Source organism: uncultured Roseobacter sp., from assembly GCF_947499265.1.
In the GTDB taxonomy this organism is placed as follows: Bacteria; Pseudomonadota; Alphaproteobacteria; order Rhodobacterales; family Rhodobacteraceae; genus Roseobacter.
Genome location: NZ_CANMNK010000016.1, coordinates 1 through 43,669, shown reverse-complemented (window position 1 = coordinate 43,669; position 43,669 = coordinate 1). Strand labels below are relative to the sequence as shown.

The following is a 43,669-nucleotide window of genomic DNA, read 5'->3' as shown; positions in this document are numbered from 1 at the left end:
CCGGCCATGCCCCTCCGCCAAAACATGCGGCGCAGACAGCGCAGCCGCCCCAGTGCCCAGAAAAATGCGTCGGTTCAAAGTCATTGTGATCCCTCCCAAAAGATCAGCCTCATTCGAGGTCTTCAAAATAGGTGGCAAGGGCTGCGATCTCCGCATCGCTCAACCGACCCGCCAGCATCTCCATCACGTTGTGCCGCCGCGCCCCGCAGCGGTACGCCTGCACCGCAGCCACAAAGTCATCCGCGCCCCAACCGGTAATGGACGGAATACCTTCGGCGCCGCCATCCACGCGGTGACACGTCAAGCATTCACCAGCAAGATAGGCCCCATAGGCGGCGTCTCCGGGGGTGGCAATCGGTTCTGAACAGGCCGCGTCTGCCGCCGCGGTCGCCGATGCCACCAGGCCCGCAACCATTGCCCCACACCAGAGTGCACGAAAACTCCCCCGCCACATGGGACACATTATCACGCAAAATCCACGCCCGTCACAGCGCCACTTTCGTCTGCGTCGCAGGCCTTGGATCACGTCACGGCGATGCTTTTTTGCGCTGTATAGATGGCCCCGTCATCATCGTACCATGCGAAACTGAAGACCCCCGACCGGGGCACGCGCGCCTTGAATTCAAAAAACGGGTTGGTGGCAATGCCCGGATGCAGCGTCGCATCGACAACCGTTTCCCCATCGAAATCGCAGGTGAACCGGTGAATGATCGACCGTGGGATCGTCTGACCGGCCTCATCGAAACGCTGCCCGCTCTCCATCCGGTGAGTGATCAGCGTCTTGATCGTGATGACCTCCCCTGCCCTGGCCACCTTGGGCAGTTTGACGCGCGATTTCACACCAGTTGCCATCAATTACCCTCCTCAGGCGCCACAGCCGCCGACGACAACATCGACAAACTGCGCGGCACTCAGCACCGTCCCATCTGGCATCCGCGCCAGCGCCATGACCTCTTGCGTGCGGGCCAGACGGATGCGGGTGGAAAACTGCTGCTCCACCGCCATCGGCCCAAAACGGACCATGGCGACGGGCGGTACGGGGTTTTCCGGGGCGATGATCATCAGGGCTCTCGCGCCCTCCGCCGCAACCTCGACCGGCACCTTGTAGCCGTCTTCCGCCACCGCATCGAGCGTCAGGATCACCCCGCCGGGTGTGATCTGCGCCCCTTGCGCAAAAGCCGCGATGGCCTCTTCCGCCGTGATCTCCTGCGCCACCAGATCGCCTGGAAACCCAAGCGCCAGCAGGGCGGCGGACCCCGAAACCAATGTCTCGCGTCGTGTGACCGGCATGGTCGTACCTCCGAACGGAACGTGGCAAAGCTACGCGATCGCCCTAAAATCCCGCAATGACATGTTTGTGATGGCCCGGCGCGATTTATGCATCTAAGACCAAAGGCTATGTCGCGCCGCTTGTCGCGCCATGGCTTTCGGGGCAAGCTGCCATCCAGGATTTCAGCGTTGTGGGGAGCAGGCGTGACCGGGAATATCCAGACAGGACGGCGGCTATGACCGGGGGGCTGCGCGTCACCGATCTCAGCTTCGACTATGGCCCCAAGAAAGCGCTGGATCGTGTCTCGCTCGCCGTGCCGCCGGGTCAGTTTTGTGCACTGCTGGGGCCCAACGGCGCGGGCAAATCGACCCTGGTGTCGCTGCTGACCCGCTTGCTGGTGGCACCAACGGGCGATATTCATGTGGCCGGTCACGATCTGCGCACGGCCCCGCGCAAGGCGTTGGCCGAACTGGGGGTGGTGTTTCAGCAGCCGACGCTCGACCTGAACCTGACGGTGCGGCAGAACCTGAGCTATTTCGGCGCGCTGCACGGCCTGCCCCGCGGTGAAATGCCAGGCCGGATCGACGCAGCGCTTGACCGTCTGGACATGCGCGCCCGGGGGGATGAGAAGGCCCGCGCCCTGAATGGCGGGCACCGCCGCCGGATGGAACTGGCGCGCGCGCTGCTGCATGAGCCATCGGTGCTGTTGCTGGACGAACCCACGGTCGGGCTCGATGCCGCCGCACGGGCTGCGATCACCGACCACGTGCATGACCTTGCCCAACAGGGGCTTTGCGTGCTCTGGACGACGCATCTGACGGACGAAGTGCGCGATGATGATGCGCTGCTGGTCCTGCACCGCGGGCAGATCATCGACGCAGGCGTCACCGGCGACATCCGTGGCGCGCAAACACTGTCGGATTGGTTTCTGACCCGCACCGGAGCCCCCGCATGAGCGGGTTCTGGGGCGTCACCCGCGCCATCGTCGGGCGCGAATTCCTACGCTTCATCCATCAGCGCGAACGCTTTATCGCGGCCCTTGTGCGGCCCCTCGTCTGGCTGTTGATCTTTGCGGCGGGCTTCCGGGCGGCCCTGGGTCTGTCGATTATCCCGCCCTATCAGACCTATATCACCTACGAGACCTACATCGTGCCCGGTCTCTGCGCGATGGTGCTGCTCTTCAACGGCATGCAAAGCTCGCTCAGCCTGGTCTATGACCGCGAGATGGGCTCGATGCGGCTCCTGCTCACCAGCCCCTACCCGCGCTGGTGGCTGCTCTTTTGCAGGCTCTTTGGATCCACCGCAATCTCGATCCTGCAGGTCTACGCGTTTCTGGCCATCGCCGCCCTGTTCGGGATCACGCTGCCCGCCCTGGGCTATATCGCGGTGCTACCGGGGCTGATCCTGGGGGGGCTGATGCTGGGCGCGCTCGGGCTGGTTCTGTCGAGCTTCATCTCGCAGCTGGAAAACTTCGCGGGCGTGATGAACTTCGTCATCTTCCCGATGTTTTTCCTGTCTTCCGCGCTCTATCCGTTGTGGAAAATGGCGGAAAGCTCGCCGCTCCTGCGCGACATCTGCGCCTTCAACCCCTTCACCCATGTGGTGGAGTTGATCCGCTTCCTGCTTTACCTGCAGCTCAACTTTCACGCCCTCGCCTGGGTTGTGCTGAGCACGCTTGTCCTCAGTCTGTTGGCCGTCTGGGGCTATGATCCCGCGCGCGGGCTGATGAAGCGCAAGGGGTGAGCGCGTGGCCTTAGGTATCCCGCTCCGCAAAAGACACGGTGCGGCAGCGCCAGCTCTTGATCTGCTGATTGGGGTGGTTCGCCGTCCATTTGGCCAGCTCAGGCTGCGCGCCCATCAGGCATTGCATCGGCGAGACATCCGTAAAGACAAGACTGCGCTCGCGACATTCATCCGGTGCCGTAGACAGGCACGCGACAAACAAAAGTTCGATCATGGGTCAGGGTTTCCTGTTTTTTGTTTCTGCTCGTACGCACGCTCTGGACATATACTAAAGTCGGTAAATTTCTTCTTAACTTTCCCTTCTGGCACTATTTTGAGCCCTAAAAGCAGGAAATTCCGGCAATTTTCGGCAAATTTGCCTCTTTTTGCGGTCATGGGCGAATGACGGCTGCCGCCCCCAAACCCGCGTTGTCCCTAAAGCTGCGGCTTGCCGTGGGCGCGGCGCTTTTGGGCGCAGGCACGGTTTTGACAGCGCTCATTCTCTCCTTCGGCCTCAACGAGGTCGCGCGCAGGCTCGACACCGCCCTGGCCTCCGAGATCCGCATGGCACGCTATTCCAGCCTGTCCACCCAGGCCTCCACCTTTCTGGTGGTCGCGACCGAAGCCGTGCAGATCGGCCAGCCGCGAGATGTCCGCGCGGACCGCATTGCACCCGTCACCGACCAGATGCGCCGCACGTTTGTGCAGTTGCATAAGGACGTGGCCGAGGCGGTCAATGCCGCAGAGGCGCTGGGGCTGGACGAGCAATCCCGCTACGGCACCCAATCGCTGGGCGTTGCGCGGATGCAGGCCATGCTGGAGGACACCGAGCAGGGCCTGATCTCCGACATCGAAGACCCTGAGCGCCTGCGCGCCTACCTCGACCGGTTTGCTTCCAGTTTCGATCAGCTGCTTAGCCAAGCGGTGAACACCGAAGTGCTGTTTCGCAACAACATCCTCTCTGGCATCGACACCCTGCGCCAGCGGCTGACACTGATCGCGCTGAGCATCGCGGCGGCGACCCTGCTGGCGGTCACGGCCTTTTATTTTGGCCTGATCCGCCCGCAATTCCGGCGGCTGGATGATCTGCACCGCGCGGCGCATCAGATCGGCGAGGGGGATTTTTCCGTCAGCCTGCCGGTGACGCGGGCGGATGAGATCGGTCGGCTCTCTGCCGAAACCAACCGCATGGCCGCCGCCCTGCTGGCCCGGCAGAAAGAGGTCCGGATGGAATGGGGCCGCCTCAACAACACCATCGCACAGCGCACCGAAGAGCTGCGCACGGCCAATGCCGCGCTGGCCGAAATCGACGACAAACGCCGCCGGTTCTTTGCCGACATCAGCCACGAACTGCGCACCCCCCTGACCGTGATCCTGATGGAAGCGCAGATCGGCAGGAAGGAAGGCGACCCCGAGGCAAGCGCGGCCTTTGCCACCATCGAGGCCCGGGCGGAACGGCTGAACCGCCGGATCGACGATCTGCTGCGGCTGGCGCGCTCCGACACGGGCGAGCTGGCGCTGGATCCGCAAACCGTCGCGCTGCCGGAGCTCATGCAGGCGGTGCAGGGCGAGATTCAGGCGGAAATCGACAGTGCGGGTATGGAACTGGAGATCGTAGGGATGCCCGACATCCCCCTGCACTGCGATCCCAACTGGGTGCGGCAGGTGATCGTCAGCCTGATCCGCAACGCCATCCGCCATACCCGCGCGGGCAAACACCTGCGGATCACGCCGATTGTGGCGAAAACCTACGCCGGTGTCAGCGTCACCGACAATGGCCCCGGCATCACGCCGCAGGATCAGACGAAAATCTTTGATCGTTTCGTGCAGGGCAGCTCAGCCACCGCCAACCAGGGCTTTGGCGTGGGTCTGGCGCTGGCCCAATGGGTGGTCGAGGCGCAGCAAGGCGAGATCAACCTGATCAGCCCCCTGCCCCGCGACGCGGCCATCGGCACCGCACCCGGGACCAAAATCTCGGTTCGCCTTCCGCGCGGGACTGCTTAATCTGACGCCATGAGCAAACTTCTCATCATCGACGACGATCCCGAGATCACCTCGGCGCTGGCCCGCGGTCTGGCGCTGCATGGCTATGAGACCGAAACCGAAAACCGCGCCGACCGCGCGCTGGAACGGTTGCAGACCGGCACCCATGTGGGCGCGATTGTTGATGTCATGCTGGGGGCCGACAGCGGCATCGATCTGGTGCGCACGGCCCGTGCCGCCGGGGCCACCCTGCCGATCCTGATGCTCTCCGCCCTCTCGGAGGTCGAGCACCGCACCGCCGGGCTGGAGGCCGGGGCGGATGACTATGTGGTCAAACCCTTCAGCTTCGATGAACTGGTGGCGCGCCTGCGGGTGCAGGAGCACCGCGCCAGCGCGCAGCGCCCGCAGCCCGCCCGCCTGTCCCGCACCGCGCGCACCCTGCAGAACGCAACAGACAGCGTTGCCCTGACCGAGCGTGAATGCGCCCTGCTGGAGCTGCTGATGCGCCATCTGGACGCGCCTGTACCGCGCATCGAGATCTACGAGACCCTCTGGTCCAGCGACGGGGCCGGTAACGAAAATGTGGTCGATGTCTACATCGGATATCTGCGCAAAAAGCTCGCGACCTCCGATTTCGGCATGGAAATCAAAACCTTGCGCAATCAGGGGTTTTGTCTGACCGGTCTGATGCCCGCCGTAGATGACGCGTGATATAGACCAAAGTCTTATGATTTCTTATAAATTAAGAGTCGCTCATCACGCCAAGCTCTGCCACCCTAGCGCTGTAGTTTACTACGCATTTTTGGAGGAGACGACCATGGCTTGGACCAAACCAATCATCCGCGAAATCGAATGCGGCATGGAAATCAACATGTACGGACCGGACAGCGACGAAGAGCGCGAAGTCCTGTTCTGATCAATTTGCGCGCGGGCGGCCTATATGTCATTCCGCGCGCAAATCCTTGGGGCCGCCGCCGGTGGTGGACTGCCTCAGTGGAATTGCGGCTGTAACAACTGCAACCTGGCGCGCTCCGGCGCGATACCATCACAGACCCAATCCTCCCTGGCTGTTACGGCCAATGGTTCCGCATGGGCCATTCTGAACGCGTCTCCTGATATTCGGCACCAGTTGTCGCAATCCCGGTCTCTCCACCCTACAGGATTGCGGCAACTTCCGCTCCGCTCGGTGCTGGTGACCAATGGTGACATCGACCATGTTGCGGGGCTGCTCACTTTACGCGAAATGCAGCCCTTCACGCTCTTTGCCACCGCCGGCATCCACGAGGTGCTGGCCCAGAACCCGATGTTCGACGCGCTCAACAGCGCCGTGGTGGCCCGCGAAACCATCGCGCTCGACACACCCTTTGAATTGGCCCCGGGTCTGACCGCCACCCTCTTTGCTGTGCCCGGGAAGGTACCGCTCTATCTGGAGGGGGAGCAGGTGCAGACCGATCTGATCGGCGATCAGACCGTGGGCGTGAAGCTGGCGACCACGGGCAAAACCGCCTTCTATATCCCCGGCTGTGCGCTGCTCAACGATGATCTGCGCGCGCGGCTGACGGGCGCGGATCTGCTGTTGTTCGACGGCACCCTGTGGCAGGATGACGAAATGGTACAGGCCGGTTTGGGGCAAAAGACCGGCAAACGCATGGGGCATATGTCCATGAGCGGGCCGGACGGCTCTCTGGCCGCTTTCGACGGGCTGGACATCGCCCGGAAGGTCTATGTGCATATGAACAACACCAACCCGGTGCTGCGCCCGGCATCGGCTGAAAAGGCGCAAGCCGAAGCCGCCGGATGGATCATCGGACAGGACGGAATGGAGATCACGTAAATGACCCAAAGCCGAGACGCCTTCGAAGCACGCCTGCGCCAGATCGGCGCCGAACGCTACCACGATCTGCACCCGTTCCACGATCTGCTGCACGGCGGCGGCTGCGCACCCAATCAGGTACGCGCCTGGGTGATCAACCGGTATTATTACCAGCATTCGATCCCGATGAAGGACGCCGCCTTCATGTCCCGCGTCGAGGACCCGGCACTGCGCCGCGCCTGGCGGTCCCGGATCGAGGATCACGACGGCACCGAGCAAAACGAGGGCGGCATCCGCCGCTGGCTGCGGCTGGCCGAAGCCGTGGGGCTCGATCCCGATTACGTCTCAAGTTGCCGCGGCGTGCTGCCCGCCACAAAATTTGCGGTGGATGCCTATGTCCGCTTTGTGCGCGAAAAAACCCTGCTGGAAGCGGTCGCCGCCTCGCTCACGGAACTCTTTGCGCCCAAGATCCACGCCAACCGCATTCAGGGGCTGCTGCAGAACTACGACTTTGCCGATGACAGCTCGCTGAGCTACTTCAAGAACCGCCTGAAAGAAGCCCCCAAGGATGTGGCCTTTGGTCTTGCCTGGGTGCTCGACCATGCGGATACGGCCGAGAAACAGGAGGCCGCCGCGCAAGCGCTGATCTTCAAGACCGATGTGCTCTGGTCGCAGCTCGATGCGCTCTGGGGCGCCTATGTCGATCCTGCCCGTATCCCGCCCGGCGCCTGGACCCCGGATGAGGGTCTGTTGCTGCAAAAGGCGTCCTGACATGCTGGCCACCGATATCCCCGCCCTGCCCCGCGGCGTGCGCCTGCACCACGACAAGGTCCGCGACACCTGGGTGCTGCTGGCGCCTGAACGGGCGATCACCCTTGATCCGGTCGGCCACGCGATCCTGACGGAAGTCGACGGCACCCGCAGCTTTGGCGAGATCACCGGTACCCTCGCGGAACGCTACAATGCGCCCATCGACCAGATCCAAAAAGACAGCTCAGGCTTTCTCGACGCGCTGCGCAATCGCCGGTTTCTGGACGTCGCCCCGTGACCGTCCCGCACCCCATCGCGATGCTGGCGGAACTGACCTACCGCTGCCCGCTGTCCTGCCCCTATTGCTCCAACCCGGTGGAAATGACCCGTCAGGAGGCAGAGCTGGACACCGACACCTGGGCGCGGGTGTTTCGCGAAGCCGCGGATCTGGGTGTTCTACAACTGCACCTCTCCGGCGGTGAACCCGCCTCGCGCCGCGATCTGACCGATCTGGTCACCGCCGCACGGGAGGCCGGGCTTTATACCAACCTCATCACCTCGGGCATCGGGCTGACAGAAAAACGGCTGGCCGCACTGGATGCGGCAGGGCTTGATCACGTGCAGCTCTCACTGCAGGGCACCAACCCGGAAATGGCGGATGAGATCGGCGGCTACAAGGGTGGCTTCAAACGCAAGATGCAGGTGGCGGAATGGATCGGCAAGATCGGCTTCCCGCTGACGCTCAACGCGGTGCTGCACCGGCGCAACCTGCACCAGCTGCCCCGCGCGCTGGAGATGGCGCAGGAAATGGGCGCGCGCCGGATCGAGGTCGCCACCGTGCAGTTCCATGGCTGGGCGCTGAAAAACCGCGATGCCCTGATGCCAACCCGCGAACAGGCCCGCGAGGCCACTCAGATCGTCACAGAGGCCCGTACAAGGCTCAAAGGGCGGCTGGTGATCGACTATGTGCCCGCAGACTACCACGAGGACTACCCCAAGCGCTGTATGGGCGGCTGGGGCACCTCCGGCCTCAATGTGATCCCCGACGGCACCGTGCTGCCCTGCCACGCGGCGCAATCGATCCCGCATCTGAGCTTTGAGCGGGTGCAGGACCGGTCGCTCAGCGACATCTGGTACCAGGGCGCGGCCTTCAACGCCTACCGCGGCACCGACTGGATGGCGGAGCCCTGCCAGAGCTGCGAACGCAAAACGGTGGATTTCGGCGGTTGCCGCTGTCAGGCCATGGCGATTGTCGGCGATGCGGCGGCCACGGACCCCGTCTGCATCAAATCTCCGCACCACGGCGCGCTCCAGGCCCAGGCCGACACCCACGCCGCCCAAGGTGACGCCCCGCTGATCTATCGCGAAATGCCCGGCAAACAGGCAGAACCCGCGGAATAGATCCGCCGCGTCTGGCGCGTGCCTGGTGCTGAGGGCGCGATGTCATGGATTGCTCAACCGGCGGCTCCCGATCTCACTTTGCTGTCCGGGCCAATCCGCCCGCCAAAAGCGCGGCGATGACAATAAAGGCGGTTGCGCCGACCCATGCGATGGGCAGCGAATAGCCCTCCGCGAGGCCCCCAACCAACATCAGACCAAGCGCAGCCCCGAACTGTTGCACGAGTGAGCGTAGCGACAACAAAGTAGATCTCTGATGATTTTCGACACAGGAATGTAGAATACTGCTGGCCGGTGTTTCGATCACACCAAAGATGACAGAATAAAGGATGAAGACACCAACGAAACCCAGGATGCTGCCCTGAAGCGCCATTGCGATCTGCAGGGTCGCAAGACACGCAAGGGCCACCGAGAGCGTAACGGCATCTCGACGTCTGAACATCCGATTGACCCGGGGCGACAGGGCCGCGCCAAACGCCATCGAGAAGAAATAGGTCGCCGTCAGCGCGCCAATCGCCGTATTGGCGTAACCTTCGCTCAGCATGGCCTTGACGTGGGTCGGCCACAGCACTTCGACCGGGTTCGTCGCCATCAGGAGGAGCGCCAGCGCCATCAGCAGGCGCGACAGCGTGCGATCTGTCCATGCGAGGAGACCCGCCTCTCTGATCACGGTCGGAACCTTTAGGAAGCCCTGCCTGAGTGCCTCGGGGTTCAGCGGACGCGGCGTCTCTGTGATGGCAGCCAGGGTGTAGAAAAACACCACCGACATCACGATGAGGCTTGCGAGGTATGAGGTATCGTAAATGCTGAACCCAAACCGGATCGCAACGACGCCGAAGACATCGGGCAAGAGACCCCCGCAAATGGCACCAAACGCCAGGCCCATGGCATTGGCCCATTGCGCTTTTGCAAGCGCGGGTTGGATATCTACATCTGGCGCCACGGTCCTGAATCGCTCGACAAACCATGCGTCCAGTGTTCCCGAGCGCAAAGCCCGACCAAACCCGGTAAAGGCAAACGACAGCGCCAGAATGTTGAAATCGCTCGACGACAGAAACAGGACGAACGAGATCAGGCTGGCCACAACCGCAGAGAGGAAGACGGGCTTGCGTCCGATGTTGTCCGCCAGCCCGCCAAACGGCAATTCCATCGCAATGGTTGTGGCTGAGTAGACCGCGAACAGCAGCGAAATCTGAAAGAGATCCATGCCTCGATCAACCAGGGCCAGGGCCACAACCGCCACGGCCAGGCCCATGGCAAATCGGTCCAGGAACTGATGTATCTGGAAGACCCGGATGTGCCGCTGAGCGACATCGGTCAGCTGATGAAAGGAGAATTCAATGTCAGCAGGCATATGCGCAGTCTTGGCATCCGGGGCGGTGAATGCAATAGCCGCGCCCGCACGCCAATATCCTGCGTCAGGAAAGCGGCCCCCGCGCGGGGCCTTTCACATCAGCCCCTTGATGCCCGGCAGACGCCGCCGCAACACTCTGGCCCCGGTACCTTCAGTACATCGCCGTGTTGAGTGTGATGGAAACGGGCGCGCCCGCCTCGGCCTTTGCACTGCCGCGGGCAAGCAGCCAGCCGTCGTCGCGCTCGAGTCGCGCCACAACCTGCAGGGTTGGCGAAGCCACCGCACGGGCAGGCACGGCCAGGGCAAACGCGATCTTCTCCGACCCGCCATCGCTTTTGACGCGCGTTTTCATGTCGCTGAAATACCCTTTCTCCTGAACGGATGGGTCCTCCAGAGAAATCTCGATCTGGCCCTTCGGGATGACCTTGCCTCCTTCGAATTCGACAGCACCGCGCATATCTCCTGATTGCGCCGATGCCCCTCCGGCGGTCATAGCGACCACCGCCGATCCTGCCGCGACAAAGAGGGTCCGGCGATTGATGGCGGACTTCATTGCAAAATCTCCCTGATCATTGCTGTTCTCATGTAATCACGCCCTTGCGCAGATGGCATGGACCGGGGCGAGGCGCCGGAACAGCGCCCCACCCACGTCGCCTCAGATGACAACAAAATCGTCCGCGGACAGATCCAGATTGGCGCTCAGCTGCGCAAACTGGATCGCCTCACCATCACCGGTGCCATCGGCATCATAGGACAACGCCCCGTTGCCGGTGTCATAGATGATGCGGTCATCACTGTCACGGCTGGTCCCCGTCGCACTCCCGTGGAACGCACCGAACGAAAGCACGCCCTCGTCACCCACATCTTCGAAGATGAGATTGTCCAGAAGGATCACATCCTCGCTGACCTGGAAATCCTCGATGGTGTCGATGTTGCCGTCTCCCAGCGCGGTCGAGAACCGGAAGGAATCCTCCCCCTCTCCGCCAATGAGCGTATCGGCCTCCTGCCCGCCATCCAGCAGGTCGCTGCCTCTGCCACCGCGCAGCGTATCAGAGCCCGCCTCCCCCGGTTCTGCAGGTGCCGGTGGGAAGTCCACCGAGACGTTCAGCGTATAGGTCGACCCCTCGGGCACCACTTCCGTCCAGCCGCCTTCTTCGGACTCTGCCGTCCAGCTGCCCTGCAGGATGTAATAGGTCCCTGTCTCCTCCACGACAAAAACCGTGCTTGAATCCCGATTGCTTGTTGAGCCGGGATCGCCGCCGCCATCATCGTTTTCGGTGACGACATCGCCATTGCTGTCCAGCAGCCGGACCCAGCTGTCATGCACGTTCGGATCGGCAATGCCATCAATATCGATGGACAGGATGGTGCCCGCGGCCAGATCGATGCTGTAATAGCCGCCTTGGCCGTTTCCGGTGGCGTTGACGGTCGTATGCAGGACAGTCGTCGAATCGAAGATGTTGGGATCTTCTTCCAGAGAGAAGTTGTCGGAAATGTCGAAGGCCGTCGCGATGGAGTTATTCGTCGCATCCGCTCCCAGCGTGGCATAGCCGGTACCCATTCCCGGTGTTGGCAGTGCATCACCCTGATAGGCGAAATCGCCCAGCAGCGTGTCATCCCCGCGACCGCCGCGCAGCACATCGTCGCCGCCCTGTCCCGTCAGCACATTGGCGGCAGAATCGCCCTGCAGCCGGTCGTCAAAGCCCGATCCGGAGAGGTTCTCGATCGAGACATAGGTGTCACCCTCGGATGTGTCGCGGCGCAGGCTGAGCCGGACCCCGCTGGTCGCATCGGAGTAATCCGCCGTGTCACTGCCGGCCCCGCCGTTCAACAGATCTTCGCCGCCGCCACCGGTCAGCGTGTCATCCCCTGCCCCGCCCGAAAGCGCGTTGATCTGGTAATCGCCGATCAGGCGGTCATCGTGGAAAGAGCCCACGACGTTTTCGAGATCGACGAGGATGTCGTGCCGGATGGTCGTGCCGCGGCCCACGATCTGCACCGGCCCGTCTGCGTCACCGCCCGTGGCCGTGCCATTGACAAGGTCGACCGTCACACCGCTGGAGCTGCCCCGGTAGACAACCGTATCATTGCCTTCGCCGCCATCCATATAGTCCTGACCCGCGCCCCCGATGATCGTGTCATCGCCGCCTTCGCCATAGAGGATGTCGCCATCTCTGCCGCCATCCAATATGTCATCGCCGTCGCGGCCGTTGAACACATCGCCGCCGCCCTGACCAATAAAGTGGTTCGCTGCGGAGGTGCCGATGAACCGGTCGATGCGGTCATCAGACCCGATCAGGTTCTCGATGTCGTAGAAGGTATCGCCCGAGGCGGTGCCACCGCTGGCGACATTTGTCTCAAGATTGACAAGCAGCTGGAACGGGCTCTCGCGGCTGTAGTCAACCGTGTCAACACCGTCACCGCCCCGGAAGACATCGACACCGGCCTGACCGCTCATCATATCGTCGCCGTCCCCGCCATCGAGAAGATCATCGCCCTGACCACCGAGGAGGGTGTCGTTCCCGTCCCCGCCATAAAGCGAGTCGTTGCCATCGTCGCTTTCGGTCTGGTCTTCGAGGTCTTCAATGTCGATGGTGTTGTTGACATCGCGGCTGGCGAGCGAGTCGCGGCCCCCGATGAGCGTGTCATCGCCACCCATACCAAAGATCGTGTCGTCACCGCTGCCGCCGTCGAGCGTTTCAGCGCTGTCATCGCCAAAGATGATGCTGGTCCGGGTGTTGTCACCCGGACTGGACGCGGTTTCACCGCCAGTGTCTTCTGGCTGGTCCGCCGCCGCTACCTGGTCCGCTGTGCCGTCGGCGTAGATGATGTTTTCGACATTAGCGATTTCGCCGACGTCAATGTCTCGGGACATCACGATGACCGTATCGTTGCCGCCATCCGCTTCCTCGTGCACGATGTCGTCAATGGAATCGACGAAATAGGTGTCATCGCCATCATTCCCCGCCATCCGGTCAGCGCCGCCACGGCCATCCAGCACATTGTCGCCGTCATTCCCGATCAGAATGTCGTCATAGCTGCTGCCGATGCCATTCTCGATGTAATACTCGGTCTCATCGGCGTTGTGCCCGGCAAAGATCGACACGTTGTTGTTGTGCCCGTTGACGCTGGAAAACTGCCCGGCGCGCAGATCCAGGATCGTGCCTGCGGTGGAGCCGGAAAAGTCGACGGTATCGGTGCCGCCGGTATCGTGGATCACGAACCCGATGTCGCGCTGCATGCCCGATGAGGTGAGCTCATAGCCATATTTCGAGCTGTTGAACCCGTAGACGTCGTCACCGGTATTCAGGTCGATGGTCTGATAGGTCCGCTCCCCATCATCGTCCACTGTGGAGAAATAGTTGCGAATGACCGCTTCGATATCCCCCATCAGCGGCGTCGAGGCCGACCAGCGGCTGTCTTCGCCAACATCGATCCCATCGAAGTAGGACATGACGCTGTATTGCTGACGGTCATAGATCCAGGTCGCATTGTTCAGGTAGTTGATCTGCACCCCGCCAGGACCGCTATAGTTGTAGAGCCCGGGGTGGTTCAGACCGAACTCATGACCCAATTCATGGATGAAGGTATCGAACACATAGCCGCCGATGTCCGTCAGGTTGGGCTCGGTGTCGTGGAACCGCTGGCCAACGCTGATGTACCGGTTGCTGGAAAAGGCGCTGCCATCGCTCTGCTCACCAATTTCCGGGCTGACAATCTGCATCCAGTCCGTGTCCTCATCGTATGGCGCATCATCGACGACCTCGAACTGGAAGGGCGCGACAGAGGCCCACATCTCCAGGGCGCCGATCACGGATGCCTTGTAATCTGGATGGTCGTTGAGCTCCTCGACATTGATCCGCATCGTTTCACCCGCGATCTCTGGCGTCAGGTCGCGCTGGAGAGCCCCCAGATAGTCGAGATAGGCTTCGTAATCCTCACTTTTACCGAATGGGTTGTCCGGCGTCTGATCGTTGACCCACCATGGCGCGCTGGCGTCGTCGGTCTCAATTTGCGCGTCGCCCGACGCCGGAAGGGACCCGTCATCTGAGCCCGAAAGCATCGCTTCGGGACCGTTGGCGGCGTCCGGGGTTCCGGCAGAACCGCCCGAGGCAACGGAATCCGGGTCATTCCCTTCGTCGAGCGCCGCCAGATCAGGCGTCGTCTCTTGCAGAGCTATTGCCTCATCCAAGTTCGCCTGAAATCCAGCCTTTTGAAACCCGATCTTTCCAAAAGACGTTTCTTGCTCGGGGCCGTACCCCATTTCACACATGATGCACATGTTCAGATCATCCTTTCTTAACGATGCCAGAGGCGTAAATTCAAGTCGTCGGGGTCAGGCTGCGGATCCGCGGGCCGACGTCATCGAGGAAGGCCTCGCAACCCTCGTTTTTGCCAAATGGATTGTCTGGCGTCTGATCGTTAACCCACCTTTGGGTGGTCGTTTGTTTTGTGGATGGCATCGTTAGAGACTCCCTATCGGACAACCGCAAATCATCACGGCTGTGCATGTTGGATGATGCCAATTTTCAACTGGCATCTTGTTGCTTGAGTGCGGAAAAAAACGAGTGCTGACTGAAATATTTCAACACCTTCATCAAAAAAGATGTGGTGCGTTAATATGGCTAAGATTCTGCCCGTACGTCTTTTTTTTAGATTTACCTATTGAATTCAACCAGAAATAGAAATCGTCAAACTATCGGCGAAATTTGGCTTGGTCGCAGGGACCTCTGTGCAGAACTTGGGCGGCCCATCGCAGCGCCCGGGCACCCCGCAGGACGGCTCAGATGCTGCAGGAACCGGCCAAGGGCGACGCCTCTTCGGGGGTATCGATGCGCGACACGCTTGACGTTTCCATCCGCTTTGCGGACCCTGCGCCCGAGCGCATCATGGGAGATTGCGAATGCCCGCGGCACTACTGTCCAGAAACCGGAACTACCGCCTCTTGTTCAGCGCCGGCGCGCTGACAAATCTGGGCGATGGGCTGATCGTCCTTGCCCTGCCCTGGCTCGCCACTTTGATGACGCAAAACCCGCTTGCGATTGGTGCCGTGGCTGCTGCCGGGCGCCTGCCGTGGCTGTTTTTCGCCATTCCCGCCGGGGTGATCATAGACCGGGCCGACCACCGGAAGCTGATCGCGCGGGCGGATCTTCTGCGCGCTGTGATTGTATTCACCATTCTCATGCTGGCGCTGAACGACCAGGTGCCCGGTGCTGTGTGGCTTCTGGCCGGGCTGGCCTTTCTCCTCGGCTCTGCCGAGGTCCTGCGGGACAATGCGGCCCAGACAATTCTACCCTCCATCGTCGATCCCGACGATCTGGAGGCGGCGAACGGGCAACTCTGGAGCACCGAACAGCTGACAGGCCAATTCATTGGGCCACCGCTCGCGGGCATTCTGATTGCCGCTGGCATTGGCATCCCCTTTGGGCTCGATGTGGCGTTGCTGGTGCTGGCGGCGGGTCTTGTCTGGCTCATCACCCTGCAACCGCAATTACGGGTTCAGACCAGTTTCCGCGAGGCGCTGCTGCAAGGCATCGCCTTCATGCGCGGTGATCGGTTGCTGTTGCGCCTGGCCGTCGTCCTGGGGGTGGCCAATTTCCTGGCAACCGCGACGCTCACCGTTCAAGTGCTCTTTGCCCAAGAGGTTCTGGGGCTTTCGGCGGCGGAATATGGCTTTATTCTTTCGGTGGCCGCCGTGGGGGCGATCACCGGCAGCCTGCTTGCCCCCCAGATCACGAAAGTGCTTGGGATACAGCTCTGCCTCTACCTGTCGGTTGCCACATGGGGTGCCGGGTACGTCCTGATCGGGATCAGCACAAGCAGCCTTGTCATGGCGCTCTCGCTCTTCGCGGTGATGGCCGCCGCGATGCTGTGGAACGTGATCACCGTCTCCTGGCGGCAACGGCGCATCCCTTCCGATCTTCTGGGGCGGGTGAACAGCATCTATCGCTTCTTCGGATGGGGTTCGATGCCGCTTGGCGCGCTCGCCGGGGGGTTTGCCGTATCGGTCCTTCAGGACGATCTCGGGCGTGATATGGCTATTCGCGCGCCATTTGTGCTTGCAGGTCTGAGCTGCTTCGGGTTGCTGGTTTACGCGATTTTCAAATTGCGTTTGGACTAAAGCGTTTCGCGCTGTTGGAAACGGGACTGGCATGGGCACGCGAAGGGTTCCTGCGCAGGCGCTTGCAGCGCTATGGGGCACACGCTGATATCGGGCGGTTGGATATCAACGTTATGCCACGCGGCCGATCACACGTGATAGGGTGGCGCCCTCACTCCTTATCGAACAGATACTGCAAATGCTCCAGCGCCCGTTCCAGCAGGGCGCGGTCGACCCCCCTGCCCTTCAGGCGGATCAGATAGCCCTGGCTGTCGCTGCCGTATTGCAGGGTTACGCCGCTTGACAGGTGCACCGTATCCCGCCCTTCCCACCCAATCTTGGGGGCCTTTTTCTTGGGTCTGCCGCCTTTTTTGGGATCACTTCCGGTGACCTCAAAGGCCTCGATGACCGGCTCCATGGACGCCCATTCCTCCTCCGCTGAGGCCGGTTGCGCCAGCGCCAGAGCATCGCGCAATTTGATCTCCGCGCCATTGCGCAGGGCTGTGGACAGGCGCAGGCCATCACGTTCCTTGAGGTTTTCGGGAAATTCGAGCATATCGCCAAGTTCTTCAAAAATAACGGAAAACGAGCGTATCTTTGAACGTTTTGCCTTGCTGGCCATGGCAAAAAGCTGGGCCACCGCCTCTTCGGTGCTGGCAAAGGCGCCCTGCTGCGCTGCGACGACCGCGATGCGCCCCCGTTCGTAATGCGACAGGTTGGTGCGGATTTCATTTTCCTCCACCATCGCGGCAAAGCTGCCGCCCAAGGCGTCAGGGTCACGAACCAGCGCCTTGATGGTCTTGTACTTGGCATCGCCCGTCAGCGCGCCCAGTTCGCGCACCGCCCAGAGGCGGCGATACCCCGACAGCAGCCCATAGGCCTGCCCCTCGCCGGAGCGCTCAAAAACCTCCACCGGCAGGCGCAAGCCATGTGCCGCGATGGAGGCTTTGAGCTCATCCATATCCGCGGGGTCTATGACCGTCCGATCGCGGACCATCGCGTCGGCCTGAATGTCTTCCAGCGGGATGTTCAGGATCAGCCGCCCCTGCCCTTCGGCCTCGCGCAGGCGGTCCGCATCCGCTGTGTTCTGGGCCTGCGTGGCGCGGGTTTCGGGGTCCGCCATTTCCTGGCTGCGCGCGCTCTCGGCAGAAACCTGTGAAATTGGGGCTAAGGCTGCGTTCGGTCGGTTAAGGGTTTCGCGGCGAAACTCCTCTTCGATCCGATTGAGATCATCCGCGCTCGGGGCGCTGACTTTTCTACGCTTCGCCATGTTTTGCCTCCTGCTCATCTTTCCACCACGCGCCGACGATCAACTCCTTGACCTCCGCCCAGGTGCGGTCAAAGGCCTCGCGGCCCCGCACATATGTGTCCCGGTTAAAGTCCCTGTAGTCGGCCTCATAGATACCGTTGACCTGCTCACCGGCCTGTCCGACCATGGCGGTCATATCCTGCCGGAAAGTGGTCATCAGGTCACCGAAATAGGCTTGGATCACATTGGCCAGATCCGTCTGCTGTGCCGCATCAAACCGGGTGATCAACGTCCGCACGGCGTCCCACTCGAATTTGACATCCGGCAGCCCGGCGTGGCGGCGTTGCGCGTTTTCGCCGTCCTCGATGCTGGCGAATGTCGAGTAGAGCATATCGAAGAACCGCCCGGTGGAATCGAACTCCAGAAAGGACGCGCCCAACGGGACGATCAGGATATCCGCGGCGGCCAGCGCATTGATCGTGAGATACCCCAACGCGGGCGGTGTATCGAGCAGCACGATGTCGTAGTCCTGCAGAATGCCACTGTCGTCCAACCCGTTGGTCAGCGCATCCCAGAGCGGCCAACCACGGCTCTGCATCCGCCATACCGGCACCTGAAACTCGGCCCAGTAGAGGTTCAGCTGCGCCCCGATCAAATCAATGTTGGACCAATGCGTGGTCTGGATCAAGTTTCGCGGCGAAACCTCAAGCGCCTCGGTGAGGGTTTCGTCCAGCGGGATCGGAGCGTCACCGCGCGCGGTGCGGACCTTGTTCTCACCACTGATGTGCTGGGCGTAGTCACGCGCGAGGATTGGAAAGGCGGTCTGCCACTCATCCTGCACCTGACCGCCCATAATGCTCGTCATCGAGCCTTGGCTGTCGAGATCGATCACCAGCACGCGGTAACCATCCAGCGCGGCACTCATGGCCAGATGCGCGCAGGTGGAGGTCTTGCCGACGCCGCCCTTGAAGTTCGCGACGGCAATCACCTTGGCGTCCAGTCCTTCGGGACGGTAGGGGCGATACTCCCGGTGAGCAGCACCTTCCTCGGCGAAGTGATCGCGAAGCGTCATGACCTCCTCAAGCGAGAACCACTTGGAATTTCCCTCACCGGTGCCTTGGGGCAGGGTGGGATCGTTCTTCAAAACCCGGCGAAAATGCGCGGGGGCGACGGGGATCAGATAACGACAGACCTCCCATGTCGAGAAGCGCCGCAACCGCTTGTTGCCGTCCGGGGCATGTCCGCTCTTGGCCAACTCATCGCGACCACGGGCGGCGAAAGCCGCCGCTTTCGCGAATCGCGCGGTATGGATAGGCTCCACGAGACGGCCCGCAGCCTGTTCAGGATCGATGCCGAAATACGGGGGGAGGGGGTCTTTTCCAAAAGATGTCATGCTGAACTGCCGATGTGAGCGTTTTTTTCTAACTTTCCAAAAACTATCACACATGAAACGGCAAAAGTGAAACCCTGTCGTGGAAAACGGGCAATATCAGCGGGCTGGGTTTGAAAATCTTTAGAGTCTTTAATGACTTTGGTTTAGAATAGTCTAAATTTATCAAAGAACTAGAGCATCATGGGCGCCTGAATACAGGACCAAAGGTACCCTGATCCGGGATTTCAAGGACCCCGGCACAGGCGGAAAGGTACCGATTCGCGGGATTTAGGGCCTATTGCGTACAATAGAGACTATTGATGCGGGTATCGGGTAAAATGCATCCCGTATTTGGGTTCCTTAGCCGTTGAGCGGAAACCTCACGGCCCGGCATCTCAGCGACACAAAAGGTATCCAGTCCCGGATTGAATTTAGGTGCCTTTGAGGCTAAGGTATCGGTCAGGGATCCTCAGAGGTCCGGCCAAAAAGGCGTGAGCAGGATGGAAGATATTCCAAAGGAAAAACTGACGGGGTCGCTCCGACGGGGCGCCGTCAAAAAGCATGTGGCCGCGATCCACGTGTCAGGCAAGCTGACGTTGCTGCAACGCAAGCTGAGCAACGTGCTGTTGCTGAACGCCTATGACACGCTGACCCAGGCGGCTTCGTTCCAGATGGATGCGCGCACGCTCTGCCTGATGGTGGGGTATAACTCCAATGATTTCGATACGCTGAAAGCGTCGCTGCGCGGGCTCGCCGAAACGGTGGCGGAATGGGATATGCTGGACGAGGCGGGTCAGCAGGAATGGGGCGTGTCCAGCCTGCTGAGCTATGCCAAGCTCAAGGGCGGGGTCTGCGAATACGCCTATTCCCCGGCGTTGGCCGAAAAGCTGGCTGACCCGAAGGTGTTTGCGCTGATCAACCTCAACATCCAGCGCCGCTTCACCAGCGGGCATGCGCTGGCGCTCTATGAAAACTGCTACCGGTTTCACCGCACGGGCAGCACCGGGTGGTGGTCGCTGGAAACCTTCCGGCGCTTGATGGGCGTCGAGGAGAGCGCCTATTACGAGGTCTACAAACACCTCAACGCCAAGATCATCAAACCGGCGGTCGCCGAGGTGAACCGCACCAGCAACATCGTGATCACGCCGGAGGTGCGCAAGCGGGGCAGGGCGGTCACCGACATTCGGTTTCTGATCAAGCAGAACCCGCAATTGGCGATCCTTGACCTGGATGACGGCGAGGGGCTGCGGCGCGCGCCGGTCTATGACCGGTTGCGGGCGATGGGGGTCAGTGACCGTCTGGCGCGTCAATGGATGCTGGAACATGGCGAGACACTTGTGGGCGAGAAGCTGGATTACGTCGCGGCGCAGTCCGGGGTGAAAAGCCCGGCGCGCTATCTGGCGGCGGCGCTGCGGGATGATTATGCGGAGACCCCGAAAGAGCCGGTGCCACCGGCCACCAGCGCGCGGGCGCAGCGATTGGGGCGGGTGCGGGATCTGGCGGCCAGCCGGACGCCGACACAGCGGGATGCGGACAAGCGGCTGTTTCTGGCCCGCATCGAGGACCTGGCGGCCCGAGCGGATTTTGAGCGGCACGGCTGGATGTCGGCGCTGAATGCGCAGGCCGTCTTTGCTTTCTGGGAGGAAATCATGCCCGGGGCATTTGAAGAACTGTGAGACGGTGGGTAAAAACTGCCTTGTTAGAGACTGTTTTGCTGCAATATACTGAGTACGCATGAATATGCGCATGCTTGACGCGCATGATTTTCTCTCTTATATTTGCGCATAGAGGAGATGCCCATGCCTGCAGCCCATCGCAAACCTACAAACCTATCCCTTGATACGTCGCTGTTGCGCGAGGCGCGCGCGTTGAAGGTGAACCTGTCGCGCGCGGCGGAAGAGGGCGTGCGTGCCGCCGTTGCCGAGGCCCGCGCGGCGGTCTGGCAGGCGGAGAATGCTGCGGCGCTGGAAAGCTCCAACACCTATGTCGAGACCCACGGCCTGCCGTTGACCCGGTATCGGCAGTTCTAAATGCCGCGCCATGATGTCTACCGCAACCCGGATGGGCCGGGATATCTGCTGGATCTGCAAAGCGACCTTCTGTCGGAATTGAACACGCGGGTCGTGGCACCCTTGATGCCCGCGGAGGCCGCCCCTAAGCCCGCCGCATGGTTGAACCCGACCTTCGAGGTTGAGGCGGAAAGGGTGGTGATGGTCACGCAGTTCATGGCTGCCGTACCGCGTGCGATGCTGGGGGCGCCTGTTGCCAGCCTGGAGGCGCAGCACGAGGCGATCACCCGGGCCGTCGACATGGTGATGCAGGGGTTTTAGAGGCCGCCCGGGGCCTTCAACAGACCCTCGCGCCGCAGCAGATCCCTTTCCTTGTCGGCCAGAAAGCGGCTCTGTGCAATGCGAGTGCGCCGGTCGGCCCGCAGGCCACCCTGCCCGGTGGTTTCCAGAAACGCGGCGGCGAGTCCTTGCAGGGCAGGGATGCGGGTGCTCGCATCGACCAGGATTTCGATGATCGCACAGATGGTCATGACCTCATCGGCGGTGCCGCGCAGGCGGATGAAATCGCGTGAAATGGCCTCGGAAATTTCCAGATAGCCCAGCAGCAGGGCGCTGACGGTGTGCCGGTCGGTGGATCCGTTCGGGCTTTTCAGGCTGGCGGTGGCGCGCAGGCGGGTGACCCGCAGCGTGTCCCGGTCAAAGCGGACGGTGACGCGGTCGTCATCCAGCACCATGCGGGAGACTTGTGTGCCGGCGAGTTTGCGGATGGCCTGGGCGCGGTGCGGTTCGGCCTCTTGCAGGGCGGCGTAGAGCGCGATGATCCAGTCGCGCAGGTGGCGGGGGTCACTCGACATATTCAAACACCCCCGATCCCCTGGCGCGCAGCATCCGGTGGTCCAGCGTGGCGACCAGATGGCAGCGCCCGGCCAATTCGTTGATGAAGCCCGCACCGGGGCGCATCGGGTCACTGAGCAGCAGCTGCGCGGCGGTGTCGGTTTCGAAGGTGAGCTCAAAACGGGCGAGGCGGCTGTCAGCGCGCAGGGTGACGGTGCGGGGCAGGTCGGGCGCGCGGCGGTCGGGGTGGATGGCGGCCAGCGCCCCGGGCAGGCGGCGGGCCGTGCGGGTCGGCGCCGCGTCATAGGTGAGGTCGATCTGATCGGGTGTGAAGCCGTAGACGCGGGTGCCGTGGATCAGAAAGACATGTGGCGGCTGGCGGCTGTGGTGCGCCTTGTCGGTGCCGCGGGCGGCGACGATGGTGATGTCCTCGCTCAACACCCAGGCGCCCCATTCCCAGGCGACATCCTCGCCCCAGAACCAGCGGCCCCAGTTGTGGTCGTGGTAGCCGCGCGCATGGGTCAGGTCGATATCCTCGCCGTCGATCCTGAGGGTGCCGGAGAGGGCGAGGGCGGGGATGGCGCTCCATCCGATCCAGCCGCTGCCGAAGGCTGCCGTCAGGTCCAGGCTCGCGGTGGACAGCAGGGGGCGGGCGATGAGGTCGGCGATGAGCCCGTCCCCGGGCCGGGCGACGCGGGCGTGCAGCGCTGTGCCGTCGCGGGTGACGGCCATCGAGACGGTGGAGAGAAAGAGCGCCTGGGTGTCGACTTTGCTGTCCGAGAGGGAGGCGATCTCGATCCCGCCGATCCAGTCGCCGTCCTGTGTGCTGGCCAGCGCCACCCCCACGGCGCGGGCGCGTTTGTCCCAGGGGGGCCCGTGCAGCGACAGGTTGATCAGCACCACCCGTCCGCTGTCGGGCAGGAAGACGTTGAGGTGAAACCAGTCCTTATAGGCCGCCGCCGTCGGATCGCTGAGCACCGGCGGGCGCAGCGCATCGAACCGGCTCACCGCAGGATCGGGCCGCTGTGCACCGCGTCCCCGGGCTCGATCGCGTCGCGGTCGGGCGCGCTGCGGGCCAGGGCCTCCACCGATTGCACGATCTCGCGGGAGTGGATCCACAGCCCCATCAGCGTGTCGATGAAGGTGATCGGGACGGGCACGGTGCCGCTGCGGTGCACCTTGTTTTCCAGCGGGGCAGGGACGTTGTCGATGGTCTCGGCCAGATCGTCGGCCAGTAGCAGCGCCAGATCGTTGCGGATGTGATCCAGGACGGGGGCGGCGGGCATGCCTTCGGTCCAGCCGGTGACGCGAAGGGCGCTCCAGAGCAGTTCGCCATTGTCCTTCACGGCACTGGCCTCCAGCGCGCGGCGGATGCGCGCGCCCTCGGCGGTCTTGGAAATCTCACGCCCGGCCTCGGCCAGCCCGGCGAGGGTGGAGCCGATGACGCTAACGCCTGAGGTATAATGCAGCGTGATCAGACGGCTGGCCAGCGAGGCAAAGAGGCTTGCGGTGGTGCGGCCCGCGTCCTCGGGCGGATCGACGAGGCGAATGTTTGCGCTATTGGGCATGGTCGTTCTCCTCAGCTGGATTTGGCAGGTTTACGGGCGGCGGGTTTTTTGGCGGGCGCCTTTTTCGCCGCCGTGGCGGTTTTGCTCTTTGCCGTGGCGGCCTTTGATTTTGCAGCGGCCGCAGAGGCCTTTTTCTTGGCGGCAGGGGTCGCGCGCGTGGTTTTGGTCACCGTGACCTCCAGCGGCACCACCCCGTCGCTGCAGCCGTAGATCAACACAGCACCCCGGAAAACACCCACTGGCATCTCTGCAGGGGCATCCAGCACCAAAGCGAATTCCATGACCTCATCGGTTGCGAGAAGCGCCGTGGGGGGTGAAAACGCGGTCTGGGCAAACCATGTGGCCCCGGTATCCGACACCAGCGGCGTGATCATGGGTGTGACCATCGAATGCACCCGCTGGCGGTTTTCCACGGTCACCGTCGCCTTGGCCTGCGCGCCGGGGCGCATTTTCAGCTCAATCGTCGCCCCCTCCACCTGCTGCACCACGGTGCCCGGCGTGACCGGCCCGACAATGCCCTGCAACTGCCGCAGATACTGCATCGTGGCCTGGCTGAGGCTCTGCTGAAACGCGCTTTGCAGCTTCATCAGCTCTTCGAACGGGCTGGGTGGGGCGCTCCCGTGGTCGTGGTCATGTGGCATGTCGGTCCCTCTTATTTCAGTCTTGCAATCACGTATTTCAGCACTTCGCGCAGGAATTGCCGGTGGCGGGTTTCGGGCATGAAGGCGAGCCCCTCCGCTTCGAACTTCAGCGCCCGGTTGATGAAATCCTGTGCCAACTCCCGCCCGTGCTGGATCGAGCCCTGCTCATGCATCGCCTGCAGCAGCCAGCGCACCTCATCGGGTTCCTTGTCGGCGCGGGGCAGGGTCAGCAGCCGGATCGCCCGCGCCCGCTGGCGTTTGGGGGCGGTGCGCAGGAAATGCAGCAGCATCACCGTGCGTTTGCCCTCATAAAGGTCACCGCTGATTTCCTTGCCGTAGAGCACCTCATCGGCGGTGAGATTCAAAAGATCATCCTGCACCTGAAAGCCTATCCCTGCGAGATAGCCCAGCTCCATCACATCGATCAGCGCCTCTTCGAGGTCGGCGACCATGGCGGGGCCGGAGCCTGCCACAACCCCCAGCCGCAGGGGCGCGATCATCGTGTACCAACAGGTCTTTTTGTAGGCCATGCGCAGGTAATCTTCGGTCTCCAGATCAAACTGCGCGTTGTGGATCCAATCCAGTTCAATGGCCTGGCCTTCGACGGATTCGCGGCTGAGCCGCTCGAAATCCTTGAGGATCCGCATCGCCTTGCGCACGCCCAGCTGGTCGACATTGTCCAAGAGCAGCGACAGGCAAAAGACAAAGGTCGCATCACCGGTGTTGATCGCAATCGGCACCCCGTGGCGGCGAAAGAGCGTCTCATCCCCGCGCCGGAAATCCGAGATGTCCTCGATGTCGTCATGCACCAGCGCGCCGTTGTGGAAAAGCTCGATGGCGGTGGCGGTGTTTTCGGCCTGCGCCTGCGTCCCGCCCATGCCCTGACAGGCGGCATAGACCAGCGCGGGCCGCAGGCCTTTGCCGACGCGAAAGGGATAGTCGCTGATCTGGTCGTAAAGCACATTCATCCCCGTTTCGCGGCGCGCATCGAAAAAGCGGGTCATCGCCTTTTCGGTCCGGGTCCTTGCGGTCTTGAGGGCCTCTTCGATGAGGGCCCGGTCGTAGGCGGTCTCGTTCAAACCGGCTTCTGCGCGCAGGCGATGCCGAAACCGGGCACAAGGTCGATCCAGCCGGTGTTTTCAAAGCCTGCCGCCTCGAAAAGCGCCATGAATTGCTCGGGCGTGTGAAATCCGATCCAGCCGGGATCGGCCCAGAGCGCGAGGCCGGAGGAGCGTTTGACGAACCACTCGGGGCCTGCGTCGATCACCGTGTAATAGCCGCCGGGGCGCAGGGCGCGGAAGATCTCGGCTGTAGCGGCGGGCGGGTCGGGGTAGTGGTGGTGCGCAAGGCAGGAATAGACCAGATCAAACCGACCCGTGAAGACCTCTGGCAGATCGCCCACGTCGGATTGGAAAAAGGCGGTGTGGTCAAAGGCCTTGGCGCGGGCGGCGGCATGGGCGGCGTTGACCATGCCCGCGGCCAGATCGATGCCCACCGCTTCGCCCTGCGGCACCATCTGCGACAAGCGACAGAGCTCACGCCCCGCACCGCAGCCTGCATCGAGCAAGCGGAAATCCGGTTTGATCCAGGCGGAGAGTTCCTCCACGGCGGCATTCATGATCGGGGTGGAGAAGGGGCGCACATAGGCGTCGTAGATCTCGCCCATACGGTCGAACTCCGAGACCAGCGCGTCATTCTCCGTGGCCCGGCCCAGCAGCACGGGGCGGGGGTATTTCTTCGAGAAATGCGGGCCGAGGCCTTTGCGGTCCAGCGGTTTTGGCAGGGTGCCCAGCGTGGTGCGTTCGATGAGCCCGGCATTGCGGCCCTGTTCATAGGGTTTCATCACCAGTGCGGAATAAAGGTGCATGGCCTGCACCAGCACGCCCTCGGCCATGATGCCGCCCGGCGCGCTCATGGTGTTTTTGCTTTCGCCTTGGCGGCAGGGGGCAGGCGGCGCAAGACCACGGGGATGTCACGGTCACCGAAGGGGCGGATGCTGACGGTGCCGTGCAGATCTTGGTCAAGTTTCATCTTGCCCGTTGGTTTGCCCTTGAGGGTGAAAACCACGTCTTCACCTTTGCCGACCATGCGGCCTGTGGGTTCGGCCTTGACGCCCGCTGCCTTGAGGTTTTCGGAAAGTTCCGGATCGGCGGCGACCTCCTGACCGGTGCTGTTGGTCACGGCAAAGCTGGCGGTGGCGACCTTGCCGGCAGGGGCCGCGAGGATCAGCGGTTGGATCGCGGGGGCGGCGGGTTGCGGCGGGGCGGGTTTGGCGGGTGTGTCCTGGGCAACCCCCTGTTCCGCCAGACCCTGCAGGGCCTTGAGGTAGTCCTTGGTGACGTCAAAGAGGCCGGAGTAATACTTCATGTTCAGGCGCATGGCCTGGCCGATAATGTCTTTCAATTGTGTATTCGACATGGGTCAGCCGTCACTCTTGCCCGCGGTGCCGGGGCGCGTGGATTTGCCGTAGCACGGTCGCACGCAGTAGAAGTGATCGTACCAGTGATGTTCATAGTCCGGCTGGTCGAAGACTTCGACATGGTGGCAGCAGGGGCGCTCAGACTTGCCGACCTCCACGGTCCAGCGCAGGTAGTGGCTGTTGCAACCGACCACCCAGATCAGCGCCTCGAAATCCGCGCAATGCACGGTGTCATCCAGCCGGGTGTCGAATTCCGCGCGCACGGTGCGGCGTTCTTTCGGGCCCAGCGTGAAGCTGTTGGGCGAGAGTGTGATGCGCCCGGCATCCGGCCCGGCGGCGGCAAGGGTGAAATTGCGTGGGCGGAAATCGGTGTTGGTGATGCGGATTTCCATGATGCCGGTGCTGCCTGCGCAGAGCTTGCAGTGATATTCGCCAAGGTCCTTGGGCATCCAGCAGGGTTCGGGGATGTCGCAGCAATTGGACGATTGTCCCGTGTTCAGCGAGGACAGGAACCGCTGCGCCGTGTCCGCCAGCCCGTCGATGATGTCGCCGGTCAGGTCCATCTGGCGCGCCATCACGTCGGACATGCTGTCCACGGTATCGCGCATGTCCTTGGAAAGGCTCTTTCGCTGTTTCATCTGCTGTCCCCCTTGTGGTTCGGATGGCTCAGGGTCAGGCGGACCGTGAGCCGCAGGTTCTGCTTCATCACGACAACGGCGTGAAAGGCGCGACCCTCGCCCAGTTGCGTATCCGCGTTCAGCGGGTCGGGCAGGACGACGTCGCCACTGGCCTTGCAGTGCTGCCCGGCGCCCAACGGGCCCTTGATCTCCGGCGTCAGCCGAAACCGCATCAGCCCCAGGTACGACCGGCGCAGGCCCAGGATGAAATCGCCGAAGATGTCGAGCGGCGCCTCGGCCTCCGAGCCATAGGCGGCGGCAAAGGCACCGGCCAGCCCGTCGGAGGCAAAGAGCCCGGCAACACCGCCCGTCGGCACCTCCAGCGCCACGTTGCCGGTGTTCTTCACCACGAAATCCAAAGTCACCCGGTCACCGGGCCGCCCGGTAACGTGTACAGACGACGGCGACAGGCGCAGCTTTGCGCGCGCGGGCACATCCACCACGACGGGGTATTCGCCCTCTTCGGTCACCAGCGTGGCCTTATGCGTGCCGGGCGGAGCGGTGGTCCCGAGACGGGTCGCGATCCGCGTTTGCCCTTTGCGGGGCAGCAGCCGCGCCTTCACGTCCGCCCCAAGCTCTTTCTTCAGCGCGCCGGAGAGTTTCAGGACACCGGATTGCGGCCGCGCGACCTGGAAGGGCGCAATCCCTTGCCCTTTGCGCAGCTGGATGCCCTCCTTGAGATCAGCCATTGTCGTCTACGAGGTCAATGCGGTTGGCGCTGCCAGCGATTTCCCGCGCATTGGTCGTGCTGCCCACCGGGCCGCAGATTTCACAAGGGTTGGGCTTGTAATCCTCGGTGATGACCTGCGCCTCGCCGCAAAGATTGATGCAGAGCAATTCGTTGCCCAGCAGGGACAGACCCACTTTGAAATTGGCCGGCAAATGCGCCCGGATCGCTGGAATTTCCTTGATCCGCAGCGACAGATCGACGGGATCGAGCCCAAGCTGCACTTTCGGAATTTCGGTTACCCCGATCCTGATCTCGGGCAACTCGCGCACCCTGAGCTCGATGGTCGGTAACTCACGCACACGGATGTCGCTGTCTAGGGACAGATCCCCGTCAATCGTTGCGCCGCCACTGAGGTTGAGATCTATTTCATAGTCGTCAGGAATATCTACGCCCATGGTATTCTCCTTCTTGGGTCGGGCCGAGATCTTGACGTTAGGTTAACAGAAATTGGAGATTCGGCGAAGTGGGCGTGCAAAACACCACCACAGAGACGGTTCTGAACAGGGATATTTGGCAAATGCATGGACGATTTTACCTGCCCGCCCTAGTTTCGTGCCTGAGGAGGTTCCGGCATATGCGTCGTCTGATCTTGGGGGTATTTCTTGCGCTCTTTGCCATAACGCCGGTGGCGGCGGACCGGGTTGCCTATATCGATCTGGCGCGGCGCGGCTGGAATTATGAATTGCGCACGACCATGCTCGGGCGTGATCTGTCGATCCCGGTGCATATAAACGGGCGTGATCTGGCGGGGGCGAGCCTGTGCATCGTCGGTGAACGCCCGCACCCGAATTCGCTGGAAATCATCAATGCGTTTCGCGATCTGGCGGCTCATGTTTTCGGCAAGCCGCTGACCATGCGCTATGCCGGGCAGGACGCCAATGGCTGCGGCTCCGGGCGCACGGTGATCCTGCGGCTCTACTCCGGGCATCCCCCCAATCAGGCCCTATCGGCGGATTTACGCTGGATGAACAGCGTCTATCAATTGGGCCTGCCCGCGCAGGGGTATTATGCTGCGACCTCTCCGGCGATGGCGCAAACCTTTTTCGGCAGGCGCGGGCAGGGGACCCATATCATGGTCAAACAGCCCGGCCTGAAGCATCTGGGCGTGTTGGAGCGGTCGTTTTACACCTCCATTCTGGTGGAGGAACTGTTCCAGTCTTTCACCTTCGGCATGGACATTCTGCTCTTTGACCGCTCGGCGGTGTTTCAGTCGAAACTGCAGGAGACGCCGCTGAACCTGCAGCGGCTGTCTTGGGAATCGCGTGATTTCATGCGGGCCTTGCTGAAATCCAATCCCGGCGGGCTCTGCGCCTTTGACGTCTTCATGATGCACGCGGTGGCCGAAGCGCCGGTGGATCAGACCATTGAACCCGGTTTCATCGACTACATCGACAGCGCCTATGATACCCTGCTGGCGCAGGCGGCGGAAACCATGGGCGATGCCCGGTTTGCCGCCATCGTCGCGCCGGGATGTCAGCGCGCCCCAATCTGAAGGTAATACTTTCGGTGGTATTTGCGCAGCGGGTCCGCAGGGGTACCGTGACGGGCAAAAGGCCGCGCGATCGCGGCTGGGAGGAGCTATGGATACGAGACCGGAGCCTGCGAAATCGGGCGTGGCGGCGCTGTCGTCCTATTTGGCGAACGGTCTTGTCGGGCATGAGGTTCTGATTGAACGCCTGCTGGTGGCTCTGCTGGCCGATGGGCATCTGCTGGTCGAAGGGCCGCCGGGGCTGGCCAAGACGCGCGCGGTCAAATGGCTGTCGGATGCGGTGGAGGGCAGCTTTGCCCGCATCCAATGCACCCCGGACCTGATGCCCTCGGACCTGACCGGCACGCCGGTGTACAAGCCGCAGGACGGCAGTTTCGAGTTTGTGCCGGGGCCGGTCTTCAACAATCTGGTGCTGGTCGATGAGATCAACCGTGCGCCGCCCAAGGTGCAATCGGCGCTGCTCGAAGCGATGGCCGAGCATCAGGTCACCGCGGGCAATGACACCCATGCCTTGCCCGATCCGTTTCTGGTGGTGGCCACGCAGAACCCGATTGAACACGACGGGACCTTTCCGCTGCCCGAAGCACAGTTGGACCGGTTTTTGCTGCATGTGGTGCTGGAACTTCCGGGGTTGGAGACCGAGCGGAAAATCCTCGATTTGGTGGAGGCCGAGACACAGGGTGGGGCGCCCGAGGTGCAGGCGCTGACGCTGGAAGAGCTGGCAGCGGCGCGGGCGGCGGTGCGGGCGGTGCATCTGGCGCCGGAGCTGCGCGATTACATCGTGCGGCTGGTGCTGGCGACGCGGGAGGGGCCGCAGGCGGTGGATATCGAACATGCGGTATCGCCGCGCGGATCGCTGGCGCTGGCGGCCGCCGCCCGCGCGCGGGCCTTTCTGCAGGGCCGCGATTATGCGATGCCCGAGGATGTGGCCGCCCTGGCAGGCGATGCGCTGGCGCACCGGATGGTGCTGAGCTGGCGCGCGGTGGCCGATGGGCGCAGGCCGCGCGATGTGGTGGCGGATGTGTTGAACGCCACGCCGCCCTTATGAGCGAGGCGCTGCAGGCCCCGGGTGTTGCCCTGCGCTCCGATGCCCTGATTGCCCTGCGCCGTGTCGCCCTGACCGCGGAGGCCGCGCCGGTGCTGGCCGCCTTGCCCGGCGGCTTTGCCACCCGGCGCAAGGGCCATGGGCTGGAGGTCGCGGACATGCGCGAATATGTGGCCGGGGATGACATCCGGCATCTGGATCGCGGCACCACGGCGCGGACGGGGCGGTTGCATGTGCGCCAGTTTCAGGAGGAGCGTGACCGGGTCAGCTTGCTGGTGGCCGATTTCCGGCCTGCGATGTTCTGGGGGATGCGCCGGGCCTTTCGCTCGGTGGCTGTCGCGGAGGCGCTGACGCTCATCGGCTGGAACGTGGTGGAGAGCGGCGGGCGCGTGGGCGTGCTGGCACTGACGGCGGGGGAGCCGGTGATCGTGCCGCCGCGGGGGCGGGCCCGCGGGATGCTCGATGTGATCGGCGGCATGGTGCAGGCGCATGAGGCGGGGCTGGTGGCGATGGTCGCGGGGCAGGGGACGGACGACCCGGCGCTGGATCAGGCGCTGTCGCGGGCGGATCGGTTGGTGCCCTCGGGGGCTGAGCTGATCATCGGGTCGGGGTTTGACGTGCCGGGGGCCGGATTGGCGGACCGGCTTGATGCGCTGGCGCGGCGGCGGATGCCCCGGCTGGTGCTGGTGACGGATGCGCAGATTGCGCGGATGCCGCAGGGGCGCTATCCGATCCGCATGGCGGATGGGCGCCGTGTGCGGTTGACGCTGGGCGGGGGTGCGGCGGCTGCCGAGGACCCGGTGCGGCAGATCGCGGGCCGCGCAGCGCTGGTGCTGGATGCCGGCGAAACCGTGGAGCAGATGGCGCGGCGCATCGTGGCGGCGTTTCCGGCGGAGCGCGCAGCATGACGGATCGGGCGATCAGCGAAACGGCGATGCTGACCAGCCTGCAGGACATCCAGCTGCCTGCGGAAGCTGCGGGGGGGATGGCGGCGGATCTGGCGGTGGCCATTGGTCTGGCGAGCCTGGCCGCCCTGCTGGTCGCGGGTGTGCTGCGCGCGTTGAGCCTGAAACGGCGGCCAATGCCGGAAAAGACCCTGAAAACCCGGCTTGCCGAGGTGCAAAAGCTGCCCGATGCCGAGCGGCGCGTTGCGCTGTTGCATCTGATGCGCGGTCTGGCCCCGGAACGGTATGCGGAGATCAAAGGCGCGATTTACCAGCCCGGGGGCGGGGTCGATCTGGCGACGCTGGAGGCGGAGGTGGGCGCGCGTGTTTGAGCTGGCCGATCCATGGATTTTGCTGGCACTGCCGTTGCCGCTGCTGGCCATGCGCCTGCTGGGGCCGGCGCAGATGGCGGGCGGGGCGATCAAGGTGCCCGACCGCATTGGCGGCGCGCTGCTGGCCGCAGGCCGGGGGCGGGCCGGGGTCACGGGCCTGCAGATGCGGCAAGGCCTCCTCTGGGCGATCTGGGCGCTGATGCTGCTGGCGGTCTCCGGCCCACGCGATCTGGCGCCGGTTTCCGCCCTGAAAGTGACCGGGCGCGATCTGGCCATTGTTCTGGATCTTTCGGGCTCCATGGTGCGGGATGACTTCCATCTGGATGATCGTCAGATCACCCGGCTCGAAGCGGTCACTACGGTGGGCGCCGATTTTGCGCGGCGGCGCGGCGGCGACCGGGTTGCGCTGATCGTCTTTGGCTCGGAAGCCTATTACGCCTCGCCCTTCACCTTTGACGTCGAAGCCATCGCCCGGCGGATCGAAGGTGCCACCATCGGCATCTCGGGCCGCGCCACCAACATCTCCGACGGGCTCGGGCTCGCGGTCAAACGCATGGCCGAGAGCGCGGCGGCCTCCCGCGTTGTTATCCTGCTGTCGGATGGGGTCAATAACGCAGGCGCCACAAACCCGCGCGGGGTGGCCGAGCTGGCCGCCGGGATGGGCATCCGGGTGCATACCATCGCGCTGGGTCCCAAGGACCTGAGCACTGCGGAACTGGGCGAACGCGGGGTGGTGGATGCCGCGACACTGCGCGCGATCTCCGACATCTCGGGGGGCGAGAGTTTCCGGGTCAGAACCACCGACGATCTGGCCGCCGTGGCGCAAGCGCTGGACCAGCTCGAAGCAACAGACAGCGACGGATTGGCGGCGGAGGTCTTTCGGGACTACTGGATGTGGCCCGCGACCTTCGCGGTCTGCCTCAGCCTCTGGCTGGGCTGGCGGGAGCTTACATGAGCCTCGCGGACCTCACCCTCCTGCGGCCTCTGTGGTTGCTGGCGCTGCCCGTGCTCGCGGGGGTGGGCTGGTGGCTCTATACCCGACGCGGTGGTCTTGGCGACTGGCAAAGGGCCACGGACCCGGCGCTCCTGCGGGCGATGGCGGCTTTGGGGCGGGTCGACAACAGCGCCAGCCGAGCGCCGCTGCTGGCCATGCTGGCGGCTGTGGCGGTGACCCTTCTGGGTCTGGCGGGCCCGGCGATCGAGCGGCGCGACACGCTGTCCTTTCGCAACCTCGATGGCGTGCTCTTTGTCATCGATGCCTCCGCCAGCGTGACCGAAGATGCCCGCTGGCCGCAGATGCTGACCATGGGGCGGTTCGGTCTGGCCTCGCTGGGCACCCGCCCCGGCGGGCTGATTGTCTTTGCCGGGGATGCCTATGTTGCCACGGATATGACGCTGGACCACCTACAGCTGGGGCAGACCCTGTCCCTGATCGATGCCAAGACCGTGCCTGACCCCGGATCACGCCCGGAACGGGCTTTGCGCATGGCCGTTGATCTCTTGGCAGATGCCGAGGTTGTGGCCGGGGATGTGATCCTGCTGAGCGATGGCGAGGGCCTGGGCGCGGCCTCGTTGCAGGCTGCCAGCGCGATTGCGGCACAGGGCGCGCGGCTGTCGCTGGTGTCGCTGAACGCACCGCATCCGGCCTTTGAGACCCACGCGGCGGCAGGCGACGGCAGAGTCTTTACGCTGGAGCAGACCGATGCGCTTGCGGACTGGCTGTCAGAGGCCGCGCGCACCCGGCTGGAGGCGCAGGACCACCCACTGCTCTTCTGGAAGGACATGGGGCGCTACCTGTTGATCCTGGCGCTTTTTCCGCTGCTTTTGCTGTTTCGCAGGCAGGCGGCATGAAGGCGCTGGCGCTCATATCCATGTTCGCGCTGGCGGCAGCGCTGATCCTCGGCGGGTCGGCCCCTTTTGGCCGCGCCCTGATGGCAGTCGGTTTGCCGGGGCTGGCGGTGCCCTTTTTTGACACGCCCGACTGGCAGGGGGCCGCGCACTATCGCGCCGGGCAATTTGACGATGCTGCGGCGCGTTTTGCGCAGGCGCGGGACCATTACAACCTCGGCAACGCCGAAGCCTTCCGGGGTCACCATGCCGCCGCCCTCGAAGCCTTCGATCTGGCCCATGCGCGGGGTCACCCGGATGCGCAGGCGAATTTCGACGTGGTGGCGGCCTATTACGCCGGGCTGGGCATCGACCCTGACGCGTTGGGGCTGCTGCCGGAGCGCAAGGAGGGGCCGACCGAGGAAAGCTTTGTCGCGCGGGGTGATGCGCGCGCCGCCGGGACGGGAAGCGAAGTGACCAACAACAATACCATGCTGGGGCTGGCCGAATTGCGAAGCCGGGGTCAGTTTAGCGTGCGGCGCATTTTCGATGATAAATTCATGGTGGCGGACGCCAGATGGCTGGAACAGCTCAGCGATGTGCCGGGGGACTACATGGCCGCCCGGATTGCGCAGGAACACAAGCGGCGGGTGAAGCTGGGGCTGTCCCCACCCAAGGCGGAGGATCCGCGATGAGGCTGCTGTTGTGCATCCTCCTGCTGCTGGGGCCGACGATTTTGCAGGCGCAGACCAAGGCGGTCTTGCCATCTGAGCTGAAGCTCTGGGTCGAGGTGGAGGAGACCGAGCATACCCCGCTGGCCCGGGAAATGGTGCTCATCACCATCAAGGGGATCTACCGGCGGCACATCACCCGCGAACAGCTGGTGCAGCCGGATTTCGACGGGTTCAGCTGGACGCAACTAGGGGATGACACCTGGCGCGAAGAACGGTTGAACGGCGAGAAGGTCAAGACCTTCAGCCGGCGCATGGCGGTCTATCCGGACCGGCCGGGCACGCTGACCATTGGCGCGTTTACCCATAATCTGACCCTGACGGATGAGCGGGATGATTGGTTTGAGCATCCGGTGAGCTCTGAGCCTGTGACCCTCGAGGTGGCCCCGGCCCCTGCGGGGTCGACATGGTGGTTCCCGGTGAAGCAGCTGCGCATTTCGGACCAATGGTCCAACGCACCCGATCAGCTGGTGCCGGGCGAGGGGGTCTTGCGGGTGGTGCGGATCGAGGCGCTGGGGGTGACGCCCGAAATGATCCCGCCAATGCCGGAATTGAAATCCCCTTCGGCGATGATCTTTGCCCATCCCGACAAGCGGTTTGTCGAGCTGTCGCCCGGGGGGCCGCAGACTTATGCCTTCTGGCGCTGGACCATCCGGCCCAGCAACGACACCTCGACCATCGTGGAGCCGCTGAGTTTCGACTATTACGACACGGTCAACCGGGTGATGCGGACGGTTACCATCTCTGCACAGCGCCTGGCCTATGGGTCGGCGGTGCCGGAGGAACAGCCCGCGTCGTTGGTTTTAAGCCGCCCCGAACCCGCGCGCCTGCCGGGGTGGCCGATGGCGGCTTTGGCAGGTCTGGTGGGGCTTTTGGGTGTCGGGTATGCGCTGTCCGGGCGGCGGCTGGCGGGGCTGAAGGCGCTGGAGCGATTTGGGCCCTTTGACCCGCTCGCCAGACGGATGCGCCAGGCGGCGCGTGCAGGCCAGGTGCAGCAGTTGCGCCGGGCGGCGGCGGCGATCCTGCGGCGGGACGGGCCGTCTGAGGGGCGCGCCAGGCTGCTCAGACACTTGGACAAATCGATCTTCGATCCGGGGGCCACGCCCGGGTCGCTCGCGACATTCACCCGCGCGTTTTTGCGGCAAATGTGATTCCGCATGCTGACCCCTGCGACGGAGAGAAGATGCAACATAATGCGAAAATGGCCCCTCAAGAGGGGCTCTAAACCCGTGAGTTTGCTGAATATGACCGGATTTGGGGGGATTCACCGGGTAGCAGTTGAAAATGCAAGCTTTGCGAGTACGATCATGCGCGGGAGGATTTTTTAATGGAACACGTACGTGCGCCAATTGATCAGGATTCGGTTTCGAGGATTTTGATCGTCGACGATCACCCGCTGTATAACGACGCCTTGGAATCGGCTCTGGAGCTGGTTTTTGCCGAGTGCGATATTCGCAAGGCCAGCAATCTGAGCGATGCCCTGGCCGAAGCCAAAACCGGGTTCGATCCGGAATTGGTGATGTTCGACCTGAAGCTGCCGGATGTGATCGGGATTTCGGGGTTTGTCAGCCTGCGCCAGCAGTTGCCGGATGCAAAGATCCTGGTCATCTCGTCGCTGGCGTCCTTTGACCTTGTGCAATCGCTGCTGAAGGAGGGGGCCTGCGGGTTCTTGCCCAAGGATACCTCTGCCCGGGCGCTGCGATCGGTGCTGGCCGAGATCACCAATGGCCGGACCTATGTGCCCAAGGAATACCAGACGCCGGGCAACTGCGATGCGCAGGCTGTGGAATTCGACCACCCCAAGCTGGCCGATCTGACACCGCAGCAGCAACGCATCATGAAGCTGATCTGTTGCGGGAAACCCAACAAGCAGATCGCCTATGAGCTGTCACTGGCCGAAGCGACCGTGAAGGCGCATATCACCGCCTTGTTGCGGCGCCTCGGGGTGAGCAATCGCACCCAGGCCGTGGTGATGGTCGAGGGGGCCATGGCCGCGCAACGGGCGGCGGAACCGGAAGCGCGCGCGTTCCTCAAGCATTAGGAGGGCGCGGCATGCTCGACGCGCGCGCGAAACCAACCTGCATCGCGGTGGCGCTCTCCCGTGCCGTGGGTGAAGAGGCCGCGGCCCGCAACGCGGCAACACAGATCGACCGCGACGAGACCTGTTTCGTGCTCGCCTTTGTGCCCGGCGATCTGGACGGCGCCATCATTGCGGAGACGCTGGAGGAGAACCTCGGCGGTGTGCCGGTCTTTGGCTGCTCCACCGCTGGTCAGATCACCACAGAGGGCTATGAGACCGACGCGCTGCTGCTGCTGGCCTTTCCGAAAACGCATTTTCGCTGCTCTTCGGTGCTGTTGGAGCCGCTGAAACCACTCTCCACCACCACAATCGCAACTGCGGCACAACGGCATGAGCAGAAGTTTCAGCACACGGCGGGCTGGCATCGGCTGGGCCTGATCTTTACAGATGGTCTGTCGAAACAGGAAGACGTTCTGATCTCGACACTTGAAACTGTGCTGGGGGATCTGCCGGTTTTTGGCGGCTCTGCGGGCGACGGGCTGCGGTTTGAACAGACCTATGTTTTGCACAAGGGCAAGACCCACCACAATGCGGCGCTTCTGCTCCTGCTGGAAACGGACTTGCCCTTCCAGGGCGTGGGGTTTGACCACTTTCTGCCTGCTGACAGCCAGATCATCATCACCGATGCCGATCCCGAGGAACGCAAGGTATTCGAGATCAACGGTGCGCCAGCCGCTGCCGAATACGCGCGGCTGGTGGGCTGCGCGGTGGAGGATCTTTCACCGCAGATCTTTGCCGAAAACCCGATGCTGATCGAATATAAGGACAGCCACTACGTGCGGGCCATTTCGGATGCGGATGCAGACGGCGCACTGTCCTTTCTCGCCGCGATCGATGATGGGTTGATTATGACGCTTGGGCAGGGGCAGGAGATCATCGAAACGCTGCAAACCGGGCTGAACATCAGGGACGACAAGGGCCGTAACCCGGATTTCATCCTCGGGTTCGACTGCGTATTGCGCAAGCTTGAGATCGAACAGAAACAACTGGGCCGCGCGGTCTCGGACGTGTTGGGGGCGGCGCGGGTCTTTGGCTTCAACACCTACGGCGAGCAGCATTGCGGCGTGCACATGAACCAGACCCTTGTCGGGGTGGCCTTCTTTGGACCGGATCAAAGGAAGTTCTTTTGAGCATGATCGACCCGAACGACCCGCCCCAGGTGCAGGTCGAAAAGCAGGCCAAGATCATCAATGCGCTGATCCGCCGGGCCAGCCGTCAAAAGGATGTGGGGCCCTCGGCCTACCGCGCCTTTCAATCCGCCATTGATCTGCAGCAAAAGGTGGCGGCCCAGACACTGGAGCTGGAGAGCGCGCGCTATGAACGGGAACGGACCCGCAAAACGCTCGCCGAAGCCCTGGCGTCGATGGAGGAGGGGCTGGCGCTTTTTTCCGATGGCGCGCTGAACATCTGTAACGACCTTTTCAAAGGCCTGCTGCCGGATATTTCGGAAAAAATCGTGCCGGGGCTGACGCTGGCGGAATGTTTCGACCTGATGGCGGGCAGCGATTATCTGGTGTCCACCGATCGCACATTGCCCAATCTAAGGCGCGCGCTGGAGAGCGGTCAGCACGCGGGATCCGTGGTGTCGCTGGTCGCGGAGGTGGCGCGGGACCGCTGGTATCAGATGAGCGCGCAGCAGACCTCGCCGGAAAACACGGTGCTGCTGCTGACCGAGATCACCGCGTTGGTGCGGCACAACCGGCGGGAAAAAGAGCATCTGATCGACCGGCAGGCGGACTACCTGCAGGCGGTGTTCCAGAACATGACCGCAGGGGTTTGCACCTTCTCTGCTGCTGGCGAAGTCATGATGCAAAACGGGCGGTTTCGCGATATCCTTGGCGTGCCACTGACGGTTTTGCAACCGGGCACACCCTTGCAGGAATTGCTGGATTTCATGCGCGCCCGGGCCCTGATCACCGAGGATGCACCGCTGCGGGTTGATGCCTGGCGTGAGGAACTCAAGAAGAAAGGCTCGCTCACCACCCGGGTGTCCCATGGTGCCGACCGGGTGCTGGATGTGCAGGCCAACGTGCTGCCGGACGGTGGGTTTCTGGTCGAACTGAAAGACGTCACACTGGAAACCCGGTCCACGGAAGTGCTGGAAAACCGGGTGATGGAGCGCACCGCGGAGCTGACACGCGCCAACGCCAGCCTGACCGAGCAATATGAGGAAAAGGCGCGCGTCGAAGAAGAATTGCGGGTGGCCAAGGAACGCGCCGAGGCGGCGGTGTCCTCTAAGACCCGGTTTCTGGCGGCGGCCAGCCACGATCTGTTGCAGCCGATCAATGCTGCGAAACTGCTGATCTCCTCGCTGCAGGAAACCACCCGCGAGACGCGCTTCAGCCCGATGGTCGATCGGTTGGAAGGGGCCTTTGCCTCCGCTGAATATCTGCTGCATTCGTTGCTGGATATCTCGCGTCTGGAAAGCGCGGATCCGGACACGGTTTCGGCCACTGATGTCAGCCTTCAAGGGCTGATGGAAGGGGTCAGGGCGGATCAGAGCCTGTTGGCGGCGCAGAAATCCGTGCGGCTCGACGTGGTGCCCTGCACCCTGGTGGTGCATTCCGACCCGGTCTATTTGCTGCGGTCGATCCAGAACCTGGTGGTCAATGCGATCCAATATACCGATCCCGGGGGGCGCGTTCTGCTGGGGTGTCGCCGCAAGGGCGCCAAGGTTGTGCTGGAGGTCTGGGACACCGGCATTGGCATCTCGGCCAGGGATCAGCTGCGGATTTTCGACGAATTCACGCGGGCGGAGAATGTGCCCATCGGGTCGGGTGTGGGGCTGGGGCTGTCGGTGGTGGACCGCGCCTGCCGCCTGCTGGATCACGCGCTGGCGGTGCGCTCGAAGCCCGGCCGCGGATCGGTTTTCAGCATCGAGATGGATGTTGTCGATCCTGAGACGGCGCAGCCGGTACCGCAGGGTCCGGTCGAGGACACCTTCGACGGCACGCTGGAATACATCGTCATGGTGATCGAGAACGATGCCGATGTGCTTTATGGCGCAACGCAATGGCTGGAGCTGCGCGGGGCCAGCGTGTTGCCCGCGCGGTCGACCAAAGAGGCACTGGCGCATATCACCGATCTGGGCATGCCGCCCGATATCATTCTGGCGGATTATCAGCTGGATGGCACGGACACCGGCGTTCAGGCGACACAGGACATTCGTGCGGCCACCGGCGCCCAGGTGCCCGCGATCCTGATCACCGCGGATCGCAGCGAGACTGTGCGGCGGCTGGGCCTGCAGAACGATATGTCCGTGCTGACCAAACCGGCGGAGCTGTCACGGCTGCGGCCACTGATCGATTGGAAAATTCGCGGTCATTCAGAGGCGGCGGACACAGACAAAAGTCGGAGGTGACAGCCATGGGCCGTGCCCGCACACTCAAGCCCGGGAGGACGCCATAATGATCAGATTTTCAGCCCTTGGACTGGTGGCAGTATTCTGCGCTGGTGTGGCGATGGCCGCGCCGCTGGCAGGCGACAAGACATATGACATGCTGTTCAAGAACGGCACGCTGGATCAGATCGATCGCGGTGCCGAACTGGTCTACCGACGCGAGGTCAGCAATGCGCTGAAACCGGATACGGCCACGCGAGACACGGGCGATGTTGCCTTGAGTTTCCGCGAGGGGGAGGCGGCGCTGGCGCTGCTGGAATTCCGGCAGGATGGCAAGCACCGCGCCCTGGGCAGTTTCCCCGCGAGTGTTGGCAATCCGATGATCATGTATTTCTATGAAACGGTTGTGCGGGATATGGCCGAGAGTGCGGGTGGCAGCCCGTTTTATATCCGCAACCGGGTCAAGGACGCCTTGGTGCAGGCCTCGGACATCGTGCAGGGTGAGGCCGTGGTGGAGGGCAAGACCGTGACCACCCAGACCATCCGCATGTATCCATTTGCCGGTGATCCCAACCATGACAAGATGCAGGGGTTCGGCGATCTGGAGTTGCGCGTGACCATGTCCGAGGAAGTGCCGGGCTGGTATATGAGCCTGGTGGCCGAGGCCTCTGCAGGGCAGGTCTACCGGTCCGAATTGTCCTTTCACCGGCTCGACGGTGCGCCATGAAACGGCTTGCGGTTGCTCTGAGCGTTCTGCTGGCGGTGCCCGGTATCGTGTCGGCGCAATCGGTTGCCGAGCAGTTGAACGACTACCCCACGGCGGCGCGGGCCGACTATGTGTTCGCCTGTATGGTCACCAACGGGCAGACCCGCGAAATGCTGGACCGCTGCGCCTGTTCCATTGACGAGATCGCGTCGATCCTGCCCTATGAGCAGTATCTGGAGGCTGAAACCGTCCTGTCGATGCGGCGGGTCGGGGGTGAGCGCATGTCGTTTTTCCAAAGTGCAGCGATGGCCGAGAACCTGGTGGCTGATCTGCGGCGTGCGCAGGCTGAGGCTGAAATCATCTGTTTCTGATTACGTAAAAAAGCGCTGCGGGAGCATTTCCGGCAGCGCTTTTGCATTGGTTCTGATCGTCTTTTATCCGCTGACGGATTTCGGCAGCTCGCTCTCAAAGCTGTTGCCATCCGTATCGGTCGCCTTGACCGTCAGCGACGTTGATCCGTTATCGTTATAGCCAAAGCGGAACACCGGATTTTCCGAGATTGAAATGCCCCCGTCCATGGTAAAGAGCAGTTCATCGCCCTGCCAGACCTCAAGGTGGTCGATGAAATGCGCCGGAATGAACAGCTGCGTGATCTGATCGCGCTGCAGCCCGGAGTAATTCGGATGGCGGATCATGATCTGGGCTTCGCGCCGCGGGGTTGAGACCAAGGCGCCCTCGTCAAAGCTGCGCAGTTTCATCTTGCCCATGCTGGCCAGCGCCACTTCCGGATCCTTGGTGGCCGGGGCGGAACAGCCGCCCGACGCTTTTACATAGCGCCCCGTCATGTGGAACCCGTCCGGCGTTTCGGCAATGACACGGACGTTGGAATACTGGTTCACCCGCACGCGCAATTCGAAATCCAGTACGCCCATGGCCGGGGAAAACCCGAAGACGGCGGCAACCGGCGCGGGGTTTTCATCTACCACCACGGTGGCGGCGGTGATGCTCTTGGAGGGGTCGGTCTGCTTGAGAACCACGGGAACGGTGGCGGCATCATGGGCGCGGTAGGGTGCTTCAATCGACAGTAGCCCCTCGGCAGAGGCGATCTCGGCCTCGCCGATCACGTCGCCGCGCAGATCGTTCCAGGTCTCGCTTTCGGTCAGCGGATTTTTCACGGAATCCGCCGCCCAGGCGGGCCCCGCAATCAGCGCCGCAAGGGCTGCGGCGTGCACAAATCTCATAGCCATGCCTGTCTCCTCCTGCACGGAATTTGCGACGTTATGCCACAATTACAGGCAAAAAGACACATATACCTAAGGCTGATTGGACCTCACGTTTTCGTGTGGAATGGTGCCGCCGAAAGGAACTGCCATGTTCGAAGCCGTGATTGCCCTCTGCGTGAGCCTGACGGAAGGGCCCTGCCGCGACCACCTTTTGCCCGGATATGAAGCGCAAACGCAGGCCGCTTGCATCGCTGCATTGGCGGCCAAAACCCCCGATCTGGATGTCTTTAAGGATGTGCAGCAGCAGGGCGCGCCGCGCTGCGAACCGGTTGGCTCTGCGCTGGCCGTTACCGAGGTTGCCCCCGGTGTTTTTGTGCACATGGGCGCGATCGAAGAACCGGATGCAATCAATCTGGGCGATATCACAAACCTCGGGTTCGTGATTGGCGAGACTGGCGTTGCGGTCATCGACACTGGTTCGGCGCGCTGGATGGGTGAGGCGCTCTGGCGCGCGATCCGAGCGCAGACGGACAAACCCGTCACCCACGCGATCATCACCCATATGCATCCTGATCACGCCCTGGGCGCAGGACCCTTTGCCGAAGTCGGGGCTGAAATCGTCGGGCATGCCAATCTGTCGCGCGCGCTGTCAGACCGTCAGGCGAACTATCTGGAAAGCCTCAACCGTCTTGTCGGTGTCGGCGCGATGCTGGGCACGCGGACCGTTTCCGTGGACATGGCAATTGAAACCATGGGCGAAATCGATCTGGGGGATCGGGTGCTGCAGCTGCGCGCCTGGCCGATGGCCCATACGGGGACCGACGTGACGGTGATGGATGCGACGACCGGCACCCTCTTTGCCGGGGATCTGATTTTCCACCGGCACACGCCCGCTCTCGATGGCAAGCTGACCGGGTGGCGCGGGGTTCTGGCAGAGCTGGAAGCGCTGGAGGTGCAAAGGGTCGTGCCTGGGCATGGCGGCCCGGCACTGGACTGGCCGGAGGGGGTGCAGGACATGTCGCGCTATCTTCAGGTGCTCGAAACGGACACAAGGGCCGCCATCGATGCGGGCCAACGGTTGGGGGAGGCCGTGGAGGTGATTGCCAAAAGCGAAGCGCCGCATTGGCAGCTCTTTGACGCCTATAACCCGCGCAATGCCACGGTCGCTTTCACCGAGCTGGAGTGGGAATAGCGGCGGCTACCCCTGATCCTGAACCGCTTGCTGCAGCATCTGGGCGATGCTGAACAACCGCCGCTCCAGCAGGGTTGGCGTTTCACAAAGATAGCTGATGTTGCGCTGCCGGTCGGTGTAGATCACCTGATCCCAGTCGAGCTGTTCCTCCAGCAGGTCCACGCGATCAAAATCCGGCTCCGAATTGGCGAGAATGGTGTCCATTTCCGCGCGGGCCAGATCGATCTTGTCCGCCAAGGCGATCTGGCTGAGGGAGAAATCTCCAATACCCGTGATGATTCGCGTCCGGCGTTTGGAAAGCGTGTCGAAAACGCTGGCAAAGACCATCCCAAGCGCTTCGGCATCCCCATTGTATGTTTCGGCAAATGTATCGATACGGGGTTGCAGGCTGTCCAGCTCAACCCGGCGCAGGGACAGGTATCCGGCCAGATCCGCGATATCGGCGCGCAGCGCATCACTGGCGGGTTCGGCATCGGGATCAACCGGATTGGGCCACATCAGCCCTAGGGATAGTGTTTCCACCTTGCGTTGCACACAGGGCCATGTGGGGTCCGAGAAGTCAGCCGCCTGTGCTGGCAGCGCCAAACCCGTCAGAGCAGCCAAGATTGCAAGGGTTTTGAGTTTCGTCATGCGGTCTCTCCATGCTGCCCATCAACTATGCGCCAAGCATGTGTCGGCTGTCTACCGGACCCAATACCCACCATTGTCTTAATTGTTCTGAGCCTTGGGCGGGGCTCTACTCCTTTCTAACGAGACCACACCCCAAAAGAGCCAGTGGTCCTAGGAGGAATATTTTATGATGAGAACGCGAGCTGCGGTTGCGGTTGCTGCGGGGGAGCCTTTGCAGGTGATGGAGGTGAACCTTGAGGGG

Annotated in this window: 48 protein-coding genes; 27 read left to right on the top strand and 21 right to left on the bottom strand. The window is 62.8% G+C overall.

The genetic code is table 11. From position 1 onward, the window contains the following. Positions 1-109: 109 nt before the first annotated feature. From Q1A63_RS25080 to Q1A63_RS25070, 3 genes are all read right to left on the bottom strand, one after another. Complete coding sequence (locus Q1A63_RS25080; RefSeq protein WP_298976732.1) at positions 110-415, bottom strand: c-type cytochrome; 306 nt, start codon at positions 413-415, stop codon at positions 110-112. Positions 416-522: 107 nt separating this feature from the next. Next, positions 523-852, bottom strand: coding sequence for a thiosulfate oxidation carrier complex protein SoxZ (soxZ, locus tag Q1A63_RS25075; protein WP_298976734.1), 330 nt, complete (start codon positions 850-852; stop codon positions 523-525). Between the two features lie 12 nt (positions 853-864). Continuing rightward, positions 865-1,290 (bottom strand): thiosulfate oxidation carrier protein SoxY, encoded by a 426-nt coding sequence (locus Q1A63_RS25070; RefSeq protein WP_299632697.1) that lies wholly within the window; start codon positions 1,288-1,290, stop codon positions 865-867. 215 nt (positions 1,291-1,505) lie between these two features. On the opposite strand from Q1A63_RS25070, the gene Q1A63_RS25065 reads away from it, so the two are divergent. Continuing rightward, positions 1,506-2,225, top strand: a complete 720-nt coding sequence (locus Q1A63_RS25065) for an ABC transporter ATP-binding protein (RefSeq protein WP_299632696.1) — start codon at positions 1,506-1,508, stop codon at positions 2,223-2,225. Next, entirely contained in the window at positions 2,222-3,013 is a 792-nt protein-coding gene (locus tag Q1A63_RS25060; protein ID WP_299632695.1) for an ABC transporter permease, read from the top strand. Before Q1A63_RS25065 ends, Q1A63_RS25060 begins: the two co-directional genes overlap by 4 nt. 10 nt (positions 3,014-3,023) lie before the next feature. On the opposite strand, the gene Q1A63_RS25055 is transcribed toward Q1A63_RS25060, so the two are convergent. Next, a complete protein-coding gene (locus Q1A63_RS25055; RefSeq protein ID WP_299632694.1) occupies positions 3,024-3,227 on the bottom strand; it encodes a hypothetical protein in 204 nt (67 codons plus the stop codon). Positions 3,228-3,394: 167 nt separating this feature from the next. Between Q1A63_RS25055 and Q1A63_RS25050 the strand changes: the two genes are divergently transcribed. The 7 genes from Q1A63_RS25050 to pqqE all read left to right on the top strand — a co-directional run bounded on the left by Q1A63_RS25050 (position 3,395) and on the right by pqqE (position 8,939). Then, positions 3,395-4,996, top strand: coding sequence for a HAMP domain-containing sensor histidine kinase (locus Q1A63_RS25050; RefSeq protein WP_299632693.1), 1,602 nt, complete (start codon positions 3,395-3,397; stop codon positions 4,994-4,996). A gap of 9 nt (positions 4,997-5,005) precedes the next feature. Next, positions 5,006-5,686, top strand: coding sequence for a response regulator transcription factor (locus Q1A63_RS25045; protein ID WP_298976743.1), 681 nt, complete (start codon positions 5,006-5,008; stop codon positions 5,684-5,686). A gap of 106 nt (positions 5,687-5,792) precedes the next feature. Next, a complete protein-coding gene (pqqA, locus tag Q1A63_RS25040) occupies positions 5,793-5,891 on the top strand; it encodes a pyrroloquinoline quinone precursor peptide PqqA (protein ID WP_012177128.1) in 99 nt (32 codons plus the stop codon). A gap of 24 nt (positions 5,892-5,915) precedes the next feature. Next, complete coding sequence (gene pqqB, locus Q1A63_RS25035; RefSeq protein ID WP_298976744.1) at positions 5,916-6,809, top strand: pyrroloquinoline quinone biosynthesis protein PqqB; 894 nt, start codon at positions 5,916-5,918, stop codon at positions 6,807-6,809. Then, on the top strand, positions 6,810-7,559 hold the full coding sequence (gene pqqC, locus Q1A63_RS25030; protein ID WP_298976746.1) for a pyrroloquinoline-quinone synthase PqqC: 750 nt from the start codon (positions 6,810-6,812) through the stop codon (positions 7,557-7,559). Between the two features lies 1 nt (position 7,560). Next, positions 7,561-7,836, top strand: coding sequence for a pyrroloquinoline quinone biosynthesis peptide chaperone PqqD (gene pqqD, locus Q1A63_RS25025; RefSeq protein WP_298976747.1), 276 nt, complete (start codon positions 7,561-7,563; stop codon positions 7,834-7,836). Further along, a complete protein-coding gene (pqqE, locus tag Q1A63_RS25020) occupies positions 7,833-8,939 on the top strand; it encodes a pyrroloquinoline quinone biosynthesis protein PqqE (protein WP_298976749.1) in 1,107 nt (368 codons plus the stop codon). Before pqqD ends, pqqE begins: the two co-directional genes overlap by 4 nt. 73 nt (positions 8,940-9,012) lie before the next feature. On the opposite strand, the gene Q1A63_RS25015 is transcribed toward pqqE, so the two are convergent. The 3 genes from Q1A63_RS25015 to Q1A63_RS25005 form a co-directional block, all read right to left on the bottom strand. After that, positions 9,013-10,290, bottom strand: a complete 1,278-nt coding sequence (locus Q1A63_RS25015) for an MFS transporter (RefSeq protein WP_298976750.1) — start codon at positions 10,288-10,290, stop codon at positions 9,013-9,015. A gap of 151 nt (positions 10,291-10,441) precedes the next feature. After that, the gene (locus Q1A63_RS25010; protein ID WP_298976752.1) at positions 10,442-10,843 is read right to left on the bottom strand and encodes a hypothetical protein; all 402 of its coding nucleotides are present in this window, start codon (positions 10,841-10,843) and stop codon (positions 10,442-10,444) included. A gap of 102 nt (positions 10,844-10,945) precedes the next feature. Beyond that, complete coding sequence (locus Q1A63_RS25005; RefSeq protein WP_299632692.1) at positions 10,946-14,572, bottom strand: M10 family metallopeptidase C-terminal domain-containing protein; 3,627 nt, start codon at positions 14,570-14,572, stop codon at positions 10,946-10,948. A 621-nt stretch (positions 14,573-15,193) separates the two neighbouring features. Between Q1A63_RS25005 and Q1A63_RS25000 the strand changes: the two genes are divergently transcribed. After that, a complete protein-coding gene (locus Q1A63_RS25000; protein WP_299632691.1) occupies positions 15,194-16,411 on the top strand; it encodes an MFS transporter in 1,218 nt (405 codons plus the stop codon). Positions 16,412-16,562: 151 nt separating this feature from the next. On the opposite strand, the gene Q1A63_RS24995 is transcribed toward Q1A63_RS25000, so the two are convergent. Together Q1A63_RS24995 and Q1A63_RS24990 are read right to left on the bottom strand one after the other, a co-directional pair. Then, entirely contained in the window at positions 16,563-17,660 is a 1,098-nt protein-coding gene (locus Q1A63_RS24995) for a ParB N-terminal domain-containing protein (protein ID WP_299632690.1), read from the bottom strand. Beyond that, on the bottom strand, positions 17,647-19,032 hold the full coding sequence (locus tag Q1A63_RS24990) for an AAA family ATPase (RefSeq protein ID WP_298976758.1): 1,386 nt from the start codon (positions 19,030-19,032) through the stop codon (positions 17,647-17,649). The genes Q1A63_RS24995 and Q1A63_RS24990 overlap by 14 nt, the downstream gene beginning before the upstream one ends. A gap of 479 nt (positions 19,033-19,511) precedes the next feature. On the opposite strand from Q1A63_RS24990, the gene Q1A63_RS24985 reads away from it, so the two are divergent. The 3 genes from Q1A63_RS24985 (at position 19,512) to Q1A63_RS24975 (ending at position 21,341) form a co-directional block, all read left to right on the top strand. Further along, positions 19,512-20,687: a replication initiation protein gene (locus Q1A63_RS24985; RefSeq protein WP_298976760.1), complete on the top strand. Its 1,176-nt coding sequence runs from the start codon at positions 19,512-19,514 to the stop codon at positions 20,685-20,687. A 123-nt stretch (positions 20,688-20,810) separates the two neighbouring features. Further along, positions 20,811-21,041 carry a type II toxin-antitoxin system CcdA family antitoxin gene (locus Q1A63_RS24980; RefSeq protein WP_298976762.1) on the top strand — a complete coding sequence of 77 codons (231 nt, stop codon included), beginning with the start codon at positions 20,811-20,813 and terminating at the stop codon, positions 21,039-21,041. After that, on the top strand, positions 21,042-21,341 hold the full coding sequence (locus Q1A63_RS24975; RefSeq protein ID WP_298976763.1) for a CcdB family protein: 300 nt from the start codon (positions 21,042-21,044) through the stop codon (positions 21,339-21,341). On the opposite strand, the gene Q1A63_RS24970 is transcribed toward Q1A63_RS24975, so the two are convergent. Genes Q1A63_RS24970 through Q1A63_RS24925 form a run of 10 tightly spaced genes read right to left on the bottom strand, consistent with a single transcriptional unit; the run spans position 21,338 to position 28,284 of the window. Beyond that, positions 21,338-21,874, bottom strand: coding sequence for a hypothetical protein (locus tag Q1A63_RS24970; RefSeq protein WP_298976765.1), 537 nt, complete (start codon positions 21,872-21,874; stop codon positions 21,338-21,340). The two genes, Q1A63_RS24975 and Q1A63_RS24970, sit on opposite strands and share 4 nt — an antisense overlap. Next, the gene (locus tag Q1A63_RS24965; RefSeq protein WP_298976766.1) at positions 21,864-22,862 is read right to left on the bottom strand and encodes a hypothetical protein; all 999 of its coding nucleotides are present in this window, start codon (positions 22,860-22,862) and stop codon (positions 21,864-21,866) included. The genes Q1A63_RS24970 and Q1A63_RS24965 overlap by 11 nt, the downstream gene beginning before the upstream one ends. Next, positions 22,859-23,422: a hypothetical protein gene (locus tag Q1A63_RS24960; RefSeq protein WP_298976767.1), complete on the bottom strand. Its 564-nt coding sequence runs from the start codon at positions 23,420-23,422 to the stop codon at positions 22,859-22,861. The genes Q1A63_RS24965 and Q1A63_RS24960 overlap by 4 nt, the downstream gene beginning before the upstream one ends. Before the next feature lie 11 nt (positions 23,423-23,433). Then, positions 23,434-24,063, bottom strand: a complete 630-nt coding sequence (locus Q1A63_RS24955) for a hypothetical protein (protein WP_298976768.1) — start codon at positions 24,061-24,063, stop codon at positions 23,434-23,436. A gap of 11 nt (positions 24,064-24,074) precedes the next feature. After that, on the bottom strand, positions 24,075-25,142 hold the full coding sequence (locus tag Q1A63_RS24950) for a polyprenyl synthetase family protein (RefSeq protein ID WP_299632688.1): 1,068 nt from the start codon (positions 25,140-25,142) through the stop codon (positions 24,075-24,077). Next, positions 25,139-25,978 carry a class I SAM-dependent methyltransferase gene (locus Q1A63_RS24945; RefSeq protein WP_299632687.1) on the bottom strand — a complete coding sequence of 280 codons (840 nt, stop codon included), beginning with the start codon at positions 25,976-25,978 and terminating at the stop codon, positions 25,139-25,141. The genes Q1A63_RS24950 and Q1A63_RS24945 overlap by 4 nt, the downstream gene beginning before the upstream one ends. Continuing rightward, entirely contained in the window at positions 25,975-26,481 is a 507-nt protein-coding gene (locus Q1A63_RS24940) for a hypothetical protein (protein ID WP_299632686.1), read from the bottom strand. The genes Q1A63_RS24945 and Q1A63_RS24940 overlap by 4 nt, the downstream gene beginning before the upstream one ends. Before the next feature lie 3 nt (positions 26,482-26,484). Further along, positions 26,485-27,120 carry a hypothetical protein gene (locus tag Q1A63_RS24935; RefSeq protein WP_299632685.1) on the bottom strand — a complete coding sequence of 212 codons (636 nt, stop codon included), beginning with the start codon at positions 27,118-27,120 and terminating at the stop codon, positions 26,485-26,487. Continuing rightward, positions 27,117-27,848, bottom strand: coding sequence for a hypothetical protein (locus tag Q1A63_RS24930; protein ID WP_299632684.1), 732 nt, complete (start codon positions 27,846-27,848; stop codon positions 27,117-27,119). The genes Q1A63_RS24935 and Q1A63_RS24930 overlap by 4 nt, the downstream gene beginning before the upstream one ends. Beyond that, positions 27,841-28,284, bottom strand: coding sequence for a hypothetical protein (locus Q1A63_RS24925; RefSeq protein ID WP_298976777.1), 444 nt, complete (start codon positions 28,282-28,284; stop codon positions 27,841-27,843). The genes Q1A63_RS24930 and Q1A63_RS24925 overlap by 8 nt, the downstream gene beginning before the upstream one ends. A 179-nt stretch (positions 28,285-28,463) precedes the next feature. On the opposite strand from Q1A63_RS24925, the gene Q1A63_RS24920 reads away from it, so the two are divergent. The 13 genes from Q1A63_RS24920 (at position 28,464) to Q1A63_RS24860 (ending at position 40,754) form a co-directional block, all read left to right on the top strand. Then, positions 28,464-29,381 carry a hypothetical protein gene (locus Q1A63_RS24920; RefSeq protein ID WP_298976778.1) on the top strand — a complete coding sequence of 306 codons (918 nt, stop codon included), beginning with the start codon at positions 28,464-28,466 and terminating at the stop codon, positions 29,379-29,381. 88 nt (positions 29,382-29,469) lie between these two features. Further along, positions 29,470-30,426 (top strand): AAA family ATPase, encoded by a 957-nt coding sequence (locus Q1A63_RS24915; RefSeq protein ID WP_299632683.1) that lies wholly within the window; start codon positions 29,470-29,472, stop codon positions 30,424-30,426. Then, complete coding sequence (locus tag Q1A63_RS24910; RefSeq protein ID WP_298976781.1) at positions 30,423-31,331, top strand: DUF58 domain-containing protein; 909 nt, start codon at positions 30,423-30,425, stop codon at positions 31,329-31,331. The genes Q1A63_RS24915 and Q1A63_RS24910 overlap by 4 nt, the downstream gene beginning before the upstream one ends. Further along, complete coding sequence (locus tag Q1A63_RS24905; protein ID WP_298976782.1) at positions 31,328-31,699, top strand: hypothetical protein; 372 nt, start codon at positions 31,328-31,330, stop codon at positions 31,697-31,699. The genes Q1A63_RS24910 and Q1A63_RS24905 overlap by 4 nt, the downstream gene beginning before the upstream one ends. Then, the gene (locus tag Q1A63_RS24900; RefSeq protein ID WP_298976784.1) at positions 31,692-32,654 is read left to right on the top strand and encodes a VWA domain-containing protein; all 963 of its coding nucleotides are present in this window, start codon (positions 31,692-31,694) and stop codon (positions 32,652-32,654) included. Before Q1A63_RS24905 ends, Q1A63_RS24900 begins: the two co-directional genes overlap by 8 nt. After that, entirely contained in the window at positions 32,651-33,550 is a 900-nt protein-coding gene (locus Q1A63_RS24895; protein ID WP_299632682.1) for a VWA domain-containing protein, read from the top strand. Before Q1A63_RS24900 ends, Q1A63_RS24895 begins: the two co-directional genes overlap by 4 nt. After that, complete coding sequence (locus Q1A63_RS24890) at positions 33,547-34,221, top strand: hypothetical protein (protein WP_299632680.1); 675 nt, start codon at positions 33,547-33,549, stop codon at positions 34,219-34,221. The genes Q1A63_RS24895 and Q1A63_RS24890 overlap by 4 nt, the downstream gene beginning before the upstream one ends. Continuing rightward, positions 34,218-35,408, top strand: coding sequence for a hypothetical protein (locus tag Q1A63_RS24885; protein WP_299632679.1), 1,191 nt, complete (start codon positions 34,218-34,220; stop codon positions 35,406-35,408). The genes Q1A63_RS24890 and Q1A63_RS24885 overlap by 4 nt, the downstream gene beginning before the upstream one ends. 176 nt (positions 35,409-35,584) lie before the next feature. Continuing rightward, positions 35,585-36,298, top strand: coding sequence for a response regulator transcription factor (locus Q1A63_RS24880; RefSeq protein WP_299508015.1), 714 nt, complete (start codon positions 35,585-35,587; stop codon positions 36,296-36,298). Between the two features lie 11 nt (positions 36,299-36,309). Then, complete coding sequence (locus Q1A63_RS24875; protein WP_299632678.1) at positions 36,310-37,467, top strand: FIST N-terminal domain-containing protein; 1,158 nt, start codon at positions 36,310-36,312, stop codon at positions 37,465-37,467. A 2-nt stretch (positions 37,468-37,469) separates the two neighbouring features. Continuing rightward, the gene (locus Q1A63_RS24870) at positions 37,470-39,698 is read left to right on the top strand and encodes a PAS-domain containing protein (RefSeq protein ID WP_298976795.1); all 2,229 of its coding nucleotides are present in this window, start codon (positions 37,470-37,472) and stop codon (positions 39,696-39,698) included. Positions 39,699-39,744: 46 nt separating this feature from the next. Beyond that, a complete protein-coding gene (locus Q1A63_RS24865; protein ID WP_298976797.1) occupies positions 39,745-40,404 on the top strand; it encodes a hypothetical protein in 660 nt (219 codons plus the stop codon). Further along, entirely contained in the window at positions 40,401-40,754 is a 354-nt protein-coding gene (locus tag Q1A63_RS24860; RefSeq protein ID WP_298976799.1) for a hypothetical protein, read from the top strand. Before Q1A63_RS24865 ends, Q1A63_RS24860 begins: the two co-directional genes overlap by 4 nt. Positions 40,755-40,817: 63 nt before the next feature. Here the strand turns inward: Q1A63_RS24860 and Q1A63_RS24855 are convergent, their stop codons facing one another. Further along, a complete protein-coding gene (locus Q1A63_RS24855; protein ID WP_298976800.1) occupies positions 40,818-41,630 on the bottom strand; it encodes a quinoprotein dehydrogenase-associated SoxYZ-like carrier in 813 nt (270 codons plus the stop codon). Between the two features lie 124 nt (positions 41,631-41,754). Between Q1A63_RS24855 and Q1A63_RS24850 the strand changes: the two genes are divergently transcribed. Continuing rightward, positions 41,755-42,798, top strand: coding sequence for a quinoprotein relay system zinc metallohydrolase 2 (locus Q1A63_RS24850; protein WP_298976802.1), 1,044 nt, complete (start codon positions 41,755-41,757; stop codon positions 42,796-42,798). Between the two features lie 6 nt (positions 42,799-42,804). Here Q1A63_RS24850 and Q1A63_RS24845 read toward each other — a convergent pair whose 3' ends face one another. Beyond that, the gene (locus tag Q1A63_RS24845; protein WP_298976803.1) at positions 42,805-43,428 is read right to left on the bottom strand and encodes a hypothetical protein; all 624 of its coding nucleotides are present in this window, start codon (positions 43,426-43,428) and stop codon (positions 42,805-42,807) included. Positions 43,429-43,669 lie beyond the last annotated feature (241 nt).

Bases quoted from the DNA above. Each gene is read 5' to 3' on its own strand.
- Q1A63_RS25080 (WP_298976732.1), bottom strand. From the start codon at position 415: ATGGTTGCGGGCCTGGTGGCATCGGCGACCGCGGCGGCAGACGCGGCC.
- soxZ (WP_298976734.1), bottom strand. From the start codon at position 852: ATGGCAACTGGTGTGAAATCGCGCGTCAAACTGCCCAAGGTGGCCAGG.
- Q1A63_RS25070 (WP_299632697.1), bottom strand. From the start codon at position 1,290: ATGCCGGTCACACGACGCGAGACATTGGTTTCGGGGTCCGCCGCCCTG.
- Q1A63_RS25065 (WP_299632696.1), top strand. From the start codon at position 1,506: ATGACCGGGGGGCTGCGCGTCACCGATCTCAGCTTCGACTATGGCCCC.
- Q1A63_RS25060 (WP_299632695.1), top strand. From the start codon at position 2,222: ATGAGCGGGTTCTGGGGCGTCACCCGCGCCATCGTCGGGCGCGAATTC.
- Q1A63_RS25055 (WP_299632694.1), bottom strand. From the start codon at position 3,227: ATGATCGAACTTTTGTTTGTCGCGTGCCTGTCTACGGCACCGGATGAA.
- Q1A63_RS25050 (WP_299632693.1), top strand. From the start codon at position 3,395: ATGACGGCTGCCGCCCCCAAACCCGCGTTGTCCCTAAAGCTGCGGCTT.
- Q1A63_RS25045 (WP_298976743.1), top strand. From the start codon at position 5,006: ATGAGCAAACTTCTCATCATCGACGACGATCCCGAGATCACCTCGGCG.
- pqqA (WP_012177128.1), top strand. From the start codon at position 5,793: ATGGCTTGGACCAAACCAATCATCCGCGAAATCGAATGCGGCATGGAA.
- pqqB (WP_298976744.1), top strand. From the start codon at position 5,916: ATGTCATTCCGCGCGCAAATCCTTGGGGCCGCCGCCGGTGGTGGACTG.
- pqqC (WP_298976746.1), top strand. From the start codon at position 6,810: ATGACCCAAAGCCGAGACGCCTTCGAAGCACGCCTGCGCCAGATCGGC.
- pqqD (WP_298976747.1), top strand. From the start codon at position 7,561: ATGCTGGCCACCGATATCCCCGCCCTGCCCCGCGGCGTGCGCCTGCAC.
- Q1A63_RS25015 (WP_298976750.1), bottom strand. From the start codon at position 10,290: ATGCCTGCTGACATTGAATTCTCCTTTCATCAGCTGACCGATGTCGCT.
- Q1A63_RS25010 (WP_298976752.1), bottom strand. From the start codon at position 10,843: ATGAAGTCCGCCATCAATCGCCGGACCCTCTTTGTCGCGGCAGGATCG.
- Q1A63_RS25005 (WP_299632692.1), bottom strand. From the start codon at position 14,572: ATGTGCATCATGTGTGAAATGGGGTACGGCCCCGAGCAAGAAACGTCT.
- Q1A63_RS25000 (WP_299632691.1), top strand. From the start codon at position 15,194: ATGCCCGCGGCACTACTGTCCAGAAACCGGAACTACCGCCTCTTGTTC.
- Q1A63_RS24995 (WP_299632690.1), bottom strand. From the start codon at position 17,660: ATGGCGAAGCGTAGAAAAGTCAGCGCCCCGAGCGCGGATGATCTCAAT.
- Q1A63_RS24990 (WP_298976758.1), bottom strand. From the start codon at position 19,032: ATGACATCTTTTGGAAAAGACCCCCTCCCCCCGTATTTCGGCATCGAT.
- Q1A63_RS24985 (WP_298976760.1), top strand. From the start codon at position 19,512: ATGGAAGATATTCCAAAGGAAAAACTGACGGGGTCGCTCCGACGGGGC.
- Q1A63_RS24980 (WP_298976762.1), top strand. From the start codon at position 20,811: ATGCCTGCAGCCCATCGCAAACCTACAAACCTATCCCTTGATACGTCG.
- Q1A63_RS24975 (WP_298976763.1), top strand. From the start codon at position 21,042: ATGCCGCGCCATGATGTCTACCGCAACCCGGATGGGCCGGGATATCTG.
- Q1A63_RS24970 (WP_298976765.1), bottom strand. From the start codon at position 21,874: ATGTCGAGTGACCCCCGCCACCTGCGCGACTGGATCATCGCGCTCTAC.
- Q1A63_RS24960 (WP_298976767.1), bottom strand. From the start codon at position 23,422: ATGCCCAATAGCGCAAACATTCGCCTCGTCGATCCGCCCGAGGACGCG.
- Q1A63_RS24955 (WP_298976768.1), bottom strand. From the start codon at position 24,063: ATGCCACATGACCACGACCACGGGAGCGCCCCACCCAGCCCGTTCGAA.
- Q1A63_RS24945 (WP_299632687.1), bottom strand. From the start codon at position 25,978: ATGAGCGCGCCGGGCGGCATCATGGCCGAGGGCGTGCTGGTGCAGGCC.
- Q1A63_RS24940 (WP_299632686.1), bottom strand. From the start codon at position 26,481: ATGTCGAATACACAATTGAAAGACATTATCGGCCAGGCCATGCGCCTG.
- Q1A63_RS24935 (WP_299632685.1), bottom strand. From the start codon at position 27,120: ATGAAACAGCGAAAGAGCCTTTCCAAGGACATGCGCGATACCGTGGAC.
- Q1A63_RS24930 (WP_299632684.1), bottom strand. From the start codon at position 27,848: ATGGCTGATCTCAAGGAGGGCATCCAGCTGCGCAAAGGGCAAGGGATT.
- Q1A63_RS24925 (WP_298976777.1), bottom strand. From the start codon at position 28,284: ATGGGCGTAGATATTCCTGACGACTATGAAATAGATCTCAACCTCAGT.
- Q1A63_RS24920 (WP_298976778.1), top strand. From the start codon at position 28,464: ATGCGTCGTCTGATCTTGGGGGTATTTCTTGCGCTCTTTGCCATAACG.
- Q1A63_RS24915 (WP_299632683.1), top strand. From the start codon at position 29,470: ATGGATACGAGACCGGAGCCTGCGAAATCGGGCGTGGCGGCGCTGTCG.
- Q1A63_RS24910 (WP_298976781.1), top strand. From the start codon at position 30,423: ATGAGCGAGGCGCTGCAGGCCCCGGGTGTTGCCCTGCGCTCCGATGCC.
- Q1A63_RS24905 (WP_298976782.1), top strand. From the start codon at position 31,328: ATGACGGATCGGGCGATCAGCGAAACGGCGATGCTGACCAGCCTGCAG.
- Q1A63_RS24895 (WP_299632682.1), top strand. From the start codon at position 32,651: ATGAGCCTCGCGGACCTCACCCTCCTGCGGCCTCTGTGGTTGCTGGCG.
- Q1A63_RS24890 (WP_299632680.1), top strand. From the start codon at position 33,547: ATGAAGGCGCTGGCGCTCATATCCATGTTCGCGCTGGCGGCAGCGCTG.
- Q1A63_RS24885 (WP_299632679.1), top strand. From the start codon at position 34,218: ATGAGGCTGCTGTTGTGCATCCTCCTGCTGCTGGGGCCGACGATTTTG.
- Q1A63_RS24880 (WP_299508015.1), top strand. From the start codon at position 35,585: ATGGAACACGTACGTGCGCCAATTGATCAGGATTCGGTTTCGAGGATT.
- Q1A63_RS24875 (WP_299632678.1), top strand. From the start codon at position 36,310: ATGCTCGACGCGCGCGCGAAACCAACCTGCATCGCGGTGGCGCTCTCC.
- Q1A63_RS24870 (WP_298976795.1), top strand. From the start codon at position 37,470: ATGATCGACCCGAACGACCCGCCCCAGGTGCAGGTCGAAAAGCAGGCC.
- Q1A63_RS24865 (WP_298976797.1), top strand. From the start codon at position 39,745: ATGATCAGATTTTCAGCCCTTGGACTGGTGGCAGTATTCTGCGCTGGT.
- Q1A63_RS24860 (WP_298976799.1), top strand. From the start codon at position 40,401: ATGAAACGGCTTGCGGTTGCTCTGAGCGTTCTGCTGGCGGTGCCCGGT.
- Q1A63_RS24855 (WP_298976800.1), bottom strand. From the start codon at position 41,630: ATGGCTATGAGATTTGTGCACGCCGCAGCCCTTGCGGCGCTGATTGCG.
- Q1A63_RS24850 (WP_298976802.1), top strand. From the start codon at position 41,755: ATGTTCGAAGCCGTGATTGCCCTCTGCGTGAGCCTGACGGAAGGGCCC.
- Q1A63_RS24845 (WP_298976803.1), bottom strand. From the start codon at position 43,428: ATGACGAAACTCAAAACCCTTGCAATCTTGGCTGCTCTGACGGGTTTG.